The 57671-nt window shown below is 65.1% G+C and carries 52 protein-coding genes and 1 tRNA gene (2 of these 53 only partly in view); 18 read left to right on the forward strand and 35 right to left on the reverse strand.

Annotated elements, in window-relative coordinates; all coding sequences use genetic code 11:
- The 6 genes in view from KXR83_RS06160 to KXR83_RS06185 are tightly spaced (at most 41 nt apart) and all read right to left on the reverse strand, a layout consistent with a single transcriptional unit that may run on beyond the window.
- On the reverse strand, positions 1–916 hold the 5' portion of the coding sequence (locus tag KXR83_RS06160; RefSeq protein ID WP_437424049.1) for an AMP-binding protein. The gene continues 716 nt to the left of window position 1, outside the view; only the first 916 of its 1632 coding nucleotides appear in the window; its start codon is at positions 914–916; its stop codon lies beyond the left edge, outside the window.
- An 11-nt stretch (positions 917–927) separates the two neighbouring features.
- Complete coding sequence (locus KXR83_RS06165; RefSeq protein WP_437424050.1) at positions 928–1758, reverse strand: HpcH/HpaI aldolase/citrate lyase family protein; 831 nt, start codon at positions 1756–1758, stop codon at positions 928–930.
- A 41-nt stretch (positions 1759–1799) separates the two neighbouring features.
- Positions 1800–2324 carry a MaoC family dehydratase gene (locus KXR83_RS06170; RefSeq protein ID WP_437424051.1) on the reverse strand — a complete coding sequence of 175 codons (525 nt, stop codon included), beginning with the start codon at positions 2322–2324 and terminating at the stop codon, positions 1800–1802.
- Complete coding sequence (locus KXR83_RS06175) at positions 2321–3493, reverse strand: acyl-CoA dehydrogenase family protein (RefSeq protein WP_437424052.1); 1173 nt, start codon at positions 3491–3493, stop codon at positions 2321–2323. Before KXR83_RS06175 ends, KXR83_RS06170 begins: the two co-directional genes overlap by 4 nt.
- Positions 3490–5490 (reverse strand): acetyl/propionyl/methylcrotonyl-CoA carboxylase subunit alpha, encoded by a 2001-nt coding sequence (locus tag KXR83_RS06180; RefSeq protein ID WP_437424053.1) that lies wholly within the window; start codon positions 5488–5490, stop codon positions 3490–3492. The genes KXR83_RS06175 and KXR83_RS06180 overlap by 4 nt, the downstream gene beginning before the upstream one ends.
- A gap of 7 nt (positions 5491–5497) precedes the next feature.
- The gene (locus KXR83_RS06185) at positions 5498–7081 is read right to left on the reverse strand and encodes a carboxyl transferase domain-containing protein (protein WP_437424054.1); all 1584 of its coding nucleotides are present in this window, start codon (positions 7079–7081) and stop codon (positions 5498–5500) included.
- A 267-nt stretch (positions 7082–7348) separates the two neighbouring features.
- On the opposite strand from KXR83_RS06185, the gene KXR83_RS06190 reads away from it, so the two are divergent.
- Positions 7349–10915 carry an indolepyruvate ferredoxin oxidoreductase family protein gene (locus tag KXR83_RS06190; protein ID WP_437424055.1) on the forward strand — a complete coding sequence of 1189 codons (3567 nt, stop codon included), beginning with the start codon at positions 7349–7351 and terminating at the stop codon, positions 10913–10915.
- Positions 10916–11010: 95 nt separating this feature from the next.
- On the opposite strand, the gene KXR83_RS06195 is transcribed toward KXR83_RS06190, so the two are convergent.
- The 8 genes from KXR83_RS06195 to sucC all read right to left on the reverse strand — a co-directional run bounded on the left by KXR83_RS06195 (position 11011) and on the right by sucC (position 18050).
- A complete protein-coding gene (locus tag KXR83_RS06195; protein ID WP_437424056.1) occupies positions 11011–11679 on the reverse strand; it encodes a TetR/AcrR family transcriptional regulator in 669 nt (222 codons plus the stop codon).
- A 67-nt stretch (positions 11680–11746) separates the two neighbouring features.
- Complete coding sequence (locus KXR83_RS06200; protein ID WP_437424057.1) at positions 11747–12418, reverse strand: methionine ABC transporter permease; 672 nt, start codon at positions 12416–12418, stop codon at positions 11747–11749.
- A 3-nt stretch (positions 12419–12421) separates the two neighbouring features.
- Positions 12422–13468: a methionine ABC transporter ATP-binding protein gene (locus KXR83_RS06205; RefSeq protein WP_437424058.1), complete on the reverse strand. Its 1047-nt coding sequence runs from the start codon at positions 13466–13468 to the stop codon at positions 12422–12424.
- Positions 13461–14330: a MetQ/NlpA family ABC transporter substrate-binding protein gene (locus KXR83_RS06210; RefSeq protein WP_437424059.1), complete on the reverse strand. Its 870-nt coding sequence runs from the start codon at positions 14328–14330 to the stop codon at positions 13461–13463. The genes KXR83_RS06205 and KXR83_RS06210 overlap by 8 nt, the downstream gene beginning before the upstream one ends.
- 209 nt (positions 14331–14539) lie before the next feature.
- Positions 14540–15013 carry an RDD family protein gene (locus KXR83_RS06215; RefSeq protein WP_437424060.1) on the reverse strand — a complete coding sequence of 158 codons (474 nt, stop codon included), beginning with the start codon at positions 15011–15013 and terminating at the stop codon, positions 14540–14542.
- Positions 15010–15795 carry a hypothetical protein gene (locus tag KXR83_RS06220; protein WP_437424061.1) on the reverse strand — a complete coding sequence of 262 codons (786 nt, stop codon included), beginning with the start codon at positions 15793–15795 and terminating at the stop codon, positions 15010–15012. Before KXR83_RS06220 ends, KXR83_RS06215 begins: the two co-directional genes overlap by 4 nt.
- Before the next feature lie 187 nt (positions 15796–15982).
- Positions 15983–16873, reverse strand: coding sequence for a succinate--CoA ligase subunit alpha (gene sucD / locus KXR83_RS06225; RefSeq protein ID WP_023962683.1), 891 nt, complete (start codon positions 16871–16873; stop codon positions 15983–15985).
- Between the two features lie 13 nt (positions 16874–16886).
- A complete protein-coding gene (gene sucC / locus KXR83_RS06230; RefSeq protein WP_437424062.1) occupies positions 16887–18050 on the reverse strand; it encodes an ADP-forming succinate--CoA ligase subunit beta in 1164 nt (387 codons plus the stop codon).
- A gap of 367 nt (positions 18051–18417) precedes the next feature.
- On the opposite strand from sucC, the gene KXR83_RS06235 reads away from it, so the two are divergent.
- Entirely contained in the window at positions 18418–19545 is a 1128-nt protein-coding gene (locus KXR83_RS06235) for a M23 family metallopeptidase (protein WP_437424063.1), read from the forward strand.
- Positions 19546–19926: 381 nt separating this feature from the next.
- On the opposite strand, the gene KXR83_RS06240 is transcribed toward KXR83_RS06235, so the two are convergent.
- Positions 19927–22449 carry a UvrD-helicase domain-containing protein gene (locus KXR83_RS06240; RefSeq protein WP_437424064.1) on the reverse strand — a complete coding sequence of 841 codons (2523 nt, stop codon included), beginning with the start codon at positions 22447–22449 and terminating at the stop codon, positions 19927–19929.
- 150 nt (positions 22450–22599) lie between these two features.
- Here KXR83_RS06240 and KXR83_RS06245 point away from each other — a divergent pair, with 150 nt between their 5' ends.
- Complete coding sequence (locus KXR83_RS06245; RefSeq protein ID WP_437424065.1) at positions 22600–24132, forward strand: hypothetical protein; 1533 nt, start codon at positions 22600–22602, stop codon at positions 24130–24132.
- 40 nt (positions 24133–24172) lie between these two features.
- Here the strand turns inward: KXR83_RS06245 and KXR83_RS06250 are convergent, their stop codons facing one another.
- Complete coding sequence (locus KXR83_RS06250; protein ID WP_437424066.1) at positions 24173–26005, reverse strand: hypothetical protein; 1833 nt, start codon at positions 26003–26005, stop codon at positions 24173–24175.
- Positions 26006–26097: 92 nt separating this feature from the next.
- Between KXR83_RS06250 and KXR83_RS06255 the strand changes: the two genes are divergently transcribed.
- The 4 genes from KXR83_RS06255 to KXR83_RS06270 all read left to right on the forward strand — a co-directional run bounded on the left by KXR83_RS06255 (position 26098) and on the right by KXR83_RS06270 (position 29214).
- Entirely contained in the window at positions 26098–26403 is a 306-nt protein-coding gene (locus KXR83_RS06255; RefSeq protein WP_023962670.1) for a chorismate mutase, read from the forward strand.
- Between the two features lie 126 nt (positions 26404–26529).
- Complete coding sequence (locus KXR83_RS06260) at positions 26530–27936, forward strand: sulfatase family protein (RefSeq protein ID WP_437424067.1); 1407 nt, start codon at positions 26530–26532, stop codon at positions 27934–27936.
- A 114-nt stretch (positions 27937–28050) separates the two neighbouring features.
- The gene (locus KXR83_RS06265) at positions 28051–28269 is read left to right on the forward strand and encodes a hypothetical protein (RefSeq protein ID WP_099381688.1); all 219 of its coding nucleotides are present in this window, start codon (positions 28051–28053) and stop codon (positions 28267–28269) included.
- A gap of 174 nt (positions 28270–28443) precedes the next feature.
- A complete protein-coding gene (locus KXR83_RS06270; RefSeq protein WP_437424068.1) occupies positions 28444–29214 on the forward strand; it encodes an FAD:protein FMN transferase in 771 nt (256 codons plus the stop codon).
- Positions 29215–29284: 70 nt separating this feature from the next.
- On the opposite strand, the gene KXR83_RS06275 is transcribed toward KXR83_RS06270, so the two are convergent.
- Positions 29285–30208 carry a formylglycine-generating enzyme family protein gene (locus KXR83_RS06275; protein WP_437424069.1) on the reverse strand — a complete coding sequence of 308 codons (924 nt, stop codon included), beginning with the start codon at positions 30206–30208 and terminating at the stop codon, positions 29285–29287.
- Between the two features lie 166 nt (positions 30209–30374).
- Here KXR83_RS06275 and pgi point away from each other — a divergent pair, with 166 nt between their 5' ends.
- Both pgi and KXR83_RS06285 read left to right on the forward strand, forming a co-directional pair.
- Positions 30375–32057: a glucose-6-phosphate isomerase gene (gene pgi / locus KXR83_RS06280; RefSeq protein ID WP_437424070.1), complete on the forward strand. Its 1683-nt coding sequence runs from the start codon at positions 30375–30377 to the stop codon at positions 32055–32057.
- Entirely contained in the window at positions 32054–33394 is a 1341-nt protein-coding gene (locus KXR83_RS06285) for a hypothetical protein (RefSeq protein ID WP_437424071.1), read from the forward strand. Before pgi ends, KXR83_RS06285 begins: the two co-directional genes overlap by 4 nt.
- 6 nt (positions 33395–33400) lie before the next feature.
- Here the strand turns inward: KXR83_RS06285 and KXR83_RS06290 are convergent, their stop codons facing one another.
- From KXR83_RS06290 to KXR83_RS06300, 3 genes are read right to left on the reverse strand one after another with little or no spacing between them, the layout of a single operon-like run.
- Positions 33401–33973, reverse strand: a complete 573-nt coding sequence (locus KXR83_RS06290; protein WP_437424072.1) for a TIGR03086 family metal-binding protein — start codon at positions 33971–33973, stop codon at positions 33401–33403.
- Positions 33960–34442 carry an SRPBCC family protein gene (locus KXR83_RS06295; RefSeq protein ID WP_437424073.1) on the reverse strand — a complete coding sequence of 161 codons (483 nt, stop codon included), beginning with the start codon at positions 34440–34442 and terminating at the stop codon, positions 33960–33962. The genes KXR83_RS06290 and KXR83_RS06295 overlap by 14 nt, the downstream gene beginning before the upstream one ends.
- Positions 34439–34798 (reverse strand): ArsR/SmtB family transcription factor, encoded by a 360-nt coding sequence (locus KXR83_RS06300; protein ID WP_437424074.1) that lies wholly within the window; start codon positions 34796–34798, stop codon positions 34439–34441. The genes KXR83_RS06295 and KXR83_RS06300 overlap by 4 nt, the downstream gene beginning before the upstream one ends.
- Before the next feature lie 143 nt (positions 34799–34941).
- Between KXR83_RS06300 and KXR83_RS06305 the strand changes: the two genes are divergently transcribed.
- A complete protein-coding gene (locus tag KXR83_RS06305) occupies positions 34942–35913 on the forward strand; it encodes a mechanosensitive ion channel family protein (RefSeq protein WP_437424075.1) in 972 nt (323 codons plus the stop codon).
- A gap of 3 nt (positions 35914–35916) precedes the next feature.
- On the opposite strand, the gene KXR83_RS06310 is transcribed toward KXR83_RS06305, so the two are convergent.
- On the reverse strand, positions 35917–36450 hold the full coding sequence (locus KXR83_RS06310; protein WP_400725775.1) for a hypothetical protein: 534 nt from the start codon (positions 36448–36450) through the stop codon (positions 35917–35919).
- Between the two features lie 52 nt (positions 36451–36502).
- Between KXR83_RS06310 and KXR83_RS06315 the strand changes: the two genes are divergently transcribed.
- Both KXR83_RS06315 and KXR83_RS06320 read left to right on the forward strand, forming a co-directional pair.
- Complete coding sequence (locus KXR83_RS06315) at positions 36503–37165, forward strand: hypothetical protein (protein ID WP_437424076.1); 663 nt, start codon at positions 36503–36505, stop codon at positions 37163–37165.
- A gap of 202 nt (positions 37166–37367) precedes the next feature.
- Positions 37368–38798 carry an ATP-binding protein gene (locus KXR83_RS06320; RefSeq protein WP_437424077.1) on the forward strand — a complete coding sequence of 477 codons (1431 nt, stop codon included), beginning with the start codon at positions 37368–37370 and terminating at the stop codon, positions 38796–38798.
- Here KXR83_RS06320 and KXR83_RS06325 read toward each other — a convergent pair.
- The 4 genes from KXR83_RS06325 to KXR83_RS06340 all read right to left on the reverse strand — a co-directional run bounded on the left by KXR83_RS06325 (position 38748) and on the right by KXR83_RS06340 (position 42220).
- Positions 38748–39422 carry a response regulator transcription factor gene (locus KXR83_RS06325; protein WP_437424078.1) on the reverse strand — a complete coding sequence of 225 codons (675 nt, stop codon included), beginning with the start codon at positions 39420–39422 and terminating at the stop codon, positions 38748–38750. The two genes, KXR83_RS06320 and KXR83_RS06325, sit on opposite strands and share 51 nt — an antisense overlap.
- Positions 39423–39484: 62 nt before the next feature.
- Positions 39485–40225, reverse strand: coding sequence for an SDR family oxidoreductase (locus tag KXR83_RS06330; protein ID WP_437424079.1), 741 nt, complete (start codon positions 40223–40225; stop codon positions 39485–39487).
- Positions 40226–40235: 10 nt separating this feature from the next.
- Positions 40236–41336 (reverse strand): Ca2+-dependent phosphoinositide-specific phospholipase C, encoded by a 1101-nt coding sequence (locus KXR83_RS06335; protein WP_437424080.1) that lies wholly within the window; start codon positions 41334–41336, stop codon positions 40236–40238.
- Positions 41333–42220, reverse strand: a complete 888-nt coding sequence (locus tag KXR83_RS06340; protein WP_437424081.1) for a DNA-formamidopyrimidine glycosylase family protein — start codon at positions 42218–42220, stop codon at positions 41333–41335. The genes KXR83_RS06335 and KXR83_RS06340 overlap by 4 nt, the downstream gene beginning before the upstream one ends.
- A gap of 25 nt (positions 42221–42245) precedes the next feature.
- Here KXR83_RS06340 and KXR83_RS06345 point away from each other — a divergent pair, with 25 nt between their 5' ends.
- Positions 42246–42992 carry a 3'(2'),5'-bisphosphate nucleotidase CysQ gene (locus tag KXR83_RS06345; RefSeq protein ID WP_437424082.1) on the forward strand — a complete coding sequence of 249 codons (747 nt, stop codon included), beginning with the start codon at positions 42246–42248 and terminating at the stop codon, positions 42990–42992.
- Positions 42993–43059: 67 nt separating this feature from the next.
- Here the strand turns inward: KXR83_RS06345 and cobF are convergent, their stop codons facing one another.
- The gene (gene cobF, locus KXR83_RS06350; RefSeq protein WP_437424083.1) at positions 43060–43836 is read right to left on the reverse strand and encodes a precorrin-6A synthase (deacetylating); all 777 of its coding nucleotides are present in this window, start codon (positions 43834–43836) and stop codon (positions 43060–43062) included.
- Positions 43833–44639 carry an SDR family oxidoreductase gene (locus KXR83_RS06355; RefSeq protein ID WP_437424084.1) on the reverse strand — a complete coding sequence of 269 codons (807 nt, stop codon included), beginning with the start codon at positions 44637–44639 and terminating at the stop codon, positions 43833–43835. The genes cobF and KXR83_RS06355 overlap by 4 nt, the downstream gene beginning before the upstream one ends.
- A gap of 174 nt (positions 44640–44813) precedes the next feature.
- On the opposite strand from KXR83_RS06355, the gene KXR83_RS06360 reads away from it, so the two are divergent.
- On the forward strand, positions 44814–45839 hold the full coding sequence (locus tag KXR83_RS06360) for a hypothetical protein (RefSeq protein ID WP_437424085.1): 1026 nt from the start codon (positions 44814–44816) through the stop codon (positions 45837–45839).
- Here KXR83_RS06360 and KXR83_RS06365 read toward each other — a convergent pair.
- Together KXR83_RS06365 and KXR83_RS06370 are read right to left on the reverse strand one after the other, a co-directional pair.
- Positions 45736–47031, reverse strand: coding sequence for a family 1 glycosylhydrolase (locus tag KXR83_RS06365; RefSeq protein ID WP_437424086.1), 1296 nt, complete (start codon positions 47029–47031; stop codon positions 45736–45738). The genes KXR83_RS06360 and KXR83_RS06365 overlap by 104 nt on opposite strands.
- Positions 47032–47038: 7 nt before the next feature.
- Positions 47039–47857, reverse strand: coding sequence for a maleylpyruvate isomerase family mycothiol-dependent enzyme (locus KXR83_RS06370; protein WP_437424087.1), 819 nt, complete (start codon positions 47855–47857; stop codon positions 47039–47041).
- Positions 47858–47958: 101 nt separating this feature from the next.
- Between KXR83_RS06370 and KXR83_RS06375 the strand changes: the two genes are divergently transcribed.
- Positions 47959–48207, forward strand: a complete 249-nt coding sequence (locus tag KXR83_RS06375; protein WP_437424088.1) for a DUF2630 family protein — start codon at positions 47959–47961, stop codon at positions 48205–48207.
- A gap of 21 nt (positions 48208–48228) precedes the next feature.
- Positions 48229–48301 (forward strand) — tRNA-Arg (locus KXR83_RS06380).
- A gap of 25 nt (positions 48302–48326) precedes the next feature.
- Here KXR83_RS06380 and KXR83_RS06385 read toward each other — a convergent pair.
- The gene (locus KXR83_RS06385; RefSeq protein ID WP_437424089.1) at positions 48327–49931 is read right to left on the reverse strand and encodes a PucR family transcriptional regulator; all 1605 of its coding nucleotides are present in this window, start codon (positions 49929–49931) and stop codon (positions 48327–48329) included.
- A 92-nt stretch (positions 49932–50023) separates the two neighbouring features.
- Here KXR83_RS06385 and pruA point away from each other — a divergent pair, with 92 nt between their 5' ends.
- Both pruA and KXR83_RS06395 read left to right on the forward strand, forming a co-directional pair.
- Complete coding sequence (pruA, locus tag KXR83_RS06390) at positions 50024–51676, forward strand: L-glutamate gamma-semialdehyde dehydrogenase (RefSeq protein WP_437424090.1); 1653 nt, start codon at positions 50024–50026, stop codon at positions 51674–51676.
- A gap of 1 nt (position 51677) precedes the next feature.
- Positions 51678–52640, forward strand: coding sequence for a proline dehydrogenase family protein (locus KXR83_RS06395; protein ID WP_437424091.1), 963 nt, complete (start codon positions 51678–51680; stop codon positions 52638–52640).
- Positions 52641–53183: 543 nt separating this feature from the next.
- Here the strand turns inward: KXR83_RS06395 and KXR83_RS06400 are convergent.
- The 5 genes from KXR83_RS06400 to KXR83_RS06420 form a co-directional block, all read right to left on the reverse strand.
- Positions 53184–54104, reverse strand: a complete 921-nt coding sequence (locus KXR83_RS06400; protein WP_437424092.1) for a type IV toxin-antitoxin system AbiEi family antitoxin domain-containing protein — start codon at positions 54102–54104, stop codon at positions 53184–53186.
- Positions 54105–54361: 257 nt separating this feature from the next.
- Positions 54362–55882 (reverse strand): oxidoreductase, encoded by a 1521-nt coding sequence (locus KXR83_RS06405; RefSeq protein WP_437424093.1) that lies wholly within the window; start codon positions 55880–55882, stop codon positions 54362–54364.
- Positions 55879–56739 (reverse strand): FAD:protein FMN transferase, encoded by an 861-nt coding sequence (locus KXR83_RS06410; RefSeq protein WP_437424094.1) that lies wholly within the window; start codon positions 56737–56739, stop codon positions 55879–55881. Before KXR83_RS06410 ends, KXR83_RS06405 begins: the two co-directional genes overlap by 4 nt.
- A 17-nt stretch (positions 56740–56756) precedes the next feature.
- The gene (locus tag KXR83_RS06415; protein ID WP_437424095.1) at positions 56757–57251 is read right to left on the reverse strand and encodes an FMN-binding protein; all 495 of its coding nucleotides are present in this window, start codon (positions 57249–57251) and stop codon (positions 56757–56759) included.
- A 110-nt stretch (positions 57252–57361) separates the two neighbouring features.
- Positions 57362–57671 carry the final stretch of a substrate-binding domain-containing protein gene (locus tag KXR83_RS06420; protein ID WP_437424096.1) on the reverse strand. Its footprint extends 1373 nt past the window's final position, so 310 of the gene's 1683 nt are visible here — the last part of the coding sequence; its start codon lies off the right edge, out of view — the gene reads right to left on this strand; it ends in the stop codon at positions 57362–57364.

Here is a 57671-nt window from a genome sequence, read left to right on the forward strand (position 1 = left end):
TCCCGGTGCGCAGGGAGCTCAGGTCATTGGTGTCGAAATCGGCCAGCGCGAGTTCGGCGATGAACATCGTCGGAACGCCGTACAAGCTCGTGCAGCGTTCGCCCGCAACAGCTTCGAGCGTCTTGGCGGCGTCGAATCCTGGTGCCGGTATCACCATCGCCGAGCCGTGGGTGCTGGCCGCCAGGTTCCCCATCACCATGCCGAAACAGTGGTAGAACGGGACAGGGATGCAGATCCGGTCCTGGTCGGTGTAATTGCACAGCTCCCCCACCAGATAACCGTTGTTGAGGATGTTCCGGTGGGACAGGGTGGCACCTTTGGGATTACCTGTTGTGCCGGAGGTGTACTGGATGTTGATCGGGTCGTCGGCCGTCAGCGTCGACGCGATGTCGTCGAGTGCGGACAACTCTGATTGCGTTGCGGTCGAGAGCAATTCGGACCATTCGTCGGAACCGAGCAGCACCACCGATGCGAGGTCGGGGCAGTTGTCGATGGCGGTGGCGAGCATCCCGGCGTAGTCGGCGTCGCGGAACCGCGGTGCAGCGATCACGGTGCGCGTTCCCGACTGTTGCAACGCGAACTCGATCTCGGTCTGGCGGTAGGCCGGGTTCAGGTTGACGAGGATCAGACCCGACTCCGCCGCCGCGTACTGTGTCAGCACCCATTCCGCACAGTTGGGGGCCCACAGCCCGATTCGATCGCCCGGCGCCAGGCCACTGCGTACCAGCCCGGCAGCCAACGCACGCACCTGATCACGGAACTCGCGGTAGGTCCATCGACGACCCGTCGGAACGTCGACCAGGGCCTCGTTGTCACCGAATCTCTCGGCGGTCTGTCGCAACGACTCCCCGATCGTGACGGTGAGCAGCGGCGGTTGCGGCAGCCCCTCTGCGTGCGAGGGCTCAGGTGTTGCCATGAATTGCGCTCCTAGTGTGATTCGGCGCGGCGCATGATCGCCTCCGCCTGTCCCAACAGGGGTGAATCGATCATCTGCCCGCCAACCTGGAAGACCCCGCCGGTGTTGTCTTTGTCGGCGCTCAAAATTTGTTCCGCCCAACGGATCTCGTCGTCAGTGGGCCGGTAGGCCGCTCGAATGATGTCCACCTGCGAGGGATGGATACATGCGGTGGCCTCGTAGCCGAGGTTCACCGCGTCGAGCGCCTCTGCGTGTAGACCGTCGGTGTCGGCGATGTCGATGTGGACCGAGTCGATGGCGAAGCGCCCGTGGGCGGCGCAGGCCAGCCGGACCATGCCGCGAACCTGCCTGACCACGTCTCGATAACGTCCGGTGTTGGTTTCGCCGGTGCTGAACCGGCTCGACCGCCCGCCCATGGCGGCGACGAGGTCTTCGGCTCCCCACATCAGCCCGATGCAGTTCGGCGCCGAGGCGATCTGCTCCACGGCCAGGGCCCCGGCGGGGGTCTCGATCAAGGCGATCACCTGGTACCCGACCTGTGACAGATCCTCGGCGGTCTCACTCTTGGAGAGCATGACAACCCGGTACGCCGTCTGCGCGAGGGCTTTGAGGTCGCGGTAGTGGTCACCGGTGCCGGCGGCATTGATCCGCACGATGGTGATGTTCGGGTCGATCGGGTTGTTGATCAGTGCTTCGCGAGCGGCCTCGCGTGCCTCGGGGCGCACCGCATCCTCGAGGTCGATGATGACCGCGTCGGCGCGCTCTGCAGCTTTGGCATAGCGCTCGGGACGATCTGCGGGGCAGAACAGAATGGCCGGTCCGGGCGGACTCCAGTTGGTCACCGGTGCTCCTCCTATGTCTCGGTGCGCCACCTGTCTGGACCTCACGTGGCGCGCTTGCGCACGAGCGTGGACCGCTGAGCTACAGCAACCACGTCGCCGTGCTGGTTTTTTCCGATGTGACGCAATGACACCACGCCCTCGCCGGGTCTGGATTTGCTTTCCCGTTTTCCCGTGCATTCGGTCTCGGCATACAGCGTGTCACCGTGGAAGAGCGGTGCGGGGAACGCGATCTCCGAGAAACCGAGGTTGGCCACCAGGGTTCCTTGCGTCAATTGGCTCACCGACAATCCGACGATCGTCGAGAGTGTGAACATCGAGTTCACCAGGCGCTCGCCACCGAACCCCGGTTGTTCGGCGGCGTATGCCGCGTCGAGATGCAGTGCCTGGGTGTTCATGGTCAGGGTGGTGAACAAGACGTTGTCGGCCTCGGTGACCGTCCGCCCTGGCCGGTGCTCGTACACCGTGTCCACCTCGAACTCGTCAAACCACAAGCCGCGCTGGGTGACCCGACGTGGTTGCGGCGAGTCCCCACCCTGGCGGTCTTCCGGCTCGTTCACGCCGGTCATGCGAAGCCCAGCTCGCGCGCAATCAGCATCAACTGCACCTCGGTGGTGCCCTCGCCGATCTCCAGGATCTTCGAATCCCGGTAATGTCGTGCCACCGGATACTCGTTCATGAAGCCGTAGCCGCCGTGGATCTGTGTGGCCATGCGTGCGTTGTCCATGGCCGCCTCGCTGGAGACCAGCTTGGCGATCGCCGCCTCCTTCTTGAACGGTTTGCCGGCGAGCATCTTCGACGCCGCGTGGTAGTACGCGGTGCGCGCGGTGTGTGCGCGAGCCTCCATCCGGGCGATGGCAAACGACACCGATTGGTATTCGCCGATGGCCTTGCCGAATGAGCGACGTTCTTTGGCGTACTTCACACTCTCGTCCACGCAGCCCTGCGCCACACCGGTCGCCAACGCCGCGATCGCGATTCGTCCCTCGTCGAGGATGGACAGGAAGTTGGCGTAGCCGCGGCCACGTTCACCGAGCAGGTTCTCTGCGGGCACCCGCGCGTCACCGAAACTGAGCGGGTGGGTGTCCGACGCGTTCCACCCGACCTTGTTGTACGCGGGCTCGACGGTGAAACCCTCTGTGCCGCTGGGCACGATGATCGTCGAGATCTCCTTGCGGGCCGATCCGTCCGGCCCCGGTGACCGTGCCCCGGTGACGGCGGTGACGGTGACCAGCGAGGTGATGTCGGTGCCGGAGTTGGTGATGAATTGTTTGGCCCCGTTGATGATCCACTCGTCGCCGTCCTGCTTGGCCGTGGTGGCGGTGGCACCCGCATCCGAGCCCGCGCCCGGCTCGGTGAGCCCGAACCCTGCCAAAGCGCGGCCGGCAACCAGGTCCGGCAGCCACTTCTGCTTCTGCTCTTCCGTACCGAACCGGTAGATCGGCATGGCGCCCAGACCAACACCGGCTTCGAGGGTGATGGCCACCGACTGGTCCACCTTGCCGAGTTCCTCGAGCGCCAGCGACAGCGCGAAGTAGTCCCCTCCCATCCCGCCGTATTCCTCGTCGAACGGCAGTCCGAACAGGCCCATCTCCCCCATCTGGCGCACCACCTCGTACGGGAAGGTGTGTTCGGCATCGTGTTTGGCCGATACCGGGGCAACCACCGACTGTGCGAAGTCGGCCACTGTCCTGCGCAGTTCGTCGTATTCGACCGTCAGGTCGTCGGTGATGGTCATGTGGGATTCCCTTCCGAGTGGTCGATGATCGTTGCCAGCCGTTGGCCGCTGGTGACCTTGTCGCCGACGTCGACCACAACCGACAGGTCACCGGCACGTGGAGCGGTCAACGTGTGTTCCATCTTCATCGCCTCGACCACAAGTACAGGCGTACCGGCCTCGACCGACTCGCCTCCTGGGTGCAGCACGGCGACGACGGTTCCCGGCATGGGACTGGTGATCTCCCCGAGTTCCTCGGCATCGGTGGACGACCGCAGGATCTTCGACTCGGCGATCTCCCAGGTACCGGCCGGGCCGCTGACCCAGTAATGCCCCGGGCTGTCGGTCCGGTGGCCTGCAGCCGGTTTCGGTGGCGCTTGCACGATCAGCCATCGCGACGTCATGCCGTCGAGGGTGAGTCGCTCGCCGGACACCGATGCTGTGGCCGTCCGGTCACCGATGGTGACGCGGGCGTCGGTTTCCGGGCCGGTCACCGCAACCGTCACCACATCGTCTCCGACCTGCAGGCGTGTTCTCGTAGGCGCTGCTCCACCGATGCGCCAGCCGACCTGCGAGGTCCACGGTGTCTCACCGCTGCGACCGGTTCGCACCCGATGAAGCCCGACCAATGCCAGTGCCTCGAAAGGGGGCGGGGGTTCGAGGTAGTCGACAACGAGGCGGTCGAGCAGCTCGGTGTCGAGCTCAGCGGCCCGAACATCGGGCTGGTCGAGCACGTGGCGACAGAACCCGATGTTGGTGCGAACGCCGAGCACGTGGGTGCGCGCCAATGCTGCATCCAGACGGGCGATGGCATCGGAGCGATCGTCGCCGTGGACGATGACCTTTGCGAGCATGGGGTCGTAGTCGCTGCCCACCACATCGCCGGTGACGATGCCCGAGTCGACCCGGACACCGGGGCCGGCGGGTTCGTCCACGAGCAACAGGGACCCACCGGTGGGAAGGAATCCGGCAGCAGGGTCTTCGGCGTACACCCGGGCTTCGATTGCGTGGCCGGTCATCGTCACGTCATCCTGGGCGAAATCCAGCTTGTCCCCCCGGGCCACCCGCAATTGCCAGTCGACCAGGTCGACGCCGGTGACCATCTCGGTGACCGGATGTTCCACCTGCAGACGGGTGTTCATCTCCATGAAGAAGAACTCGTCGGGTTTGTGTGCCGAGACGATGAACTCCACCGTCCCGGCGCCGGTGTAGCCGACCGACCGCGCCGCGTCGCAGGCCGCCGCGCCGATGCGGGCACGCGTGGCGGTGTCGAGCAGCGCCGAGGGCGCCTCCTCGATGACCTTCTGGTGTCGTCGCTGGAGGGAACATTCGCGCTCACCGAGATGCACCACGTTGCCGTGGGTATCGGCAAGGACCTGAACCTCGATGTGACGCGGGGTGTCCACAAACCGTTCGAGAAACAGCGTGTCATCGCCGAATGCCGCCTTGGCCTCGCGCCGGGCGGTCCGCAGCGCGGCGGGAATGTCAACCGGATCGGTAACCCGGTGCATCCCTTTGCCGCCACCGCCCGCGCTCGGTTTGATCAGCACCGGGAACCCGATGTCGGACGCTGCCGCGATCAGGTCGTCGTCGGTGAGCCCGGGGCGGGAGATGCCGGGAACCACGGGGACGTCGCGGGCCGATACAGCCTCGCGCGCGGCGATCTTGTCGCCCATGATCTCTATCGCCCCGGCCGGTGGCCCGAGGAAGACGATCGACGCCTCCGCCAGGGCACGTGCGAATGCCGCGTTCTCCGAGAGGAATCCATAACCGGGATGCACTGCATCGGCGCCGACACTTCGCGCGGCAGCGATCACCGCGTCGATCTTCAGGTAGCTCTCGGTCGCGGCGGCCGGGCCAAGTCGGACCGCCTCGTCGGCCATGGCCACATGCAGCGAATCAGAATCTGCGTCCGAGTACACCGCAACGCTGCGGACTCCCGCTTGCCGCAAGGTGCGGATCACGCGGCAGGCGATCTCCCCGCGGTTGGCGACCAACACCGTGTCTATCTGTTTCATCACCACATCACATCCGAAAGACGCCGTAGGACACCGGCGCGAGCGGTGCGTTGCGCGCAGCGGCAAGCGCCAGCCCGAGCACGGTGCGGGTGTCGGCGGGATCGATCACGCCGTCATCCCATAGCCGTGCCGTGGAGTAGTACGCGTCCGATTGTGTTTCGAACTGCTCGCGGATCGGCGCCTTGAACTGTTCCTCATCCTCCGCAGACCACTCCTGACCACCACGCTCGATCTGGTTGCGCCGCACCGTCGCCAAGGTGTCGGCCGCCTGCGGTCCACCCATCACCGAGATGCGGGCATTGGGCCACATCCACAAGAATCGTGGCGAGTAGGCACGCCCACACATCGAATAGTTGCCGGCACCGAACGATCCACCGATCATCACGGTGAACTTGGGCACCCGAGCACAGGCCACCGCGGTGACCATCTTGGCGCCGTTCTTGGCGATCCCGCCCTGCTCGTATTCCCGTCCCACCATGAACCCGGTGATGTTCTGCAAGAACACCAGAGGAATCTTGCGTTTGTCGCACAGTTCGATGAAATGCGCTCCCTTGAGCGCACTTTCACTGAACAACACGCCGTTGTTGGCGATGATGCCGACAGGGTGGCCATGGATGTGGGCGAATGCGGTGACCAGCGACGTCCCGTATCCCGCCTTGAACTCATCGTATTGACCGGCGTCGCAGATGATCTCGATCACCGCGCGAACGTCGTATGGGGTACGAGCATCGGTGGGGACCACGTCGTAGAGATCGGTCTGCGCCGCAACAGGGTCGCGAACCGGCTGCACATCCCATTGCGGGGGCTCGGCCGGTCCGAGCGTGGCGACGATCCGCCGGACCCGTTCGAGCGCATCCTCGTCGTTGTCCGCGAGGTGGTCGGTCACCCCGGACACGGTCGAATGCATCAGTCCGCCACCGAGGTCCTCGGCGCTTACATCTTCTCCGGTTGCGGCCTTCACCAGGGGCGGCCCGGCGAGGAAGATGGTCCCCTGATCGCGCACAATCACTGTCTCGTCGCTCATGGCCGGCACGTAGGCACCGCCGGCTGTGGACGACCCGAGCACGGCCGAGATCTGCGGGATACCTGCGGCACTCATGTTGGCCTGATTGAAGAAAATCCGCCCGAAATGGTCGCGGTCGGGGAAGACCTCGTCCTGCTGCAGCAACATCGCACCGCCGGAGTCCACCAGATAGATACACGGCAACCGGTTCGCCGCCGCCACCTCCTGGGCTCGCAGGTGCTTCTTCACGGTCACCGGGTAGTAGGTGCCGCCCGACACCGTCGCGTCGTTGGCGATCACCACGCACTCACGTCCGGCCACCCGCCCGATGCCCGCGATCACGCCCGCCGCCGGCGCCTTGCCGCCGTACATGTCCTCGGCTGCCAGTGGGGCGATCTCCAGGAACGGACTCCCGGCATCGAGAAGCGTGTCGACCCGGTCACGAGGCAGCAGTTTCCCGCGGTCCAGGTGTCTGGCCCGCGCCTTCTCGCCGCCGCCCTGGGCCACGCGATCCAGTCGGGCACGCAGAGCCGCCACGTTGGCTTCATGCGTTGCACGCCACCGGGGTGCGGTTGCGGTCGTGGACACCGGCGTCCACCGCCTTTCAGTTAGGAACGATTAACTGAAGTCACTGTAAGTGCTGGCAGGCCCATTGTCACGCGATTGGCGACATCGCGGCCGAAGTTTCACCGATCCCGTCCACCTCCGCGCACACGGCCCGTCTCGGATTTCCTCGCACGCCACATCTGTCGTGACCCGCATCACAGGTTGACGTACGATCGCGTTACCGAAGAACAAGCTCCGACCCACCACCCCCGGGTCGGCACAACACCATAGAGAGCCGGGTAAACAGCCATGACCCTCGTTACGCAGAACCACCACGACGGCGACCACGACCGCGATCCTCTGGGCGGAGCAGCCGCTTCCGTCGAGTCCTTCTCACTCGACGACCGCTACACCCGCGAGTCCGGGACCGTCTACCTCACCGGCATCCAGGCACTGGTCCGGATGGTTCGTGACCGGGCCCGTCTCGACCGCAGGCAGAATCTGCGCACCGCGTCCTTCATCTCCGGCTACGAGGGTTCTCCGCTCGCCGGTTACGACCTCGAGATCGCCCGTCGCGCCAAGTACCTCGACCCCTTCGACGTGGTGCACCGCCCAGGACTCAACGAAGAGATCGCCGCGACGTCGGTGATGGGTTCGCAGGTGGCGGCCCAGGTCGGGACACTGTCGAACCGCGGAGAGAACAGTGCGCTAGACGGCGTCGTCGGCTACTGGTACGGCAAGGCCCCAGGCCTCGACCGGGCCACCGATGCCCTCCGGCACGCCAACATCATCGGCACCCACCCCACCGGCGGTGCAGTCGCCCTGGTCGGCGATGATCCGGGTGCCAAGAGTTCCACCGTCCCCTGCGCCTCCGAAATGGCGCTGGCAGACCTGTACATGCCGATCCTCTATCCCGCCGACTCCCAGGACATCCTCTATCTCGGAGTCCACGCCGCGATCATGTCGAGGGTGTCCGGCCTGTGGACGTCGATGAAGATCTCCGCCCATGTCGCCGACGGGGCATCCACCGCCGATGTGCACCCCGACCGCATCCTCCCCATCTATGGCGATCTCGGCACCAGTCCACACGTCCCGAGCGGAAAGCTGTTGGGCGCCAACCTCATGGAGCTCGAACAGAACCAGCTGACGATCCGTCTGCCCCGCGCGATGGAGTACGCACGCATCAACAGGCTCAACCGGATCGTCTCGCGCACCCCGGACGACAGGATCGGCATCGTCGCGGCAGGCAAGACCTACCTCGACGTCCGCGAAGGACTGCGACTGATGGGGATCACCGATGCCGACCTGGGCCGCCTGGGCATCCGGATCCTGAAGATGGGCATGGTGTACCCGTTCGAGCGCGAGATCATGACCGAGTTCATCGCCGGACTCGACGAGGTCATCGTGGTCGAAGAGAAACGGGACTTCCTCGAAACGATGATGCGCGACATCCTGTTCCGCCGCCCGGATGTGCCGAACATCGTCGGCAAGTCCAACGAAGACGGATCCACCCTGTTCTCCCGCTTCGGCGAACTCGACATCGATTCGGTCACCCGCGGTCTCGCGAACCGACTCGCCCGTCACCACCAGGTCCCCGAAGCGAAGAACTGGCTTGAGACCAGCGGCCGCAGCCGGGGCCGCATCGAACTACCGCTGGCAGTGCGCAGCCCGTACTTCTGTTCAGGATGCCCGCACAACAGCTCCACCAAGGTCGCTGACGGAACCCTGGTGGGCGCCGGGATCGGTTGCCACGCCATGGTCTTGCTGATGGACCCCGACCAGGTCGGCGACATAGCCGGAGTCACTCAGATGGGCGGCGAGGGTGCGCAGTGGCTGGGAATCTCTCCATTTGTCGACGAGAAGCACTTCGTGCAGAACATCGGCGACGGAACCTTCATGCACTCGGGATCGCTGGCGTTGCGTTCGGCGGTCGCCGCCGGGTCGAACATCACCTACAAGCTGCTGTTCAACGGCACTGTCGCGATGACGGGTGGACAGAACCCGGTCGGCCAGATGGACCTGCCGCAGATCACCAAATTACTTCTGGCCGAGAGGGTTCGGCGTGTGGTGGTCACCTCGGACGATCCGATTCGCACCCGTTCCCTGCAGCTACCGCCCGGGGTCGAGGTGCGCAGTCGCGACGACATGATGCAGATCCAGCAGGAGCTCGCGGCCATCGAGGGTGTCACCGTACTCATCCACGATCAGCACTGCGCAGCCGAGAAGCGCCGGGGGCGCAAGCGCGGTGAGCAACCGACTCCCACCACCCGCGTGATGATCAACGAGCGGATCTGCGAGGGGTGCGGCGACTGCGGCGAGAAGTCCAATTGCCTGTCGGTACATCCGGTGTCGACGGAGTTCGGACGCAAGACCCGGATCGATCAGAGTTCGTGCAATCTCGACTTCTCGTGCCTCAAAGGCGATTGCCCGTCGTTTGTCACGATCACCCCGGGCGAGGCCGCTCGGGTTCGCCACACGGTGCCGAACATCGACGCCGACGTATTGCCGACTCCCACCGCCACCAAACGGATCGACGACGGATTCACCCTCCGGGTCACGGGTATCGGCGGCACCGGGGTTGTCACGGTGTCCCAGGTGATCGCCACCGCAGCCGTTCTCGACGGGCACGTGGCACGCACGGTCGACATGACCGGGCTGGCGCAGAAGGGCGGTGCAGTGGTGAGCGACGTCAAGGTCAGCTCGGGCGTGGTGGAACAGGCGGCGAAAGTCGCGTCGGGTGACTGCGACCTCTACCTGTCGTGCGACGGACTCGTCGGCGTGGACCCGGCGAACCTGAAGGTGGCCTCACCCCTCAAGACCACCGCCATCGTCTCCACCACCAAGATCCCGACAGGCGCGATGGTCATCGACACCTCGGTGTCCTACCCCAGCGATGCACAGATCGCGTCGTCCATCGACCGGTCGGTGCAGCGAGGCATCTACCTCGACGCCGGTGAACTCACGCTCGAACTCTTCGGGGACGAGCAGTACGCCAACATGCTCCTGGTGGGTGCGGCATTCCAGTCGGGAGCCATGCCGATCACGGCCGAATCGATCGAGCGTGCCATCGAGCTCAACGGCGTTGCCGTCGAGCGCAATCTGCAGGCGTTTCGCCGGGGCCGGCAGATCGTCGCCGATCGCGAGGCGGTCAGATCTGCTGTTGCGGCCGCACACCCGGCGCCCGCGCCATGGCAGCCCAGCACACGGGCCATCACTCTCACGCGGTCACTGGACAGTGGGAGCACCGACGTTCTGGGCACGGTTCGCCGCCGGATCGATGAACTGATCGACTACCAGAGCGTCTCCTACGCAACCGATTACGTCCGGTTCGTCGGTGACGTTGCATCAGCCGAAGGCCAGGCCGAGGTGGGCGGCCTCACCGACGCCGTGGCGCGCAACCTGTTCAAACTGATGGCCTACAAGGACGAGTACGAAGTGGCACGTCTGACGCAGGACCACCAGTTCGCAGCCGAGGTGGCCGACCAGTTCGGTGAGGACGCGAAAGTTGCTGTTCGCCTGCATCCGCCGACTCTTCGGTCGCTGGGCATGCGCAAGAAGATAGCCATCGGCGCCTGGGGCACGCCGGCGCTGAAGTCACTGGCGAAGGCCAAGCGCCTGCGTGGCACCAAGTTCGATCCGTTTGCGCGTGCCGAGGTGCGCGAGACCGAGCGGGCACTGATCGTCGAGTATCGCGAACTCATCACCCGGTTGCTGGCCGCCTTCGCGGACGGCCGGCTGACCGCCGACAACATGGCGGCGGCTGTTGCGGTGGCCGAGCTGCCCGACATGGTGCGCGGATACGAAGACATCAAGATGCGCAACGTGGCCCGGTACCGCGAAGCAGTGGCCGAACACATTGCGGCACTGAACATCTGACCAGCACGCACCCCAGGCGGTACGCGAGGACGCTCCAGAAGCACGTGGGCGTCCTCGCGTTCTGTCACCTCTGGTCAGCGGTGCCGCACCATCGGTCACGAACTCAGCAGAGCCGCGTGAGCCATCCGAGCGAGGATCACGTGCAGACGCCGGGCATCCAGATCCGGGAGTCGCGGCGAGGAATTGATCAGTCCGAACACGGCCTGAACCCGCGTCCGCGCCTCCTGCCGGGGTATCGAGCCATCGAGTTGGATCAGCGTGTCGGCCCACAGTTCGACGTACTGCCGCTGCAGCCGTCTGACCGTGCGGCTGGCTTCGGAGGCGAGTGACGAGAAATCCCGATCCTGCACGCGGATCAGCTCGGGCTCGGTGGTCGCGAACCGTACGTGGAAGTCGATCAGACCGTCCAGTGCTTCGTCGGGTCCGTCGGTCGAGGCGACCACCCGTTGGCCGCCGTCGAAGAGCCGTTCCGAGATGCTGATGAGCATCTCGGCCAGGACCGCGTCTTTGCCCGTGAAGTGCCGGTACATCGCCGGACCGCTGACACCCACCGCGGCGCCGATGTCTTCGAGACGGACCCCCGCAAATCCTCGCTCCGCCATCAGACGTGCGGCTGCGGCCAGCAACTCCCGCCGCCGCGCAGCCTTCGCCAGACCCCTGCGTGTGACCGGAGCGGGTCCGGACGGGGTTGTTGCCGACGACTCGTGGACGTCAGCATCCGCGGGCTCCGCGGGCCCGTCAGGAGTTCCGGCTGCAGTGGTCATCGCCTGCTGAGGTTACCCGCCCGACCCAGGGGCCGGGAACGGGTTCGCCCAGCGGTCACGCCGCACGTCAACGATGCAACGCGCGCCTGGCCAGCCGGTTCCCGAGCCACTGACCCAGTTGCACCAACACGATCAGCATCGCGATGACCACCACGGTGAGCTTCCAGTTGAATTGCTGATAGCCGTACTGCTGGGCGAAGTCGCCCAACCCCCCGCCACCGACGTATCCCGCCATCGCGGACATGTCCACGATCGCGACGAAGATGAACGTGTATCCGAGCACAAGCGGCGCAAGGCCTTCCGGGATCACCACCGTCAGCAATGTGCGCAGCCGGCTTGTACCCATCGCACGTGCCGCCTCCACCACACCCGGGTCGACGGCCACGAGATTCTGCTCCACCACGCGCCCGATCACGAACACAGCCATCACCGTCATCGGGAATATCGCTGCCTCGGTACCGATCCTGGTGCCCATCACCTCTTTGGTGAGGGGTGCCATGGCCGTGATGAAGATGATGAACGGGATCGGCCGAACGATGTTGACCGCCACGTTGAGCAGGTTGTAGACAACCGTGTTGGCAAGAAGATTGGTCGGGCGGGTGGCGTAGAGCAGGGCACCGAGACCCAGCCCGATGACGCCGCCGATCACCAGCGTGAAACCCACGAGCTGGATGGTCTGGATGACCGCGTCCCACAGGATCGGCCGAAGCTCAGGCGTGATGATGTCGCCGAGGAACACCGGTTACACCTCCTCTTTCACCGGGTGTTCGGTGACGTCGGTCAGTTCGCGGAGGTCCGCAAGCGCTGCGTCGATCTCCCGGTTGTCACCCTGCAGCGCAAATGTCAACGACCCGAACGGCCGCCGGGACAGCTCGATGATCCCGCCATAGACCACCGTGGCCCGGACGCCTGGCCGCGCCAGGGCTCCGGTGACATCGACCGTGCCGGAATCGGTTTCCCGTACCGCAACGGTCACGAATCGACCGCTGTGGCGCGAGCGCAACCTGACGAGCGTCTCCCCCGACGGCGCATCACCGACCGCCGAACGCACGAGGCGTTGCGTGATCGGTGATGCGGGCCCAGAGAACACGTCGTACACCAGCCCCTGCTCGGCAAGCCGCCCCGAATCGAGGACGACCACCCGGTCACAGATGTCACGCACCACGTCCATCTCGTGGGTGATGACCACGATGGTGGTGCCCAGCTCGCGGTTGACCCGTTTGAGCAACCCGAGGATTTCCGCTGTTGTGTCCGGGTCGAGTGCACTGGTGGCCTCATCGGCCAGCAGGATCTTCGGTGACGTCGCCAGTGCGCGTGCGATTCCCACCCGCTGCTTCTGTCCACCGGACAGCTGCTGCGGGTACTGACGGGCCTTGTCACCGATGCCCACGAAGTCGAGGAGCTCGGTGACGCGAGCGGCCCGCGCAGACCGCGTCATGCCCGAAACCTTCAGCGGGAACTCGACATTGCCCGCAACGGTGCGCGACGAGAACAGGTTGAACTGCTGGAAGATCATGCCGATGTCCCCGCGCACGCGGCGCAGCTGGCGTTCACGGGCTCGGCTGATGTCCTCGCCGTCGATCAGGATCTGCCCCTCGTCGGGGGTTTCCAAACCATTGATCAGCCGAACCAGGGTGCTCTTACCGGCACCTGAGTATCCGATCACGCCGGTGATGTCGCCGCGGGCGATGTCCAGGTCCACCCCGTCCACCGCGACGAGCTGTTTGCCTCCTTTGCCGCGAAAGCGCTTGGTGGCGCCCCTGAACGAGATGGCAGGTTCGTCAGGCACCGCTCGACTTCACCTGCTCCTGGAGTTCGACGGTGAGCTGCTGCAGTTCGGACGCGGGGTTCGTCTTGAAGACCCCGCTTGCGCCCAGGTCCTTTTTCGCCGCCGCTTCCACCTCGGGGTCGTGGTAGAGCGCGGCCAACTTCAGGTAGTCGGCGTTGTTCTTGTCTTCGTCGCGTGCGACGAAAGCGTTGATGTACGGCTTGGCGATATCGCTGTTCGGGTCGTCTTGAGCGATCACCTTGTCCGCGCCGAGATTTGCCGACGTCGCATAGTTGTTGTTGACGATCGCGGCATCCACGGAATCAAGGCTCTGGGCGGTCTGGCCGGCGTCGACCGCGGTCACCTTCACCTTCGATGCACCCTCGTTGATGTCGGCGAGGGTCGAGAACGCGGACCCGCCGTTCTTCAGGGAGATCAGACCGGCCTGCTGCAACACCAAGAGTCCGCGGGCCTGATTGGTTGGGTCGTTCGGGATCACCACGCTCCCGCCCTGCGGGATCTCGTCCAAGGACGCGTGTTTGGTCGAGTACAGCGGCAGAGGATAGACGGCCGTTGCCCCGATGGGCACGAGGTTCTGATTGTTCTTGGCGTTGTAGGTGGCGAGGTACAGCAGGTGCTGGAACTCGTTGAGCTGGAGTTCTCCCTCGGCCAGCGCGGGATTGGGCTGGTTGTAGTCGGTGAAGTTCACCAGCTCGACTTCGATGCCCTCATCGGAAGCCTTCTGCTTGAACACATTCCAGTAGCTTTCACTGGCGTCGGCGACACCGATCTTCACCGTGTTCGAGTCGTCGCTGCCGCACGCGGCCATCCCCAGGGCCAGCAGGGGCAGAACCAGTAGCAGGGCAAGCCTTCTCAAACGCATGACAACCCGTTCCCTTCGTCTCACGGCCGAGGCGGCCGAGCACATGAGCGACCGTCCGGCGGTCGCGCGTAGTGACTGTAACGATGAGAGACAACACGAACCGGAAGTGCATCGGCGACACCAGGCAGACGAAAGCCGTTGACCTGCAGTATTTCCGAGCCAGGAGTTAAAATCCGGCAGATTTTATGGGATCACACTGTTCGAGCGGCTCACCACGCGTAGATGACCCGACTACGCAGCACGATGTCCTGCACCGAACGGCGCCGTCTGTCCACGGCAACCCACAGCAGGCCGACCGGGAAGGTGGTGTAGAACATGGCACGTAACAACGCGCGGACCGGACCGAGTCGACCACCCCTGCGGTTGACCACCTCGAGGCCCATCGCGACCGAACCCACTGTGCGTCCCGACACCGTCCAGCAGCCCGCGAGGTAGGCGACCGCCACCACATACGATGCCGCAGCGGAGAACAGCACATTCGGATTCGGCGGCTCGAGGTTCCCGCTGGTGAACAACAGCCCGAGCAAGAGCGCACCCAGGTAGAGGATTCCCAGGATCGCGGCGACCGCCCCGACATCGAGGACCGCGGCAACACCACGGCTCACGATGCCGGCCATCCTGCTCTCGAACTCGTCCCTGCCGGTGTGGTGGGGTTCGGCGACCTCACGCGCCTTTTCGGTCATCCGTTGTCCGCCGGGACGTCGGTGGCGGCGCCGGACCGCTCGCCAGGCTTGTCGGGAACACGTCGGTGCACCTCGATGATCACCTCGGCCGGAGGTGGTGTTCCGTTCAGGGAGCCGGCGTCGGGATGCCGGCCGTTTCGGGCCGGCGGCTCGACTGGGCGGGCAGTGCGCTTGCCGTCGTGACGTCCGAGCAGTCGTCCGACGACCCCTGCCACCACGTCGTCGGCGCGTGCCCCCTGTGTCCGGACGTCTTCGAGCACACCGGTTGTCAACGTGGTGGTCGAGTCACGAACAATGGCTTGGAGATCGACCCCGTCGATGATCTGATTCGCCAGTTCGATGAGATCGAGACGCCCGATGATCGCGTCGACGTCGATCTTCGCGGCGACCGCGTCGATGTCCACGCCGGCAACGGCACGGTCGAGGTCGACGGTTTCGATGATCCTGTCGATGTCCACGCGGTCGAGAATCGCGTCGATGTCGATCCGAGCCGCGATGCGGTCCACGTCGATCCCCACGGCGATCCGATTGAGGTCCACGTGCCCACGCACCAGTTCGGTGAGGTCGACCTCGATGACCAGCGCATCGATCACCTCTCGGATGATCACCTTGAGCGACGAACGCGCGACCACAATGGCCGCAGCGAGCGCGCGTTCACCCAGCGCGACAACATCTTCGGTACGCCGTTGCAGCACACCGCCGACCACCGGGACACGCACCGCAAGCGAGTAGGCCGAGCCGGCCGTTCTCACCAATCCGTCCAGCAGTGGTCCACCGGTCATGCGCGCGCTTCTTTCACTCGCCGTGATTGAGAACACTACTCGCCGCGCGCGCCGCCGAACCCCCTAACTTGCGGGGTTGATCGCGTGTCTGCCTGGATGTTCGTCGAGCACCCACACCAGATGAGAGTGCGGACAGCACAAAGCGCCGGTCCCATCGGAGAGAACCGGCGCTTCGTGTTCGGTCGGTTTACAGGCTCTTGTAGAGCTCGCGTGCGAGTTCGGCGGTTTCGGACGGCGTCTTGCCGACCTTCACCCCGGCCGCCTCGAGTGCGTCCTGCTTGGCCTGAGCCGTTCCCGAGCTTCCGGAGACGATGGCACCGGCATGGCCCATGGTCTTGCCTTCCGGAGCAGTGAAGCCCGCGACGTACCCGACGACCGGCTTGGAGACGTTGGCCTTGATGTAATCGGCCGCCCGCTCCTCCGCGTCGCCGCCGATTTCACCGATCATCACGATGACCTTGGTGTCGGGGTCCTTCTCGAACGCCTCGATGGCATCGATGTGCGTGGTGCCGATGACCGGGTCACCGCCGATGCCGATCGCGGTGGAGAAGCCGATGTCGCGCAGCTCGTACATCATCTGGTAGGTCAGCGTTCCGGACTTGGAGACCAGACCGATGGGACCGGTGCCCGCGATGTTCGCCGGGGTGATGCCCACGAGCGACTCGCCGGGGGTGATGATGCCGGGGCAGTTCGGACCGATGATCCGGGTCTTGTTGCCCTTCTCCACGTTGTAGGCCCACGCGTATGCGCTGTCCTGCACCGGGATGCCCTCGGTTATGACCACGAGCAGAGGGATCTCCGCATCGATGGCCTCGATGATCGCGTCCTTGGCGAACTTCGGCGGCACGAAAGCGATCGACACGTCGGCGCCGGTCTTCTCGATGGCCTCGGACACGGTGCCGAACACGGGCAGCTCCACGCCGCCGTCATGGCTGACGGTGGTGCCGGCCTTGCGGGCGTTGACGCCACCGACGACCTTGGTGCCTGCTTTGAGCATCAGAGCGGTGTGCTTGGTGCCCTCACCACCGGTGATGCCCTGAACGATGACCTTGGAATCTTTGTTCAGAAAAATCGACATTGATCTGCTGCTCCTACTTGCTCGCCAGTTCGGCGGCCTTGTCGGCGCCACTGTCCATGGTCTCGGCGAGCGTCACCAGAGGATGATTGGCGTCGGCGAGGATCTTGCGGCCTTCTTCGACCTTGTTGCCGTCGAGACGCACAACCAGAGGCTTGTTGGCATCGTCGCCGAGCTTCTTCAGCGCACCGACAATGCCGTTGGCAACCGCGTCACATGCGGTGATGCCACCGAATACGTTCACGAAAACGCTCTTGACCTGCTCGTCGCCCAAGATGACGTCGAGTCCTGCGGCCATCACCTCGGCAGAGGCACCGCCACCGATATCGAGGAAGTTCGCCGGCTTGACGCCGTTGTGCTTCTCTCCGGCGTAGGCGACCACGTCGAGCGTGGACATGACCAGTCCGGCACCGTTGCCGATGATGCCGACCTGTCCGTCGAGCTTGACGTAGTTGAGGTCGTTCTCTTTTGCCTTGAGTTCGAGCGGGTCGGTCGCGTCCTTGTCTTCGAACGCCTCGTGGCCGGGCTGGCGGAAATCAGCGTTGGCGTCGAGGGTGACCTTGCCGTCGAGAGCGAGGATCTGATCGTCAGGCGTACGGACCAGCGGGTTGACCTCCACCAGGAGAGCGTCTTCGTTGATGAAGACCTCCCACAGCTTCTGGATCGTCACGGCTGCTGCGTCGAGCACCTCGGCGGGCAGCTTGCCTGCCTCGGCGATGCTGCGCGCGAACGCGAGGTCGACACCCTTGACGGCGTCGACGGGGATCTTGGCGAGTGCGTCGGGGTTCTCCTCGGCGGTCACCTCGATCTCGACGCCACCTTCAACCGAGCACATCGCCAGGTAGGTGCGGTTGGTGCGGTCGAGCAGGAAGGAGATGTAGTACTCCTCGGCGATGTCGCTGGCCTCGGCGACCAGCAACTTCTTGACGACGTGGCCCTTGATGTCGAGGCCGAGAATCGATTCGGCATTTGCGACGGCCTCATCGACGTCTTTGGAGTACTTGACGCCGCCGGCCTTGCCGCGGCCACCGACCTTCACCTGCGCCTTGACCATCACGGGCTTGCCGATTTCTTCGGCAATCTGACGCGCGCCGTCGACCGTGTCGGTTACACGGCCGGCCGAGGTCGGCACCTCGTGCTTGGCGAAGAGCTCCTTCGCCTGGTATTCGAAGAGATCCATTCAGCTCACCATCTCGTAGGTTTGTCCGCTGTTGGTGTTGCGAACCACAGCGACCTTAGCGTCGCCCCGAACAGCCACGATCACTACTCCCTGCAGCTTGTGCCACAGATCACTCGGGGCGTCGCCCGTTCCCGCTCACCGGTCGCCGATCGCGCCGACCTGCGACGCAGCCGTGAACAGCACCTAAACGCATATGTGATGCGCCTCACAACCTCCCAGCAATTCTCGCGTCCGGTTGCGGTCGTCGCAATCATTTCGTTACCGTTCCTGAGGTCAGAAGGTCACGGATCCGTCACATCGAGTTTCCGTACCGCCTGCGCGGATCACATTCATCGGCGCGGGCCAGTTGTCAGAAAGGCTCAAGCTGTTGGTAGTTCGCGATTCGATCACCGGCGATGTTGCGCATTCGCGCACTTCGGCTCTGACCATCGACGGCGAACGACCCGGTGATCCGCACGACAACTCCATCACGTCGATCATTCCCATCGATGACTTCGGTCTCGAGGAGTACGCCGACGGGCCACTGACCCAGTGGCGTAACGCCAGCGTTGACGGTGGCCGTCGCCGGGCAGGTGCCCGCCGATTCGACCGCGATGCCTACGACGCCCCGCGCCCCGCCGAGATCACGCAAGACATCATCGTCGCCGAGGTCGAACTCGACGAGATCCGCCATGATCATCCTTTCGAGGTCCACGGCGCCGAGTTCGATGATTTCGCACCCGCAGCCGATGAGTCGTCGTGGTCGCCGCAGAAACAGACTTCCCCGCGTCGCAGTGGCGGTAAACACCGCATCGCCGCGCCGCCGCAGGCCCTCAAGGGACGCGCAGCGTTGATGGCCGTCGCAGCCGGTGCTGCCGTCGCCGCCGCCACAGGTCAGTTCGCACAGCCTGCCGCCGAGCCCACCAAGTCGGCCGCTCCTACGCCCGTGGTGAACCCGATCAGCACTGACGAGAGTCTTGCCGCCGGAATCGCCGCTGCGCCCGCACCGGCCAACATGGACACCTTCACCGAGCAGCTGGCTGTCGGCCAGGAACTCGCCGAAGCGGCGCATGCGCAAGACGAAGCCGCGCGCATCCCCCTGTTCGCTGCCCCCATCCCGGCCGGCGCGTACACCTTCACCTCCACGTACGCGAACCGCTGGGGCTCGTTCCACGGTGGCATCGACCTCGCCGCACCCCTGGGCACTCCCATCCACGCTGTCACCGACGGCGTCGTGATCGAGGCCGGGCCTGCTTCCGGATACGGCAACTGGGTGCAGATCCAAGCGGAAGACGGCACTGTCACCATGTACGGGCACATGTCCGCAGGCGGCGTGCTCGTCAAGAAGGGCGACAAGATCATCGCCGGCCAGAAGATCGCCGAAGTCGGCAGCGAAGGCTTCTCCACCGGCCCCCACCTTCACTTCGAGGTGTGGAAGAACGGGACCATGAAGGTCGACCCAGCTCCATGGCTGGCGGCCCACGGCATCAGCCTGGCCTCCTACACCGGAAGCTGAGTCTCTCTTCCGTTACCTGGGAGCGCGAGCGTGCGCTCGAACTCGTCGACGCGATACCCGTAGACCGAGCATCAACCAGTAACCCAAGCGCTCCCGTTCGGCCGTTCGGGAAACTCGCCAACGCGATACCTGCAGACCGAGCGTGGCCAAGTAACCCGAGCGTTCGCCCTCGGCCGCTCGCAAAACTCGCCAACGCGGCATCCGCAGACCGAGCGTCGGCCAGTATCGCGAGCGCCCACCCGAGCCCGCTCGCAAAACTCGTCGACGCGATAGCCGCAGACAGAGCGTGAACCAGTAACCCGCCGGCACCGCACCCACAGGCCGGGTGAACGCCTGCACCGCAACGGCTTTCGACAAAACCGCCGACTTGTACCTACACGACTACAGCTTTTCGACGGGCAGGCCACCCAGTGACATGAGGGTGATCCGTCCGGCGCTTCCGAAGTCGAAGGTGACGCGCTCGGTGGGGCCGGCCCCTTCTTTGCCCACCACCTTGCCCATCCCGTACTTGGGATGAGTCACCCGGTCGCCAACGGTCACGTGGACCTGCTTGTTGCGACCACGGGTCGGCGAACCGAACGACTCCTGACGCCGCGAGCCCGACCCGAATGAACGGCCACCGAAACCACGACCCTCGCCGAAACCGCGGCCGTTGTCGCCGTAATCCCGGCCACCTTCACTGGTCATGCGCCCCATCCCACGCCGCGGCTCGGTGCGTCGCCAATCGATGAGATGCTGCGGAATCTCTTGCAGGAAGCGCGATTCGGGGTTCTGCATCGGCGATCCCCACGCCGAGCGGACCATTGCCCGGCTCAAGTACAGCCGTTTGCGGGCACGGGTGATGCCCACGTAAGCAAGCCTGCGTTCTTCCGACAACTCGGCGGGGTCACCGAGGGCCCGCATATGCGGGAACTGACCGTCTTCCCACCCGGTGACAAACACGACGGGGAACTCCAGCCCCTTGGCCGTGTGCAACGTCATCAACGTCACCACGCCGTCCTCGTCGTCGGGCACCTGGTCGGCGTCGGCCACGAGAGCCACACGTTCGAGGAAGGCCGCCAGCGACCCCGGCTCCGGCTCACCGTCGTCGGGTGTCAGACCGTCGTCGTCACCGTTGTCCAGTTGCGTCTCCGGCGGTTCGGCAGCCGCAGCTTCGGCACTGAACTCCCTTGCCACCGAGATCAATTCGTTGATGTTGTCGAGCCGCGCACCGTCTTGCGGATCCGATGAGCCCTCGAGCTCGTCCCGATAACCAGTGCGTTCGACGATCGCCTCCACCAGTTCGCCGATGTCGCCGGCCTCGCTACCCGCATCGACTGCCGCCACGTCGGCGCCGTCGGACCCGGCCGCACCGAAACTCGCAAGGAAGTCGTTCCGCAGGCCCTCGATGAGTTCGATGAACCCGGAAATCTGTTTGGTGGCACGGGTGTTGAGCAACGGCACCTTGCCTTCGGCCCCGTCGATCAGCGCCTGATAGAAACTGATCCCGGCGTTCTCCGAGTGGACGGCCACGCAGGCTTCCGCGCGGTCGCCGATGCCACGACGGGGAGTGTTCAGGATGCGACGCAGACTGACCTGGTCGTCCGGATTGGCGACCACCCGCAGGTATGCCACGACGTCCCGGACTTCTTTGCGCTCGTAGAACCGGACCCCACCGACCACCTTGTAGGGAATTCCGAGCCGGATGAACACTTCTTCGAGCGCACGTGAGGCGGTGTTGGTGCGATAGAAGGCCGCGACGTCCGAGTACCGGAACTCGCCCGTGTCGGTGAGGGCGTCGATCTCACGAGCGATGAACTGGGCCTCGTCGTGCTCGTTGTCGGCGACGTAGCCGACGATCAGTTCGCCATCACCGGAATCGGTCCACAACTTCTTCTCCCGCCGGCCCGCGTTGCGGGAGATCACCGCGTTGGCGGCCGACAGGATGGTCTGTGTGGATCGGTAGTTCTGTTCCAGCAGAATGGTTTCGGTGTCCGGGAAGTCGCGCTCGAACTCTTCGATGTTGCGGATGGTGGCGCCGCGGAAGGCATAGATCGACTGGTCCGCATCACCCACCACACACAGTTCCGAAGGGCTGACGTTTCCGACGCTTCCCGTTCCGACCATCTCCCGCACCAGCACGTACTGCGCATGGTTGGTGTCCTGGTATTCGTCGACCAAGACGTGCCGGAATCGGCGCCGGTAGTACTCCGCGACCTCGGGATGAGCCTGCAGCACCCCGACCGTCTCGCCGATCAGATCGTCGAAGTCGAAGGCGTTCGCCGCGCGCAGGCGCTGCTGGTATTGCCGGTAGATCTGGGCGATCGTCTGCGCGGCCGGCTCCCCGCTCTCCTCGGCGGCCGCGGCCGCACCGTCCGGGTCCACCAGTTCGTTCTTGAAGTTGGATATCGCGATCCCGACGCCCCGAGGGCTGAACTTCTTGGGGTCGAGGTCCATGTCGCGCACGATCATGCCGAGCAACCGGCGCGAGTCGTCCGCGTCGTAGATCGAGAAGTTGGAGTTCATCCCGGTCAGCAGCGACGCCTGGGCGCGCAGGATCCGCACGCAGGTGGAGTGAAAAGTGCTGACCCACATCCGCAGAGCCCGGGGACCGACCAGATCGACCACTCGCTCGCGCATCTCGGCGGCGGCTTTGTTGGTGAAGGTGATCGCGAGCACCTGGCCGGGACTGACGTCGCGCTCGGCGAGCAGGTACGCGATCCGGCGCGTGAGCACCGCGGTCTTGCCCGACCCCGCGCCGGCGACGATCAGCAGCGGTGACCCCGCATGCAGCACCGCAGCCCTCTGTTGGGGGTTGAGCCCATCGAGCAGCTCAACAGCACGCCGCGAGGGCGTACGGGTGTTTTCCTGCAGGTTTCCAGTGGCCAGACCCGGCAGCGACGGATTGGGAGCAGCGCTTTTCATCGTCTTACAAAGTTACCCGCTCGCCCCGACAACTCACGCCACCGAACCACCTGTCGGCCCACCTGGGTAGCATCGCCTCGACTGATGGTCAGTGGTCGCGGGCGTCTCGATGGGACGCCACTCGCGGCGGGGGTTTTCGGGCGGGGGCTCATGCGTAGCAGAACTGTGGCCGGTGCGGCTTTGGCGGCGGCTGTCCTGGGGCTGGTGGTGGTCCTGGTGGCGATCTTCTTACCCCGGACCGCCGATGGCTCCGCGTCGGCACCTGCTCCGATACTCGTGCAGAAGAACCTCACCGAAGCTGCCGGCCAATTCGCAGCCCACCCTGGCGCGAAATACACCGGGTCGGTGTCCTCCGACCGCGACAAGATCAATCTCGACGAGGTCGTGGTGTCGGCCGCGGGCGACCTGTCCGGGCGGATCAAGGTCGGCGGCGAGGCCGCCGAGATCATCGGCGCGAACGGTCAGACCTTCGCCAAGGGTTCCGCCGGGTTCTGGAAAGGCCAACTCGAAGACACCCCGAAGATCAATTACGAAGCGGTCGCGACCGGATGGGCGCAGCTCGACCCGGCCGTGTTCCCCGATCTGGGCGGTCTGCTGGCACCGCCGAACCTGGCCGGTGCGGTGGCGGGCGACGACAAACTCTTCGACCTCGCAGCGCCAGGTCCCGCGAACGGTCTGATCGGAACACCTGACGTCCGGTATCGGCCGGTTGGACTGCCCGCGGTAGTCGCCGAGAGCGACTCCGTCGTGGTGGCCGGGGACTCGCTCCGCATCACCACGCAGGATGACGGCGGCATCTCATCGGTCAGCGGCCCGCTCCCGGCCGGCGGCAACGTGTTCGACGTCGACCTGCAGGTCCAGAAAGCCGGGCCCAACGAGGTCGGCAGGGTGTACGACACCATCGGCGAGCAGACCGCCGCCCTCACTCACGTGCCGGCCCCCTACATTCGACCCGACTTCGCCGCCAGCGGCTTCCGGCTGTCCGTCTCGCCGTGCAGCCCACCTGTCTGCGAGTACATCGTCACCTACGTGGCTTCCACCCCGTCGCCCACCGGTCCAGGTTCGGCCACAGTCGTCGGCAACATGACGCTCACCCTCAACGGCCGTCCCGTCGGCGGGACCTGCGCCCATACCGTCACCGTTCCACTCAACGGCCGTGCCGAGTCGCGCTGCCCGTTCACCGTCCCGAATGAGGACGGCACGCTCAAAGGCGACGTCACCTACGTGTTCACCACCTTCCTGGATCAGGATCGTGGCGCGTTCGAGAACGCGCTCAGCGCCAACAAGAAGGCGGCGACCGCCGAAGCTGTGGGCACATGGAAACCAGCTGGGTTCAAGGAGACTCGGCAGGCGCGTGATCACAGCAGACAGGTCACCGGCGTGCCGTCCACATTCGTCTACGAGGTGAACGAGTACGCCTTCGATGGCCGGGCGCCCGACGGCACCCTCTTGATGACATTCGGCCCGGGCTATGCCGACAACATCGGCCGCGACGGCCTGCTCGGCTCCGACTGGGAGGGCACCGAGGTGCTCCTCGAGAACGCGGATCAGCAGCTCGAGGCAGCGGGTTCGACACCTGTCCGCTGGGTGTTCGCCGAACCGGAGGCCGCCGATGCTGTCGGGAAAACGCTCCAGTCACAAGGGGTTCGAGGTATCGCGACAGTCACGGTTGAGACGGGCTGACGGGCTGACGGGCCGGCGGGTAGACGGCGTACGAACCCGATCAGGGCGCACGCACGAGTTCGCCGACGCGGCCTTGGCCCACATGCAGTTGCAGGCCCGGCGTCACGGGACGCAACTGAACCTCGGTGCCCGACCCCTCGACCTGAACGAACACGGTGTGCAGCCCTGCCTCGACGGGCACCTCCAGCGACGAGGCCTCGGCCAGACCGATCCGCACGGTTCCGTCGGTGTTGGCGCAGTACGGAAGCGCCACCACCCAGGTCCAGTCGAGCAACGGACCGTTCAGGGGGATCGATGACGGCCCGGTGACCTCGGGTCGATCACACGCCCCGGCGCCTTCGCCGAAGGTTCTCGCGGCAGACACGTCGCCCGCCACCAGGCGGCCCTGGTCGTCGAGCACCTGCAGTTGGTCGGTCCACGGGCCAAAGGTGGGTCGCTGGTCGAGCGCAGCGAAAACCTTGCCCACCTGATTGTCGGGGTAGGTCACCGGCAGGATCACCAGCAGTGGGAGAGCGTGGTCCAGCATTCGTGTACCGGCCGCTTCCGCCAACGACGCTCGGGCATTGGCCATGTACTCCTCGGTCGGACTCGAGGTCCATTCGTCGGCGAACTCGGCGGTCGAGACCAACGAGCTTCCGATGTAGGCGATACCGACCATTGCGGCGGCGATTGTCGCTGACCGGGCCGGAAGGGCAGCCCTGTGCCGAGAGTGACCAGGTGCACCGGCCGCGGCGAGCCGGCGTCGAGGAGCCGACACCAGCAGCGCCATCGCAACCGTGATCACCAAGGCGGTGTCCGGCAAGTACCGCAGTGTCTGCGCCAGCTCGAGGGAAGTGAACTCGCTTGTCCGGCTCCAGAACAGCGGGATCTGCAACACGACGGCGTAAGCGAACACCGCTGCCAGGATCAGGGCCGCGCCGCGTCTGGTCCAGAGGACGTAGGCGACCGCCGCGATCAGGACCACCCAGCCGGCCGCGATCATCCAGTCGTGAGGTTGGGCCATGGGCGGGCTCGGGAGCCAGCGGGTCCAGAACCACGGCCCACCCACTCCGGCGGGCACCAGGCCCCGGTTGATCGACCGCCACGTGAGCGATATCGCCTGGCCGATCGAATGCCCGTCGGCGATCGACGTGGAGGCGAAGTAGAGGACCATCCATACGCCGGCGACTGCTGCCATCGCGATCCACAACTCGCGAGCCGCGGACCAGGCTGTACGGATGGGGCGCATGAGCCCGGGCCCGTCGGCCGACGAATTGATGTGAACCCACAGCACCGCGGCAACGGCGGCAACCGGCAAGATCAGCAGCGATTTCTCGAAGAACGCCAGCGCCACCACGAACACCACCAGCGATCGGATGATGATCCGGCGGCGATCGGCCACCTGCCCCCGGCAGAGCTGCACCACGTCGGCCACCACCACCGCCATCGCGAATTGCAGTGGCAGTGTGTTGAGACCCGCCGCCCACCACGTGTAGGCGGGCACGGTCATCGGGGAGAAAAGGAAGAACACCAGCGGCACCAGCAGAATCGGGCGGACGCGCCCGGCGATCACCACCACCATGCGCAGCACGGCCAGCGACACCAGGAGCTGACCGACCACGAGAGTGACCGCAGGTATCGCCCAGTTCAGCGGGCTCAGTTCGGTGATCACCCCGGCCACGAGGAATGCCCCGGGCATGAGATGCCCGTCGTGATCCTGCATCAGGTAGGACCATGACCAGATCGGCTCGGTCGACGCGCGGCCGATCAGGATCAGGTCGTCCCAGTAGAAGTATCCGCGCGCGACCAGCCATATCCGGATCATGGTCTGGGCGGCGATCAGAGCGAGGGCAATCCACACCACCGTGCGCGCCGAAGGCTTGACGGTCAGCACCTGGTGGGCCGTCCGATCCCTGAGGTCCCCGGTCGTCGATTCACCGGACCACTCTTACCAGCGCCCCGATACTGCGTGGCACACTTGGCTCCGTGACTGCTGACCAGCCGATTGATCTGTCCGGCTTCGATTTGGGCTCTGACGTGGGCGACCTTCCGGAGAGCATCGACGACCTGCGCGCCGAGATCGATCGTGTCGACGCCATCATCCTGGCCGCCATCAAGCGGCGCACCGCGGTGTCCAAGCGTATCGGCCAGGCCCGGATGGCCTCCGGCGGCACCCGCCTGGTGCACAGCCGCGAGATGAAAGTGCTCGAGCGCTTCAGCGAGCTCGGCCAAGAGGGTCACACGCTGGCGATGATGCTGCTCCGGCTGGGCCGGGGACCACTCGGCCGGTAGCCCTACCCTGCCCGTCACCCAGGTGGCGGAGTTTTACCCACGCCGATCAAAAGTGTGGCCCGGCCTCCGGGTTACTTGCAGGATTGGCGACTTGATCCAAACGCGCACGGACACGGTGGGATGAATATGCCTGAGAACGTTCTGTTGATCCATTGGCATGACCTCGGTCGCCATCTCGCCTGCTACGGGGCCGAAGGTGTCGAGAGCCCGACCATGGACGGGCTGGCCGAAGACGGCATCCGGTTCACCAACGCCCATTCCACCGCGCCGCTGTGCTCCCCTGCCCGTGGCTCATTGTTCACCGGCCGGTACCCGCATTCCAACGGCCTCGCCGGGTTGGCGCACCATGGCTTCGAGTATCACGACGACGTGCAGACCCTCCCACAGGTACTGGGCGACAATGGTTGGCGCACAGTGTTGTTCGGGATGCAACACGAGTCGAGCGACCCCACCCGGCTCGGCTTCGACGAACTCGACGTCTCCGATTCCGAATGCGACTATGTGGTGGCGCAGTCTCAGGAGTGGTTGCGTGACCTCGTTGCCGACCCCGATCGTGCGTCGAGTCCGTTCCTGCTGACGGCCGGCTTCTTCGAGACCCACCGGCCTTATCCGCCCGACGAGTACAAGCACGCCGACCCCAAGAGCATCGTGGTCCCCGATTTCCTACCCGATGCGCGGCCGGTGCGCGAAGATCTCGCGGGCCTGCACGGCTCGATCACCAAGGCGGATGCGGCGGTGGGCCGACTTCTGGACACGGTTTCCGAATTGGGGCTCGACCGCACCACCTGGATCGTGTTCATCACCGACCACGGACTGGCGTTCCCGCGGGCAAAATCCACCCTGTATTCCGAGGGCACAGGCGTTGCCCTGATCATCCGGCCGCCGTCGGCCCGGAACATCACCCCGTTTGTGTACGACGATCTCTTCAGCGGTGTGGATCTCACGCCGACCGTGCTCGAACTCGTCGGCGTCGACGTTCCAGAGGCTGTCGAGGGGTTCTCTCATGCCGATCCGATCGCTGCGGGTGAGATCGCCTCGGTACGCACCGAGGTGTTCACCGAGAAGACCTACCACGACAATTTCGACCCGATCCGGGCTGTTCGCACCGACCGGTTCTCCTACATCGAGAACTACGCGAGTCGCCCCGCGCTGAGCCTGCCACTCGACATCCGCGACAGCCCGTCGGCACGGGCTCTCGACGGGTCGCAGGACCTTCCCCGCGCACCGAGGGAACTGTACGACCTGGCCGCCGACCCTCTCGAGCTGAACAACCTGATCGACGATCCCGGGTTGTCCGACGTCGTGGCCGACCTGTCCGAACGGTTGACCAGGTGGCGCACCGAGACCGGCGACAACCTCCCGTCGGAGACCGACGGGAACTCGATCGCACATGACTTCATGACCCGCTACCAACGCCAGCTCGACAAGGTCGACGTCGACCACGCCGACCGCTCGCTGCCGTCGCGTCGCACCCGGGCCGACGAGCGCGAGCTCCGCAACGTCCCACCCCGGCACACCCAACACAGTCACTGACGAAGTTCCCGGCATCGGCCGGGAACAATCCACCTCGGCCCCGTCTCTTATCTCCGAATGCAGCAAACGAGCTGCAGTACCGGAAGATTCACTCCCCCGAGAAAAGAGACCGCCATGGAAAGCCAGTACTTCGACACCGACTACGACGGCATCGTCGACACCATCGTCACCGACACCAACGGCGACGGCTACGTCGACGTCCAGGAGTGGGACACCAACGCCGACGGCTGGGCCGATGAAGCCGAGTACGACTACAACTACGACGGCTATGTCGACGAGTACGCCTCCGACACCGACTACGACGGTTTCTACGACGTGGTGATCGCGGCCTGACCGCCATCACGCCAGCCGGGTCACTTCAGCAGTGAGGTGACCCGGTTTCGTTGTTGCACAGCTCAGACGTCCCCATGATCGTCAGGTTGCTCATCGTCGGCTCACAGCCGCTTACCAGGTTCGGCGCGCAAAATTGTCTTCACCAGCGACACACCGACCAGAGCAGGTACGACGATGATTGCCTCCGCAACCCTCTTCGGTCTCGACACCGATATCGCGGTGTCGGTCACCGACCCCAACTGTCTCGACCGCGCCGTGCGGCACACCCGCTCGCTCGCACGGCGACTCGACGAGACGATCAACCGTGGGCTCGGCAACGCCGAGATCATCGCGCTCGACCTGGCCGACGGAGAACCGGTGATGGTGTCGTCACTTCTCGATCAGGTCATCATCGAAGCCCTGTTCTACGACGACCTCACCGACGGCGCCACGCACGCGGTCCTGGGCCCTGCGACCAGTTCACCCGTCCCGCCATGGCATCGGGTGAACATCGGCGGCGCGGCGACAACAATTCCTGCCGACCTGAGACTCGACCTGATGGCGACCGGCCGGGCCTTCCTGGCCGATCATGCTGCCGAGGTACTCGCCCGACAGCTCGGCTGCGGTGTCCTCATCCGGGTCGGCGCTGTCGCGGCCACGGCCGGCGAGGCCCCGTCCGGCGGGCAAGGCACCGACGGACGCTGGATCGTCGACATCAACGACGTGCGCATCCCGGTCCCTGCTGGACAGGCAACGGCCAGAGTCGGTGACAGAGGTGACGCCGCCGGACAGGTGACGATCGTCGCCCGCAGCGCGGCCATGGCCTACGCCGCAGGGCTCTACGTTCTACGGACACCCGCCGACCCCTCGCCCTGGCTACGTGACCATGGCGCAGGGGTCCGCAGCGACCAAGAAGGGGCCGCAGATGCGCGACCGTACGGCGGACTTCCGGTGGCCGCAGCGTGATCGGTCACTGCCCAGGCCGCTAAGGCACACCTGGCACCACGACTATCTGCCGCAAGGTATCTGCCGACAGTCATCTTCCGACGGTGCGGAATCCGGCGTTGCCCATCGACGATTCCGGGGTGTTGTGCGACCGCGCCGAGTTCCGATAGCGATTGCAATACGAGTCGTGACAGAGATAGGACCCTCCGCGCAACACACGCGCGCGTCCCCGCTCGGGACCGACAGGGTCGACCACATCGCCGCTTCGGTAGTACCGGGGATCGAATCGGTCCTCGCACCATTCCCAGACGTTCCCGGCCATCTGCCGCAACCCGAAACCGTTGGGCGCGAATGCTGTCACCGGCGCCGTCCCGACGAATCCGTCATCCCCGGTGTTGTTCGAGGGGAACTCGCCCTGCCAGATGTTGCATTGCCAGGTCCCATCGGCCGCCAGCAACTCATCTCCCCACGGGTAGCGGGCGCCCGCGATCCCGCCTCGCGCTGCGTACTCCCACTGGGCCTCGGTGGGTAGCCTGCGCCCCGACCACTCGCAATATGCCTGTGCGTCATGCCAACTGATGTGCACGACGGGATGGTCGCCGAGGTCGTCCAGACCGGACGTAGGACCGAACGGGTGCGCCCAGTCCGCTCCGGCGACAGCGAGCCACCACGGCGCGGTCGGAGACCCGCCCACCACATCGCTGCCCTCGGCCACCAGTGAATGGAAGACGGCCGATGATCCCTGCCGCTCGGCCACCGTGGTGTAGCCGGTGGTTGTCGCGAACTCCGCGAAGTCGTTGTTGCTCACCGTGACGGCGTCGATGTCGAACGCGCTGACCGCGACATCGTGCAGCGGCGACTCCCCGTCTGCGGCAAACCCGTCGCCTGTCGAATCACCCATGGTGAATGTCCCGGCCGGAATGCTCACCTGGGGAACCCGGTGCGTGCCCCGGCCCTCGACGGTGGTCGCCGACAACTCCGGCGTTCCTTCGGACCGTGGGGTGCAGCAGGACATGGGCCCATCGTATTCGGCGGCCGGTGACACCGGAGTGTTCGCCGACGTATCGCGAACAGTTCGACCGCTCGCCGCGAGCCGAGCGCTCGATCTGGATAGGCTGACGGTCGAGGTCATCCTCAGTGCAGATGTGCAGTTCGTAACCGACGAAGGGGTCTGTCGAAAAATGAGTAGCGTCCCGAGCGAGTCCGCCCGCGAGTTCGACCTGACCGGGTCACATGCCTGGCAGCAGCTGTCGGCCCACCAGTCGCACGTGTACGCGATGCACCTTCGCGAGGTCTTCGCCGTGGACCCCAAGCGCGGTGCCGAGCTGACCATCGATGTCGGCGACCTCCACATCGACTACTCCAAGCATCGCGTCCTGCGCGAGACCCTCGATCTACTGCTCGACCTCGCCCGCGAGGTCGGTCTGGAAGAGAAGCGCGACGCCATGTTCTGGGGCGAGCACATCAACACCTCCGAAGACCGTGCGGTGCTGCACACAGCACTGCGGTTGCCACGCGACGCCACGCTCAAGGTGGACGGCCAGGACGTGGTGCACGACGTCCACGAGGTGCTCGACGCGATGGGTGAGTTCACCGACAAGCTGCGTTCGGGTGAGTGGAAAGGACACACCGGCAAGCCGATCGAGACCGTTGTGAACATCGGTATCGGTGGTTCCGACCTCGGGCCGGTGATGGTGTATCAGGCATTGCGTCACTACGTCGACACCGCGATCCGCTGCCGGTTCGTGTCGAACGTCGATCCCGCCGACCTGGTTGCTACCCTTGCTGACCTCGATCCGGAGACCACCCTCTTCGTGATCGCCTCCAAGACCTTCACCACGCTGGAAACGCTCACCAACGCGGCGGCGGCGCGTACTTGGCTGCTCGAGAAGCTGGGCGCCGGACCCGAGGCCGTCGCCAAACACTTTGTCGCCGTGAGCACCAACGCCGAGAAGGTGTCAGAGTTCGGCATCGACACGGCGAACATGTTCGGCTTCTGGGATTGGGTCGGTGGGCGCTACTCGGTGGACTCCGCGATCGGGCTGTCGGTGATGGCGGCGATCGGCAAGGAGGCCTTCGCCGATTTCCTCGCCGGTTTCAATGTGGTCGATCGGCATTTCCGCACTGCGCCGCTGCACCAGAACGCGCCGGTCATCCTGGGCCTGATCGGCCTCTGGTATTCGAACTTCTGGGACGCCGGAGCCCGTGTGGTGCTGCCCTATTCGAACGATCTCTCCCGGTTCGCCGCGTACCTACAGCAGCTCACGATGGAGTCGAACGGTAAATCGGTCGACACCCACGGACACCACGTCACCACGGACACCGGCGAGATCTTCTGGGGCGAGCCAGGAACCAACGGGCAGCACGCGTTCTACCAATTGCTCCACCAGGGCACCAGGATGGTCCCGGCAGACTTCATCGGTTTCGCCGAGCCCACCGACGACTTGCCGACGGCTGACGGCACGGGCAGCATGCACGACCTGTTGATGAGCAACTTCTTCGCTCAGACAAAGGTTCTCGCGTTCGGCAAGACCGCAGACGAGGTCGCCGCCGAAGGCGTCGACCCGCATGTGGTGGCGCACAAGGTCATGCCGGGCAATCGGCCTTCCACCTCCATCCTGGCGCCGAAGCTGACGCCGTCGGTGGTCGGTCAGTTGATCGCCCTGTACGAGCACCAGGTGTTCGTCGAAGGTGCGATCTGGGGTATCAACAGCTTCGATCAGTGGGGCGTCGAACTCGGTAAGACGCAGGCGAAAGAACTACTCAAGATCATCACCGATGACGAATCCCCTGCACCGCAGGATGATACGTCCACCGACTCACTGACCCGCTGGTACCGTACCCACCGGGGCCGCACCGCGTGAGAGCACAGGGGCGCCATATCGGCGCACCCCGACGAATCCATCGGCTCGGGGTGGCCGATGACATCTTCTGGCGAACCCACCACGGGATGGGCATCCCCACCTCGATGCAGGGACTGTGGCGCTTCGACACCGTCCTGACCCCTGCGGATCTCGAGCCGATGTACCAGGCACTGGCCGCCGGTCCACTGACGCGACGCGTGGTGCGCGGGCGGGTGTGGCCGGCGCGGAGCAGCTTCGTCCACGGTGCAGAGCTTGCCCCGATCCATTCGGAGACCGAACCCCTGCCCCCCGGCGGGATCACGGAGTGGGCCGACTCCCGAGGCAACACCACCCTGGACATCGACACCGGCCCGGTGTGGGAACTCTCGGTCGCCACACTGTCCGAGGGCGGCAGTGTGGTGTCGTTGCTCTGTTCACACGTGGTCGCTGACGCCCTGTCTCTGGTCCGTGCCGTGCAGATCGCCTCGGGTGCAGCGCCTCCCGTCGATGAGGTCAACGATCTGCCCACCGTGTCCGATGACATGCGAGATGCAGCAAGACAGCTGCGGGCGGTCGTCGGGGGTGTCGCACGAAGCCTGTGGAAGGCGATGATCGACTCGCGTCGGCGAGGCGAATTGTTCGCGGCGGCAACTTCATCCGGGCCGATGCCCGCGAAAACCGAAGGTGCTCCCACCTGGCGTGAACCGACAGCCATCTTCTCGATCGATCTCCGCTCCTGGCGCGAGGTGGCAGAAGCCAACGGCGGTACCACCAACACATTGTTCACAGCGCTGATAGCCGAACTGGTGTTGCACGTCCGGGGTTCGGGCCCGGTCGAGTTGATCATTCCGATCTCGCTAGGTGGTGCTGCCGGGAATTCGCTGACGGCGGCGACGGTCTCGGTGTCGACGATCGACGAGTGCCGGGACCTGACCGGTCTGCGCACCCGAGCGCGCCTTGCGTTTCGAGCCGCAGGGACCGGTGTGGGCATCGGTCCGCCGGCAGGAATGCCCGAAGAACTGGTGCAGGTGATCGGTCATCGGGCTGCCCACAGGCTGATGCCCGACCCAGGGTCACGCGATGGTCTGGCATCGAATCTCGGTGCGCTCGACGGCATGCTGACGATGCTCGCCGGTCATCGCGGCCGTGCCATCGCCGCCCGGTCGGTGCATGGTGGACTCACCGGGCGGCACTGTGGGAACACCCGGACATCAGTTGCCGGGTGGGCCGCCACCACGGGCAACTGCCTCACGTTCTGTGTGGGAACGCCTGATCCGGCAGTCGCGCGCAGCGAGGATCTACGCCATCTGGTCGACCAGACCCTCGCTCGATGGGATCTGACAGCGACGTACTGGTAGTCGAGGTCAGAGGGGTGCCCAGTCCGGGTTCCGGCCGATGAAACCGAGCAGTCTGGTCTGCGCATCGGCGTCATCTGACACCGGCACGCGGGCGCCGTATTGTCCCGATGACCGCATCATCTCTTCGGCCGGCTCCATTCCTGCCAGCAGTGCGGCACAGAAGTCGGGGTCGAGGCGGTCATCCTGGCCGGTGGCACGGGCGATGTCCCAGGTGTGCATGAACACGTCGGCGGTATAGAACTGGTCGATCGCACGGCCGAGCGGTACGTCGCCGATATGCGGGTTGCTCAGGACCGAGTCTTCGGTCGCCGGATCGTCGAGCACCGCCTGCACGCCGTCACATTGGGTGAGCCATGCCCCGACCGGGTCGTCGTCGACGCTCGGCCCGGACGGCAACCGAACACCGCTGCCGCCGGCGAGGAACGGTGGGAACCACTCTGTCAGGTGGCGCACCACATCTCGGGCCGTCCAGCCGGCGACCGGTGACGGCACATCCCAGGACTGCGTGCCCCGGACGCGTTCGCTGAAGACCCGGCAGACCTCACGGTGCCGTTCGGCGGGTTGATCAGACAGCGTCACTGGTCAGCATCTCCTCGAGTTTGGCGTATCCCTCGTTGACGCCGACCTCCATACCGCTCCGCAGCCAGGCGTCCCGGCCCTCGAAACTGTCCACCAGCGATTGCGTGCGCAGTCGGGTGCGTCCGTCACCGAGGTCGTCGAACCACAGGGTTTCCAGGGCCACCCCATCAGGATCACCCTCATAGGTGAATGTCTGCACGATGCGGTCCGGCCGGATGTCATGGAAGCAGCCGCGGAAAGCGTATTCCTCTCCGTCGCGGGTGGATACGAACCGCCAGCTGCCACCGGAGCGCGCGTCCCATTCGTCGATGCGTGTGTCCAAAGCGCTGGGACCGATCCACTGCGCGAACAGCTCGGGATCGGTGTGGGCCCGAAGCAACTGCTCGGGCGTCCCCGCGAACTCGCGGGTGATGCGAATGATCGGCACGTTCGGATCAGCCTCGATCCTCGCTTCGGTGGTGGTGCTCATGCCGTGTTTCCTTTCTGCTCGTCGTTGCCTGACTCTGTGTCGTTCACATGCGCGAGGACTGCGTCGAGGCGGCGATATCGCTCCTCGGCGCGGCGCCGGTACCGCTCGATCCAGTGGTCCATCAGGTCAAAGATCTCGGCTTCGAGTCGAACGGGCCGGGGCTGAGGCCCCGGGGGTCGTGTCACCACTCCCGCGTTTTCCAGAACCTTGAGGTGTTTGTAGACCGCCTGAAGCGAGATCGGGTAAGGGTCGGCGAGTTCATTCACCGTCGAATCACCGGCCGAGAGCCTGGTCACCATGTCGCGCCTTGTCGGATCCGCAAGCGCGGCAAAGATCCGCGATAGTTCGTCCACCACACCGGCCTCCCATCCTCGTCTTTCAACCTTTCGGTTTAAACCACGATATATCGCTACGGACGCGCGAGTCAACCACTAGGTTGAATGAGTCGAACTCGGCGCTGCGGGTTGACCCACGACAACAAGTACGTACCGTCGGACCAATGAGTTTTTCCGCCTCCGAGGTCCACTCGTTCGAATGGACTGATACCAACCGACTTTGGCTGATCGAGAACCCCATCCGGATTGTGATCTATGTCCTGGCCGGCCTGGCCGTCAGGTATGTCGCACACCGAGTGATCGACCGTGCCACCCGGCGGCCACGGGCCACCGGTGACGGTGATGCACACCAGAAGCCCGCGATCGTGCGCCATCTGCGCGAACGAACTCCCAAGGCGCTGCGTGATCCCCAGGTGATCGAACGGCGACAACAACGGGCCGAGACAATCGGTTCGGTGCTCAAATCCACAGCCTCGATCCTCATCCTGGTGTGGGTGGTGCTCACCTGCCTGAGCGTGGTGCAGGTGAACATCGCACCGTTTCTCGCCTCCGCCGGACTTGTCGGTCTGGCCATCGGTTTCGGTGCCCAGAACCTGGTCAGGGATTTCGTCTCGGGCGTCTTCATGCTGCTCGAAGATCAGTACGGAGTCGGCGACATCGTCGACCTCGGTGAAGCCATCGGCGAGGTGGAAACCGTGGGGTTGCGTGTGACCACCGTCCGGGACATCGATGGAACCCTCTGGTACGTCCGCAACGGCGAGATCGTCCGGGTCGGCAACATGAGCCAGGACTACGCCGTGGCCCGGGTCGAGGTGCCCATCGCCCACAACGTCGATCTCGAACGCGCCGAACAGGTCACACTCGACGCCGCGCACGAGGCAGTGGCCGACGAATCCACCGCCCGGGACGTACTCGGCGCACCCGAAATGCTCGGTGTGCAAGAGATCTCGGCTGACATGGTGACCTTGCGAGTGCTCATCAAGACCCGACCGAACGCACAGTGGTCGCTGCAGCGCCGCGTCCGCAAGCAGATCTTGGAAGCCTACGAGGCGAACGACATTCGTCTGCCGTACCCCAACGGCCGGGAACTGGGCCCGTCGGCACTCGTCAGCGCCGGCGAGGCTCCGGGCTCCTAGCCGTCACTCCCAGCGGGCCTGATCGAACAGTTCGTCGGGAATGGGGTCGCCTGGTTGCACGTCAAGAGCTTCCAGGCGACCCATGATGACGGCTGCCAGCGCCACGTGGGTGACCACGTCACGGGGTTCGGTCACCCGTTCGTCGGCAGACCCGCCGATGAACTCGAGCTCCACAGTCGGCGCGCACGTTCCCATCGGTATCTCGCGGTGTCCCGTCTCGGCGAGCCATGCCGAAAAAGCCTCGCCGTCAACGGCATCGGTGATGTCGCCGCGGTCGATAGACGCCATCAGCTCGGGAAGCGTTGCGAGCTCGCCGCTGTCGCCGGTCGACGGGTCGAAGCCGAAGACCTGATCGGGGGCCACGTCCGGTTCCTCGTCGAGGGTGAAGTAGAGGATGCCCCGCCAATCGCCCGCGTAGCAGGTGATGTCGTCGCGACCGAACACATCGCAGAGCAGATCACTCATGCGTACTTGGCGTTCGCTGCCGTAGAGCTGGAATGCGCCGCGACCGTAGACCTCGCCCTTTCGTTTACCCATACCGCTCACCCTACGTCGCCCGTCATCGGCGTCCAGCACTTACGATCACCGCATGAGTGTGCGTTCCACTGTGGTCATTGCAGCCCTCAGCGCAGTCGCCATCGCCCTGGCCGGTTGTTCGAGCAGTGGTGACGACAAAGAACCGGCTCCCGCGAGTCCGAACGTCACCGTGCCGGTGTCCGCCGAAGTCACCTTGCCCGCCGGACCTCCGGAGCGGACCGAACCCGGCGACTCGCTGCTGTGGTCGCAGACAGCAGTTCTGCCGGCCGATGCGTTTCGCCCCGAGCAGCAGTTGGCCGGGTTCACGGTCACCGGCATCGAGCCCGGAGCCGAAGGTGACCTGCCGGAGTCGTTCACTCACGGCGGCACACCTTTCTACGTGCGCCTCACCATCACCCAAGCCGTCGACCGGCAGCGCAACACGATGTCGACGGCGGGGTTCGCGGGCAGCGCCGACGGGATCACGCCGGCACTCACCCTCACACCGCCGGACGGGTTCGCGAAATGCCAGGCGGGCGAACGCCCGAAGACGTTGACCAAGGGTCAGTCGTTCGCCACGTGCCTTGTGGCGCTTGCCGATCCGGGCACGCAGCTGAGCAGGGTGATCTACTGGGCCGACACCGGAGAAGAACCCTTCGACTACAAGTCCGCCCCCGTGGTGTGGTCGGACGGGACCCCCGTGGTCCCCTCCGGTTCGGCCGCTCCGACCAGCTGATCGACCGACGCGACCGGGCTCCGGCGGGATCCGCCCGCACGTGTGCGGGTGTTCGCCTGAAGATCCGCTGAAAGCTCCCGCTGGCCTGCGATGAACGGCCCACCTACCATCGAGGCAGCCCTCAGCAAGGAGTTCGGTACAGGTGTCAGCCGACAGGACACGCGGTGTCCGCGCGATGTTCCGCCGCGATCAGGGAGTGCGCATGCGCTCCACCGTCGTCGCGACCATCATCGTTGCGCTTGCACTGATGACCGGTGGCGCCCTGATGCTGTACATGCTGCACCGCCACCAAGACCGCACGATGTACGAGTCGACGGGTTCACGGTCGTACGAAATAGCCCGCCAGATCGATGAAGGTGGCATCGGCAACATCGCTCCCCGGTTGCTCGCCCCCACCACGGGCGTGGACATCATCCAGGTGGTGAACGCGAACGGCGTCGTGGTGTTCAGCTCGCCCGACTCCGACGAAGATCCCATCTACCCCGTCTCCCCCGGGTGGTGGAAGACCGAGCGTTTCGACGTCGAGGTTGCCAGCCGATCCGGGACGTACTGCGGACAGGTGACCGGCGCCCAATGGCAAGGTGTCGACTACAACGTGATCACCGCGGTCTCGAAGCAGCCCTACCTGTCCGGGTTGCGCGGCACCGCAGTGATTCTCGCGATCGAGTTCCCGCTGATCATCTTGATCGCCGGTGCGGCGGTGTACTACTTCGTCGGCCGCGCGCTTCGGCCGGTCACCCGCATCACCGAGCAGGTCGAGGCCATCACGAGTTCGGACCTGAGCCGGCGGGTCCCTGTACCCACCACCGACGACCAGGTGACCCGGCTGGCCTCCACCATGAACACTATGCTCGAACGGCTCGAGCAGAGCCGGGACAGTCAGCTGCAGTTCGTGGGCGACGCCTCGCACGAATTGCGTTCGCCGCTCACCACATTGGTGGGCATCCTCGACCTCGCCGATGACACCGACTCAGCCGTGGACGTCGACACCGTTCGCACGATCCTGCTTCCCGAGGCCTTGCGAATGAAGACCATGGTCGCAGATCTACTGCTCCTGGCACGTGCGGATGAGCGCGGTATCCCGTTGATCGTCGACGAGGTGGACCTCGATGACATCGTCGGCGCCGAGGCCCAGCGGCTCCGTTCACTCGGGTTGGCAACAGTGGTCGCCGAGGTGACACCCATCCGGGTGATCGGCGATTCGGAGAAACTGACCCGCGCGGTTCGCAACGTGACCGACAACGCTTCTCACCACGCGAACACCACGATCACGCTGTCGATGAGCGAGGACGTCGGGGCGGGTACCGCCACGATCGAGGTGGCCGACGACGGCCCCGGTGTACCGGCGGAAGCTCGCGCCAAGATCTTCGATCGCTTCTACCGCCACGACAATGATCGCGGCCGGCACTCCGGCGGATCGGGGCTCGGCCTGCCCATCGCAGCCGAGATCGCGCGGGCGCACGGCGGATTCATCGCCGTGTCGGACACGCCGGGCGGCGGGGCCACCTTCAGCATCACCATCCGGACCGAGACCACCATCGCGGCCGAGACCGGCATGGCCGCCGCCGGCAGCCCCGAGCCGTCACTGGTCGTCGGACAGGCAGTATCCGGATCCGCGCACAGTGCGGATTGAGTCCAGCCCGAACGGAACGTCGATGCGCTTGCGGAGGTAACGCACGTACACCTCGACGATGTTGACGTCCCCGCCGTAGTTGTCATCCCAGATCGCTTGCATGATCTGCGTTTTGGTGACAACCCGGCCCTTGTTGCGCATCAGGAACTCAAGCACCGAGTATTCGCGAGGGGTGAGTTTGATGTGCTCACCGTCACGGGTCACACCGTGGTCGGAGGGATCGAGCCGCAGACTCCCGGCGGAGAGAACCGCCGGTCGCTCTTTGCCTCCGCGGCGCAGCAGAGCACGCAGACGCGCCTTGAGGACCACCACCGAAAAGGGCTTCACCAGGTAGTCGTCGGCGCCGTAATCCAACGCCTCTGCCTGGTCGTATTCACCATCCTTGGCGGACAGCATGAGCACCGGCGTCCAGACCTGCCGCGCACGCAGTGCTTTGATCACCTCGTACCCGTTCATCTCCGGCAGCATGATGTCGAGCACCATGACGTCGAACTCGTTCTCGGTTGCCTGCCACAGGCCGTCGGCCCCGTCGCGGGCGATCACGACACTCCACCCGTCACTCACCAGCATCCGGCGAACTGTCTCTGCCGCGCGGACGTCGTCCTCGACCACCAGAACGCGCACCTAGCCGACCTCCGACCCCGATTGTGTCCCACAGGCCAATGCCTGCGGCGAGCATAAACGTGTCAGAGCAACCTGCGGGTGATCCCGGCCGGGAGATGACGAAGGGCCAGATCGATTCCGGTCCACGGCCACCGTGGCACCACGGCACGAGCGCGTTCCGACTCGATCGCGGCGACCAATGCCTGCACCCCGCTGTCTCTGTCGGCCATCAACTTGGTCTTCACCCCTGCGTTGATGTCTGTGGAGATGTACCCGGGCAAGATCACGCTGACCTTGATCGGCGAACCTGCGAGCTCGGCCTGTAAGCCCTCACCCAGAGCCGACAGACCCGCCTTCGACGCCGAATATGCGGCTTGCGCCTTCGGCAGACCTCGGACCGCACTCATCGAACTGATCAGGACGAGGTGGCCCGCATCCTGCGCTCGGAAGATCTCCATCGCGGCCTCGATCTGTGCCAGCGCACCGATCAGGTTGGTCTGTACGGTCTCGATGTTGGCGTGTGCCTTGCCGGTGCCCAGTGGGGCTCCTTTGCCCAGGCCGGCGTTGACGATGACGCGGTCGAGCCCACCAAGGTCCTCGCGCAACCGCCGGAACGCGATGGGTACCGACGCGGTGTCTGTCACGTCCAGCTGGGCCACCGCAACACGGCCGCCCCGCCCGGAGAGCTCGGTCTGCAGGTGTTCGAGACGGTCGATGCGGCGGGCGCACAACGCCAGGTCACGACCCTGCGCTGCATAGGCTTTGGCCATACCCTCGCCCAATCCCGAACTGGCGCCCGTGATCAGGATCTTGTTGCGTGTCATGGCCGTGAACTTACCTGCCCCGTCCTACGCCGGTGACGACGGACGGGTTGACCCGAACGGGCACACCACCGGGAAGCTGAGCACTGAACTCGCCATCACCCCAGCGAAAAGCCAGACCGGGTTGCGGGAAGTCGGTACTTATCATGTGCGCGCCCGAGTCCAGGGCGGCAGCCACCCGGTTGTGCTGGTTCGCCTTCGCAGTCGAGACCGGGTCGTCGGAGCGGGTGCGTACCAGGTATCCGCGGCGCACGAGATCGGTGATGTGAGCACCGTTCGCACCTCGTGGATCGTTCACCATGATGAACGCCGAATCTGTCTCGGCAGGAGGCGGAGTGGTGAATGCCACCCGCCCCTCCAGGTTGGGCCGGCCCGCTCGATAGTTGTCCCGGACGTAGGTGTTGTCGCCGTAGTCGAGAAAGAACATCACGTGCCCACGGACGTCGTCGAGAAGTGGCCAGCCGCTTGTGAGCACGGCATGTTCCAGCGTCTCGGCGTCACCGCGCACCCGGTCCGGGGTGATAATCCGATGGTCGGCGAACACAGCCCGGATCTCCCGGTCGAGGTCGTCCAGAACCGTTGTCGTCCAACGTGGTACCCGAGCGCCACCGGTCAGCCGTGCCCACGGCCACGACCCTTTCAGTTCGAGTTGAACCACGATCGGGACATGACCGGGGTTCGACGCGGACCATGCACTGATGGTCTGCAGGGCGCCGGCCAGCGTCGGGCAACTGGTGCGGTAGTCGGCGTCGGGGCCGTGCATCACCTTGAAACCCGGCTCATCCCACAGAGTCTCGGGACGGGGACCACGGCGGCGCCACCGCCTGGCCAGCGGGTGGCGGTACAAGCCGCCCTGTGGGTCGGGATACACATCCAGCTCGAGGCCCCGCACCGCCTGCTCGCCGAGCTGACGGTCCAACGGCAAATGTTCATACCGATACGAGTCGAGGTTCGATCCCATCAGCCAGGTGAACCGTTCGTCCGGCGACATCAGCTGATGACTCGAGTTGTGCGTCGCCATGAACTGGATCTCGTTGAGCCGCAACCCGGATGGCAGTGGATCCGTCTCGTCCTCACCGCAGTGAACAGGGGCCGGTCTGTCGGATGCGGTCACTTGAGCAGTCGTGACATCCGGCGATCGGCCAGCACCTTGCCGCCGGTCTGGCACGTCGGGCAGTACTGGAAGGAACGGTCGGTGAAGGACACCTCACGCACGGTGTCGCCACACACCGGACAGGGCAGACCTGTTCGCGCATGCACTCGCAACCCGGACCGCTTCTCGCCCTTGAGCCGCGCTACCTCTTGCCCCTCGAGACGGCCGATGGCACCTTCGAGCACGTCGTGGATCACGTCGTAGAGCTCGTCGATCTGGGCAGCCGACAACCCCTTTGCGGTCGCGAACGGCGAGAGCTTGGCGGTGTGGAGGATCTCGTCGCTGTAGGCGTTGCCGATACCGCTGATGGTGCGCTGGTCGGTGATCACCGTCTTGATGCGCGCACTCGTCTTGCCGAGCAGGGCGGCGAGTTCGTCACGGCTCAGAGCAAGCGCGTCCGGGCCGAGTGTCTTGATCCGTTCGACCTCGTCCAGGTCGCGCACCAGCCAGACTGCAAGACGTTTCTGTGTGCCCGCCTCGGTGACGTCGAAGCCCTCGCCGGGCAGACCGCAGTGCACGCGGAGTGCGATCGGCCCTTTTCCTCCGGGGCGCGGCGGGGCGGGTGAGAGGTTGTCCGACCATCGCAGCCATCCGGCGCGGGACAGGTGGATGATCAAGTGCAACCTGGCGTTCGCATCGCCGGGATCGGTCGCAGCGGTGGTGATGACCAGGTATTTCCCGACTCGTCCCACCGACTCCACGATGCGACCGGTGAGGGCCGTGTACGGCGGGTCGGCCGTTTTGAGCACTGCCAGCGACGCCACGTCGACTCGTCGGATGGGCAATCCGGCGGCACGGCCATCAACGTAATCGGCGATGGCCTGCACCTCAGGTAACTCAGGCATGTAGACAGTGTGCTCTAGTAACCAGATGCGCTCTACTGGTTCGGCGTCGGACGCCGAGTTGGCCCGACTACTGGCCGAAGGCGCCGGCAAGATTCTCGTCGACATCCGCCACGAACACCTGCTGCAGGGTCGACTGCTCGGCGACGTCGGAGATGCGATGGCGCAGACCTGGATCGCCGCGGTGCTGGCCGAACATCGCCCCGCCGACGCAGTTCTGTCCGAGGAGGCACGCGACCCCGCCGGCCGTCTGCGCGCCGACCGGGTCTGGATCATCGACCCCCTCGACGGCACGCGCGAGTTCGCTTCCGGGCGCAACGACTGGGCGGTGCACATAGCTCTGACGATGGGTGGTCAGCCCACCGATTGCGCGGTGTCGCTGCCTGCGATCGGTCAGGTGTTCGCCACCGACACCGTGCCCGTGGTCGAGGGTGAACTCACCGGCCGGATGGTGGCCTCACGCGGTTGGTCGTCGTACGAGGCCGACCACGTCTCCCGCCGCCTCGGTTTGCAGATGATGCCGATCGGGTCGGCGGGCGCCAAGGCGATGGCCGTGGTGCGCGGTGATGCCGACGCCTACGTCCACGCCGGTGGTCAGTACGAGTGGGACAACTGCGCGCCGGTCGGAGTCGCCCGGGCTGCGGGTCTGCACTGCAGTCGCATCGACGGTTCGGAACTCGAATACAACCGGCCCAGCCCGTTCATGCCCGACTTCATCATCTGCCGCACCGAACTACGCGACCCGATCCTCGCTGCCCTGGACGAGATCCTCTAGCCCAGCTCCCCGGAATTGGTGGGTTCGGGCGAGCAAACCCGCAGGTCAACCTCACCCAAACCCACCATCATCGGGGTTTGCGGAGCAGGTAGATGTCCATGATCCAGCCGTGCCTCTCCCGCGCGGCAGTGCGGACGTCTCGGATCTTCTCCCCCACCTCGCCGACTGTCCCGTCGATCAGGATCTCGTTCTCGGTTCCGAGGTAAGCACCCCACCAGATGTGGTCGAGAGCATCTGCGGTGTCCAGGAAAGCGCAGTCGGCATCGAGCATCACCACCTGGTTGGCGGCCACCTCCGCCGGGGTGTCGGCGAGCTTGCGTCCGGTGGTGATGTGGATGGGTTCGCCGATCCGGTTCAGCAGGATCCGATGGGCCGCGGTGAGCGACGAGACACTGGAGATCCCTGGGATGACGCGGTAGTCGAGAGCGATGTGCCCACGACCGATGATCGTGTCGACGATCCTCAGGGTGCTGTCGTACAGGGCGGGATCACCCCACACCAGGATGGCCCCCACCCCTCCCTCTGGCAGTTCGTCGATGAGGGCCCGCTCGATGAGGTCGGCCCTGGCGTCGTGCCATCTGCGGACCTCGGCGGCGTAGTCGGCGGGATTGCGATCGCGCGGCGGGTCGGGCACCTCGACGAACCGGTAGCCGCCCTCGAGATATCGCTCGCAGATCTCCTGACGCAGTCCCACCAGCGACTGCTTCACCTCGACACCGCGTTCGGGGGCCTTGTCCAGGACGAAGAACACCTCCGCCGACTTCATCGCCTCGATGGCCTCGATGGTGACCTGGCGCGGATCACCGGGGCCGATACCGATGACCAGAAGCGTCCGCTCGGTCACGGCCGCGCCTTGGGCAGGTTGTGGAATCTGCTCGTGATGTCGAGGATGGCCCGGCGCGGCAGCACACGACGAAGCGCGAACACGATCGGCGCCCGATTACCCTTGGCGTACAGCGGTTTTGGATCGGAACTCAGCGCCGCGTCGACCACGACCTCGGCCATCTCGACAACGCCGAGACCGGCGTCCTCATTGCGGCGGGTGGCCGCAGCAACGATGTCGTACTCGCGTCGGTAGGCGGAGTCGTCGGAGATGAAGTAGCCCCGGCGGTCGCCGATGCCGGTGGCGATGGTACCGGGCTCCACGGTGCAGATGGCGACGCCGAAGGGCGCGAGTTCGCGACGGGTCGCGTCGGCGAAACCTTTGATGGCGCATTTGGTGGCCACGTAGGTCGACCGGAACGGCAGAGGAAAACTCGCCAGCATCGAACCCACCATCACCACGGTGCCGCGACCACGCTGACGCATCCCTGGCAAAACCGCCTTGGTCAAGGCGATCGGACCGAAGACGTTGGTGGCGAACAGCTTCTCGATCACCTCCATGGGGGTGTCCTCGAGCGGCCCCATCTGACTCTCTCCGGCGTTGTTGATCAGGATGTCCACCGCACCGGCCTGCTCGGCGCATCGGGCAATGCTGGCCGGATCGTTCTGGTCGAGCTCGAGATAGCGGACGCCGGGGATGGGATCGGTCACAGACTCGGGGTGCCGGCTGGTACCCAGCACGGTCAGCCCCCGAGACACCAGTTGACGAGCTACTTCGGCACCGATGCCACTGGAAGCGCCGGTGATCAGCACAGTTCGGGTCATGCGAACACAGTAGGCGGTTGCCGACGGCTGACCGAAAGCGTCCGCCGACGATGAGTTTTCGGACCGACCACGGTCAGTTCTCGCAGGGTGGCCAATAAATCAGTGGCGAACCTGGGAATTACCTGAGCATCCTTTGGGTTGCACCGGGTCGAGTGTGGAAAGTGGGTGTGGGTTGTGATTGTCGGAATCACGTTGGCTTTGCTGGCCGCGGTCGGTTACGGACTGTCGTCGGTGATGCAGGCGCTCGGTGCGCGTCAGGCGGCACGCGAAAACGCCGATGACCACCGCATGTCCACCGCAGCGGGCTCCCCTACGTTGCAGTCGACCGTCGCCACCGCACTCACCGGCGTATTCATCGTCGGCGCATTGTTCGACGTCTTGGGTTTCATCGCCGGTGCCGGCGCCGCACGCGCATTGCCACTGTTCCTGTCGCAGACCATCGTCGCCGGAAACCTCGTGGTCACCGCCCTCTTGGGCACCCGGTTGCTGGGAATCAAACTCCACGGCCGCGACTGGGCAGCCATGGGCACCGTGATGGGTTCGCTGCTGCTGCTCGGGGCCGCATCAGAACCGCACACATCGTACGAGACGTCCAGGTCGCTGCATTGGGCGCTGTTGCTGGCCACCCTGCTGGTTGTCGGCTTGTCGCTGTTCGGTGTGCGGCGTATGGGACGCGGCGGATCGGTGGCGGCCGGGGCCGCAGCAGGTTTGCTGTTCGGTGCGGTCGCGATCGGCGTCAGGGTGCTCGACGGCGTCTCCCCGTTCTCGATGTCCACCATGCTCACCGACCCGGCTGCCTGGGTGATCGCCATCGCCGGAGCCGCAGGTTTCTACTTGCACACGGTGGCGCTGCAGCTCGGTGCGGTCAACGGGTCGACTGCGGCACTGGTTGTCGGTGAAACCGCGGCACCGGCCATCGTCGGCGTCATGTGGCTCGGCGACTCGACGGTGCCGGGGCTCGAATGGCTTGCCCTGGCAGGTTTCACGTTCGCCACACTCGGCGCGGTTGCCGTTGCGATCTTCGGAACGGCAGAAGCCGAACGCTCCGCTGAGGACAATCTTCGGGGCGATCGTGCGGACTTCTCGTCCGGCGAGTTCACCGTACCGGCTGACTGCAGCTCGTTGGAGCATCCACCAGTGAGCAGAACTGGGCCGGCCGGGTGGGTCGATAATCTGACCGAACGCCTGCACTGGAGATGATGTCGCGGTAAGCGGCCACCGCATCGGTCGGCTGCCGGGTCAGTGACGGGTCGGACTTCACATCTACGCGGTAGAGACCGAATCGTGAAGCGTAACTGCCCCATTCATAGTTGTCCGTGATGGACCAGTAGTTGTAACCGACCACGTTCATACCGTCGGACTTGGCGCGGGAGATCCAGTACGCGGCGTCGCGGAGCTGGTCTTCGCGCTTGTATCCGTCGGGCCTCGGTTCGCCGTCCTTGGTGGGCATACCGTTCTCCACGATGTAGAGCGGCGTGCCAGGGAACTTACGCGCGTAATACCGCAGCGCGTAATAGAGCCCATCCGCCGACGTGGATGCCTTCCAGTACTCCTCGGTGGCGGCGTTGTAGGTGTTCAAATCCGTTGCGGCCACGGAGTAGTAGTAGTCGATGCCCACGAAGTCCTGCTTGTCGGCGATGCGGTCGAGGAAGAGTGCATCAAGTGCCGGCTGCACGGTCGGCAGATAGGCCGAGTTCGACGACACCCAGGCGCCTGGTTGGCGAGCGTGGATGTAGTCGTAGATGGTGCGGTGCACGTGTACGAGTTGGTCCAGCATCAGCGGAATGTTCTGGGGCGCAAGACCACCGAAGTTCACCTCACGAAGAAAGGTGTAGACCATCGGTTCGTTGATGGTGATCCAGATCGGGTCGTATGCGGCGTAGCGGTCGACCACGGCACGGGCGTTCTCGAGCCAGTCCGCAGCCATCGTCGGGTTGTTCCAGCCACCACGATCAGCAGCCCAGCCCGGGTACACCCAATGGTCGAGGGTGATCATCGGGCGCATCCCCGCACTCAGGATGTGATGGATCACGTCGTCGTAATAGGCGAGTTCCCGTTGGTCCCACACCCCCGGCGACGGCTGAATCCTCGCCCACTCGATGCTGATCCGGTACACCTCGACACCCATCGACCTCGCGTTCTCGATGTCTTCGGCGTAGCGGTGGCGGAAGTCGACGGAGGTGCCGACGCGGTCGTGGACCCGTGTGCTGTTCGAGTAGCGCAGCCAGTTGCTGTCCGGGGAGCTGCCCTCTGACTGGAATCCTGCCGAACCGACGCCCCACAGGAAGTCGTCACCGAGCACCGAACCCTGCGCCGAAGCGGGCGCGGCAGGGACGGCAACAGCGACGAGAATCGGGAGAACAATCGCGAGAATCCGTCTGATCATGGTCATCTCCGAGTCAGATCGTGAATGCGAGGTTGCCGAGCACAGCATCTGCGAGGTCGGGATCACCGGTCACCTCGACTGCCGACGGATCGGCACTTGTCCGTCCACCGATCAGACGGGCGAGGTCTGCGATGTCGAGGCGCAGCACCAGGGTCGGTTCCTCGGCGAACTCGGGCACCACGGCCGCTCGGCCGTCGACAGCGATGTTGACCGTACGGGGAGTCAGACCGGTGATGTCGAAGCGCACCCGACTGCCTGTCGGTGCCCCCGCCTTCTTTCCGACGAGGTAGGGCAGCGATTGGGTGATCTCGTCGGCGGCGAACTGCGCACTGACTGCATCATCCGGCGCAGGCAGCCCGAGGGCGTCGCGCACGTCCAGTTCATGCATCCAGCAGTCGAAGATCCGGATGCGCATGAATCTGCCGTAGGTGTCCGGACCGGCCGGTGTGAATGAGTCGGCGTCGAAGTCGTCTTGTGTTGTGGCGTCGAGGGCGGCGGCGCGGCGGTTGATGGTCTCGGCGAAGTCAGCCATCGTGGCGGCCCTCCCCTGCGCGCGGTAGTGCACCAGCCACCGCTCGTTCATCGCCGCGATGTCGTTGCGGACATGCGGATAGCCGCTGACGTCGGCCTCGACCACGGGCTCCGGATCGCCGAGCAGCATCAACTCCGTGGTGAACACGTGGGTCACGATGTCCCCCACCGACCACCCCGGCAGCGTCGAGGGCTGCTCCCACTGGGCGTCGGCCAACGAGTCGGCCAATCGGTGCACGGACGCCCAGACCGCGGTGAGCGCTTCGATCGCGGGCTCCCTGGGCACAATGGTTCGGCTCATGGTTGGTGACATTACGGATGCCACCGGTCCGAGTCGCCAGGATTCGGCCGATGGGCGGGGCCGAACTGTGCGCGGACCCGCGCGCGCCTAGAATTCGTGAAATGACCAGTGACAAGAATTTGCATACGCAGATCACCGACCTGATCGCGCAGGAGAAAGAACTGCGTGACCAGGTGTCCAGTGGGGAAATCAGCCCCGACGACGAGCGTTCGCAGCTCGGCGATATCGAGGTCCAGCTCGATCAGTGCTGGGATCTGCTCCGTCAACGCGACGCCCTCCGCCGTGCGGGCAAAGACCCTGACGACGCCGAAGTCCGTCCGCCGAATGTGGTCGAGGGTTATCTCAACTGAGTTGGTAAGTTTGTCGGGTCCGCCCTCGTAGCTCAGTGGATAGAGCACCGCTCTCCTAAAGCGGGTGTCGCAGGTTCGATTCCTGCCGGGGGCACTTCCTGGGCCCGATGTTCGAGGTGTCAGACCCGTAGCGCCAGCGACACCACCAGCCGCGAGGCCTGGTCGCCGAGGTCGAGTCCGGTCAGCTCCTGGGCTCGCCGAACCCGGTATCGCAGCGTGTTCGGATGCACGTGCATGGTGGCGGCAGCTGTGCGCACATCGCCGAACGCATCCAGGTAGGCGCGAACGCTGGCCACCAGGTCGGAGCCGTGGGTGCGGTCGTAGTCCCTCAGTCGGCCCACTCTCGGGTCGACGAGATCCGGGTTGTCGGCGAGCAGTCCGACGATCTCGCCGAGTAAGACGCCGGTGCGCGACTCCGCAACCGTGGTCACCACGTCGATCAACGCGCCTTCTCGCGATGCCGCGTCCAGGACCCGGTCGACCTCGGTCCGCAGGCCCGGCACCGCCGTCAGACCAGCGGGCGAATCGGCGACAACTCCCCGGATCTGCATGGCGAACCGGCGGTCGGCCGCTGCCACTGTGCTCTGCACCCAGCGCACCGTCGATGCGCCTCCGTCCGTGCCCGGCAAGATGACGTACACCCTCTCACCGACCGCGGCGGTCACCGAGTCGGGACGAAAAGCGCTGGCGTGCAGTGTGACTGCCGGTAGATAAGCGGCAACGGAATCCGTCGGCAACTGTGCGGGAAACCGACGTGCCAAACCGACGACGGTAGCGGGACCCGAACGCGGAATGTTCAGTGCGTCGGCAAGATAAGGGATGTCGACGGTGTCACCGCGCAAGCCCAGCAGCCGCTGCACCTGTTCGGCATGCACGGACGGGACCGCCGCCGAGCGGGAGATGATACGAGCGGCGACGGCTGCGGCGCCGGTGATCACATCGCTTGAATCCGGTGACAGTGCGGCCTTCCCCTGCTGAAGCCACAAAGTCCCGAGATACTCACTGCCCCTTGGGGTTCTGATGCCCACGGCAATTCTCGGCCGCAGCCCGAGGTCGTCGCGGGCCGCCACCGACACCACGTCTGGCCCCGCTCTCAGAGCAGTGAACACGCCCCACTGCCGAAGCCAGTCGAGCATCTCCGGTGGACCCTCCCGTCCGAGGATCGACAACCTGCGAAGGGCGTCGGCTTGCTCGTCAGATGAGCTGTAGGCCAACACATGTGAGCCCGCATCCTCGATGCTGACAAGTCCGCCGGTGCGATCTGCGACCGCCTGCGCGAGTGCGAACAAATCACCCGCAGTGCCGCTTGCCATCGATTCCGGGGACTCGGCGCGAGCGTGGTCGAGGACCCGCCCGATCAAGTTGTAGATTCGTTCCCACCGCGCATGCGGATCCACTGCGACCACAGCAATACCCGCCGAGACTGCGCGCCGGGTCACCTCAGCGTCCGGCGCTTTGAGCAGGATCGCCGCCGGGGGGTGGCTGCCGAGACTCGCCAACCACGCCATCACCTGGGCCGGCGCGACACCGACAAGCAGGGCCAACTCGGCTGCTCTGGCCCCGCGTCCCACGCCGAGGTGCAGGTCATCCGCGTCAAGCAGCGAGGCTGCGGTCACCGGGCAGTCGAGTCCTTCGGGCGCCTCCACCAGCGTGACGAGCGTTCCGTCGAGCGCCAGAAGCAACCGCCCGAGTGTCACGGCCCCGCGGCCATCGGTATCTGCCATCGGCACCCCTTGTTCGATCGGCCCAAGAACTTGCTTCAGCTTAGTCCGATCAGCCATATCGCTGGACGGTTGGTGCAGCTGAGATTGAGGACATGGACGCCATCACCACACCCCCACCTGCCCACAACGAGCCCGTGCACACCTATGCCCCCGGATCTCCGGAACGCTCACGGATCGTGGCCACCCTGGCCGAGATGAGCTCGGCCGACCCGATCGAACTCCCCCACGTCATCGGCGGCACACATGCCAGTGGTTCGGGCGCCGCGATGGCGGTGGTCCAGCCACACGCGCATCATGAGGTGCTGGGCACACTGACGAATGCGACCACACACGATGCGCGCAGAGCAGTCGACGCTGCGCTCGCTGCGGCACCGGACTGGGCGGCAACATCTTTCGACGAACGCGCATCCATTCTGCTCCGGGCTGCGGACCTCCTGTCGGGACCTTGGCGTGAGAAGATCGCCGCCGCAACGATGCTGGGCCAGTCGAAGAGCGTGCAGCAGGCCGAGATAGATGCGCCGTGCGAACTCGTCGACTTCTGGCGCTTCAACGTCGGGTTCGCTCGCGAGATCCTGGCCGAGCAACCCGTCTCCAGCCCTGGGGTGTGGAACCGGCTCGATCATCGCCCACTCGAGGGCTTCGTCTACGCCATCACCCCGTTCAACTTCACCGCGATTGCCGCGAATCTGCCGACAGCACCGATGCTCATGGGCAACACGGTGGTCTGGAAGCCATCACCGACGCAGACCTACGCCGCGTATATGACGATGCAGCTACTCGAGGCCGCCGGCCTTCCCCCGGGAGTCATCAACATGGTCACCGGCGACGGCATCGCCGTGTCAGACGTCGCGTTGGCCGACGAGAACCTCGCTGGCATCCACTTCACAGGCTCGACCGCCACATTCCAAAATCTGTGGCGGGAAGTCGGAAGCAATATTCAACGCTATCGCGCCTATCCCCGACTCGTCGGCGAGACGGGAGGCAAAGACTTTGTCTTGGCCCATGATTCGGCCGACCCCGACGTTCTGCGCACAGCCTTGATCCGCGGCGCGTTCGAATATCAGGGTCAGAAGTGCTCGGCAGCCTCGCGCGCGTACATCCCGAGGTCGGTGTGGGACATGATGGGCGACGACTTCTTACAAGAAGCCAATGCTCTGACATACGGCGATGTCCGCGACCTCGCCAACTTCGGCGGCGCAGTCATCGACAGACGCGCTTTCGACAAGGCGGTCACCGCGATCGAACGGGCGAAGTCGGTGCCGTCGTTGACGATTGCGGCGGGTGGTGACTACAACGACGCAGAGGGGTACTTCGTACGTCCGACGGTGCTGCTCAGTGACGATCCTGCCGACGAGGCCTTTCACAAGGAATACTTCGCGCCCATCCTCGCGGTGCACGTCTATGACGACGGCCAGTTCGATTCTGTTGTGCAGGAGATCAACTCATCGGCAAGCTACGCGCTCACCGGTGCAGTGATCGCCGACGACCGGACTGCCGTCGAAGCCGCGATGACCGGGCTGCGCAACGCGGCAGGCAACTTCTACGTCAACGACAAACCGACCGGCGCCGTGGTCGGGCAACAGCCGTTCGGTGGAGGGCGAGCCTCGGGGACCAACGACAAGGCGGGGTCGAAGCAGAATCTGATGCGCTGGACATCAACACGCACCATCAAGGAGACCTTCGTCCCGGCGACGTCGGCGGGGTACCCGCACATGGAGCGCGACGACGCCGGGCGTGGTGAGTGACATGACCGGGGTGACCGCGGGTGCGGCACGCACCATCATCATGGCTGCCGCGTCCAGCGACCGGATCAAGCGAACCGCTGAACGAGTTCCGGTCACGCGGAACGTGGTGTCGCGCTTTGTTGCCGGCGAGTCCCATCGTGAGGTGATGGAGGCCGGGGTCGGACTGCTGAACTCCGGCCGGATGATCTCCATCGACCACCTCGGTGAGGACACCACCGATGAAGCCCAAGCCGACGCGACCGTGCAGGCGTACCTGAGGTTGATCGGGATGCTGGGCGACCACACCGAGTCGGTCGCCGGCTCGCATCCGGTGGAGGTGTCACTCAAGCTGTCGGCGCTCGGCCGCGCCTTGCCGCGGCACGGCGAGAAGATCGCACTGGAGAACGCCCACCGGATCGCATCCGCAGCCGAGGACGCAGGCGTGTGGGTGACCGTCGACGCCGAGGACCACACCACCACTGACTCGACTTTGCGGATTGTCCGCGAACTGCGGGCCGATTTCCCGGCACTGGGAACGGTTCTCCAGTCGTATCTGCACCGGACCGAGGACGATTGCCATGAGTTCTCGGCACCTGGATCGCGGATCCGGCTCTGCAAGGGCGCCTACGCCGAACCCGCCGAGGTGGCGTTCCAACGCAAACCCGATGTCGATGCGGCTTATGAACGCTGCTTGCGGGTGCTGATGAACGGACAGGGATATCCGATGGTGGCCAGTCATGATCCGGCCATGATCGCCGCCGCGGCGGCCATGGCCACAGACGCCGGACGCGCCACGGACGACTGGGAACACCAGATGCTCTACGGCATCCGGAGCGCCGAACAACTCCGACTCGTCGGCGAGGGACGTCGAGTCCGTGTCTACGTCCCTTTCGGTTCACAGTGGTACGGCTATTTCATGCGCCGCCTGGCCGAACGCCCCGCGAACGTGGCCTTCTTCCTACGAGCGTTGGTGTCTCGGGGGTAGCTTCTCGGCTGGTGGTTGGAGTCGGAGGATGTGGTGGCGTGGGTTCAGACCCTCCGACTTCAGCCACATCCTCCGGTTGCAGCCGGAGGAACTCACCACAGTCGGAGGAAGTGAGCCGCGCCCGACCAGCCGCAACAAGCGACCCGGGCAGGGAAACCGCAGTCGGAGGATCTGGCCCCCACCCCGCAAACCCTCCGACTCCAGCCACAACCTCCGGTTGCAACCGGAGGAACTCACCAAAGTCGGAGGAAGTAAGCCGCGCCCAACCAACCGCGACAAGCGACCCGGGCCGGAGAGCCAAAGTCGGAGGAACTGGCCCCCCCACCCCGCAAACCCTCCGACTCCAGCCACAACCTCCGGTTGCAACCGGAGGAACTCACCGCACTCGGAGGAAGCGAGCCCCGCCCGACCAACCGCGACAAGCGACCCGGGCAGGGAAGCCCAGTCGGAGGATCTGGCCGCGTGGCCCGCAAACCCTCCGGCTCCAACCACAAACTCCGGTTGCAACCGGAGGAACTCACCGCAGTCGGAGGATGTGGCCCCTCAACCGGGAATGACGCCACCGCGAATCAGCGCGGACCGGAGTTTCGCGTGCAGGCGACCTGGATTGAGGAGGTCATCCCACGACCACCGGACCACTACGATTCCCATGGCGCGCAGCCGGTCCTCGCGCAACTTCTCGCGGTAGACGGCATCCTCGGGTCGCTCGCCTTCGGCAAGAGTGCCGAGGTACTTGATCCGCCCATCGAACTCGCCGACGACCTTCCCGTCCCAGTCGAAATCCGTCCGGCCGATCAGACCGTCTGCATCGAAGAACTCCGTCTGCAACGTCGGCATCGGGATGTCTTTCCAACCCGCCATCAAGGCTCGACTGACCGATTCACCAACGGATTCCGCGTCCCCGTCAGCCGCCAGCAATGCGCGACGCAACATCCCGATCCCGGCGGCGTGTGGGGTTCGCGCCGCGATGGCGTGTAGTTCGGCCAGCGATACGCCCGACCTCAGGGCATCGTCCAGAGCGGCAACGGCCTGCTCAAACGTTCCCGCCCGCGCCACATCACACGCCGTCACTGCTCGGCTGGTCACTCGAATGCCGTCGATGAGCACGATGTCGGCGCCGTCCAGAACGGCATGGTGGACGTGAACGTCACCCTCCCGCTTGCCCTTGGTCTGCGCAATGAAGTGAACACATCGCTGGTCCGGTCGAAAGAGCTGCATCCGATGGCATACCGCTGCCGACTGATGGCTCACGACGCGAACGCGTGAACGCCCGGCAACAGCGATCACGCGGCGGCGGTACTCGTCATCCGGCGAAAGGGCGACGCCGTCGGCAGGCGCCGAAACACCGCGGACAACCGGCAGGATGACTCCGGCCCGCCGTGCCGCTCTCAGCTGCGAGTCGCTACCGAACCCGCCCTGGACCACCGTCTTTCGCCGGATGAGACCGAACTCGGATGACTGCATCTACCCATCGTCATTGTCCCCACCGACCAGGTACCGCCAAAAAGGGCCCTCTGTGGACAGTTTCGAGGTTGTGCACAGGTCCACACCCTCCGACTTCAGCCACATCCTCCGACTGCAACCGGAGGAACTCACCAAAGTCGGAGGAACCACCGCCACACCCCCGCCAACCACCACACCCTCCGACTCCAGCCACACCCTCCGACTACAACCGGAGGAACTCACGACAACCGGAGGAACCGCCGCCACACCCCGACAACTCAGTACCCGATGAACCTATCGGTATGCAGACGCCATGGCTGCCAGCGCAAGGCGGGTTCGGCGCGAATCAGCATGGGCTTGAGCGCGGAGAGCATCATCGGCGGGCCAGAAAGGTAATAGTGCGCGCCGGGGCGCGCGACAGTAGCGACGTCATCAATACTCACCAATCCCCCGACCACGGTGATCACCTGGGCTCCACGTGCGCGCGCCGCATCCAGCACATCGCCGTACACAAGCCGGTCCTCGGAGTTCGCGGCGTAGATCAGCGAGACCTGGGAGAGGTCGGTGTCGCCGCGCGCCGTGAGGTCGGCGAGCATCGACCGGAACGGCGTGATACCGATGCCGCCGGCGATGAACACCATGGGAGAGCGCAGGTTTCGTGGCAACGTGAAGTCGCCGCCCACCTCGTCGACGTATAGCCGGCGCCCAGCACCGTCTTCGATGAGACGCCGCTTGAACTCCGACGGACGCCCGCTGACGGTGAATCCGAAGCGGGTGGTGCCCTCCCCCGGCGCGCCCGCCAAGGACAGAACCCTACGGGTGCCCTGCTTTTCGGGTGCCGGACTCCATGTCGGATCTGAGATCTGGGCCCATTGCCCGGGCCGGAACCGCAATCCCGGTGAGGCCAGCACCTCGTATGTGTCGGTGCCGATCGGCTGCACCGACTCGACCTCGAGTACGTGCCGTCGCCACTGCCTGCCCACGACAAACGTGAACAGGCTGCCGGCCAGGAGCGCTATCTCGGGTACGAACTCCAATGTGTACTCGGACGTGATCTCGAAGGACTGATTCCCGTACATCAACACGGCGACAAGAGCGGCATAGACGAGTGTGGGGATTCGACTGGTCGGCGACGTCAAGGGCTCGGTCAGCATGATGGCCGCCACGAAGAACAGTGGCGTGGACTGGAATCCGAGCTGAAGCGCGTCGCCCACGGGTGTGCCGTTGTCGGCCGCGACCACGATCATCGTCAGTACTGCCACCGCCAGGAACACCCCGACGAGCCACCACTCGCGCAGCTTCCACACCACCGCAGCACCGACGACGATCATCGCGACCATCAACGGTTCGGCTGCGATCCACCAGACCGGGTACAGGAACGGCCCTACCGAGAAGTACGCGAACAGATAGCTCACCACCGCGCCGGCCACTGCCGGATTCACGATGTGTCGACGACGCACCGCCACAACGTATTTGGAGGCACTGGCGATCGCGGCCGCGAGAACGAGCCCCCATGCACTGTCGGTGTTGGTGAGCCCGGGAAAGATGAAGAACAGGATCAGGGCGGTGATCAACCACGACTCACTACCCGGCGGCACCCGCACGATGGCGGCACACAGGTATGTCACGGCGGCACAGACGACCACGAGAATGGCCAGCGATCCGAGCAGTTCGGTTGCGGTGTAGGCGAAATCGGCGCCGGAGGCAGCGACGATGAGTGCGTAGGCCGCCAGGACCACCAACGCGATCAACACGAACCGGTACATCGACAATCGGTCCACGGCGCGGACGATCTTCATAGGAAAAGCTCCAGTTCTCTGGCGTGCGAATGTTCGACCGTGCCGTTGGCGCGCACCACAACGTAGTCGAACGAGAAGTGGCTCAACAGCTTCTGTGCGGGAGTGAAGAACAGCGCGGTGGACAATCCGTCGGCGATCATGGTGTCGTCGGCGATCACCCAGGTCGCCAGCACCTCGCGGGTCGGCGCGGACGTGACCGGGTCGACGATGTGGTGCCAATCGGCCCACGCTCGGCGGTTGCCCGCGGAGCCACAGATCGCGTTGTTCTCGATGACCACCGTGCCGATGGCTTTGGTCGGGTCGGTGGGGTGTTCCAGCGCGATGCGATGAGGTGCGGCACCGGCCCTGATGTCTCCGCTCCCGTTGACCAGGTACTCATCGAAGCCCGCTGCTTTCACCAGTGCGCTGATGCGGTCCACGGCGAACCCTTTGCCGGTGGCCCCGACATCCAGCAGGCACGGAGACCGCACCTCCAGCTGACCCTGCCACCCGGCCAGCACGTCGTCCCAGGCCGGGACGGTCGCAATGGTCGCACCCGGCTGCAAGGAGTACTCGGCGTCGTATCCGGCGTCTGCCAGGGTTTGCCCCACCATGGGTGTCACCATCGCGCCGGTCAGTTCGTACAGCGTGCGATGCAGGTCGAGCAAGGGCTGGTCAGACGGCTCCACCGGGTAGGTGCCTGGCGTGCGGGCGATGGACGCGACCATCGAGTCGGTCCGGAACCGCGACCAGATGCGATCGATGCGGTCGAGTTCACCGAGAACCGAGGCCTGCAACACTTCGGGCACGGCCTGCGACAGGGTGATGTCCCAGGCCGTGCCCAGTGCGGGGAACGCCCACTCGTTCGAATCGGTCACAACAACGGGGGTGTCGATCAGGCCGCGGCTTCGGTCTTGATCTGGTCGATGGCGTCGTTGAAGCCCCCGGATGTGAGGGAGGATCCGGACACCTTGCTGACGTCGAGTTCGTCGATGCTCTTGCCGACCACCAGTGCGTCGATGCCGCTCTTGAACTTGCCCTGGAAGTCGGCCGACGTGCCCTTGGTCTGGCTGGTGTCCACCGACAGCGCCGTGATCACCGAGTTGGACAGGGTGACGGTGACGCCGAGTTGCTGTTCGCCGCCGGGTGATTGGTAGGAGCCGACGGCGGTGTATTCGCCATTCTTGTAGGCCGAGGTGGCAGCTTCGTCCTGGACTGCGCTGGTGTCGGCAGCGGCACTGTTGGCCGCCGTGGTCGTGGTACTTGCGGCAGTGCTGCTTCCGTCGTCGCCACAGGCGGCGATGGCCGCTCCCGCTGCTGCAATGACTGCAGCGACCTTGCCCGCGTTGACGATTCGGCTGTTGTGGAATGAAGTCGATGTCGAGGTCATGGCTCCATACTGCCGCTTCGAGGTCGACCGTGGTCCGTTTCAGAGGCCTTTGACAGCAGACTCTCAGATCTCAGCCAGCTTTAAGCGGGCTCGTTGTAGAACCGAATATTTTACCTTCCAGCTGCGGCAATCCGCGCCGCCACCGCATCGATGAAAACGTTCGAGATGTCGGCGGGCGTCTCTGCAACGTAGCTGCTTCCGCCGGTGGCGTCCGCGATCTGCTTGAGTGATTCGGCGTCGGCGTCCTCGGTGATGCCGATGGTGAGGATGAGCACCGGTCTGGCCGGATCCTCGAGCCGTTTCAGTTCGGCCAGCAAACCCTGGAGGCTGATCGAGTTGTCGTCCTCGTTCTGGCCGTCGGTCAGGAGGATGACGCTGTTCGAATAGTTGGGGTCATAGCTGTCCTGGACCTCCTTGAAC

Source organism: Williamsia muralis (assembly GCF_051487485.1).
GTDB lineage: Bacteria > Actinomycetota > Actinomycetes > Mycobacteriales > Mycobacteriaceae > Williamsia > Williamsia muralis_B.

Excerpts from the sequence above, each read along its gene's own strand:
- KXR83_RS06385 (WP_437424089.1), bottom strand. The coding sequence starts at position 49,931 with ATGGCAGATACCGATGGCCGCGGGGCCGTGACACTCGGGCGGTTGCTT.
- pgi (WP_437424070.1), top strand. The coding sequence starts at position 30,375 with ATGAGTAGCGTCCCGAGCGAGTCCGCCCGCGAGTTCGACCTGACCGGG.
- KXR83_RS06375 (WP_437424088.1), top strand. The coding sequence starts at position 47,959 with ATGACCAGTGACAAGAATTTGCATACGCAGATCACCGACCTGATCGCG.
- KXR83_RS06220 (WP_437424061.1), bottom strand. The coding sequence starts at position 15,795 with ATGACCGGTGGACCACTGCTGGACGGATTGGTGAGAACGGCCGGCTCG.
- KXR83_RS06345 (WP_437424082.1), top strand. The coding sequence starts at position 42,246 with ATGCGCTCTACTGGTTCGGCGTCGGACGCCGAGTTGGCCCGACTACTG.
- KXR83_RS06215 (WP_437424060.1), bottom strand. The coding sequence starts at position 15,013 with ATGACCGAAAAGGCGCGTGAGGTCGCCGAACCCCACCACACCGGCAGG.
- KXR83_RS06415 (WP_437424095.1), bottom strand. The coding sequence starts at position 57,251 with ATGACCTCGACATCGACTTCATTCCACAACAGCCGAATCGTCAACGCG.
- KXR83_RS06355 (WP_437424084.1), bottom strand. The coding sequence starts at position 44,639 with ATGACCCGAACTGTGCTGATCACCGGCGCTTCCAGTGGCATCGGTGCC.
- KXR83_RS06405 (WP_437424093.1), bottom strand. The coding sequence starts at position 55,882 with ATGAAGATCGTCCGCGCCGTGGACCGATTGTCGATGTACCGGTTCGTG.
- KXR83_RS06395 (WP_437424091.1), top strand. The coding sequence starts at position 51,678 with ATGACCGGGGTGACCGCGGGTGCGGCACGCACCATCATCATGGCTGCC.
- KXR83_RS06195 (WP_437424056.1), bottom strand. The coding sequence starts at position 11,679 with ATGACCACTGCAGCCGGAACTCCTGACGGGCCCGCGGAGCCCGCGGAT.
- KXR83_RS06170 (WP_437424051.1), bottom strand. The coding sequence starts at position 2,324 with ATGACCGGCGTGAACGAGCCGGAAGACCGCCAGGGTGGGGACTCGCCG.
- KXR83_RS06365 (WP_437424086.1), bottom strand. The coding sequence starts at position 47,031 with ATGACCATGATCAGACGGATTCTCGCGATTGTTCTCCCGATTCTCGTC.
- KXR83_RS06295 (WP_437424073.1), bottom strand. The coding sequence starts at position 34,442 with ATGAGCACCACCACCGAAGCGAGGATCGAGGCTGATCCGAACGTGCCG.
- KXR83_RS06330 (WP_437424079.1), bottom strand. The coding sequence starts at position 40,225 with ATGACACGCAACAAGATCCTGATCACGGGCGCCAGTTCGGGATTGGGC.
- KXR83_RS06175 (WP_437424052.1), bottom strand. The coding sequence starts at position 3,493 with ATGACCATCACCGACGACCTGACGGTCGAATACGACGAACTGCGCAGG.
- KXR83_RS06270 (WP_437424068.1), top strand. The coding sequence starts at position 28,444 with ATGATTGCCTCCGCAACCCTCTTCGGTCTCGACACCGATATCGCGGTG.
- KXR83_RS06275 (WP_437424069.1), bottom strand. The coding sequence starts at position 30,208 with ATGTCCTGCTGCACCCCACGGTCCGAAGGAACGCCGGAGTTGTCGGCG.
- KXR83_RS06305 (WP_437424075.1), top strand. The coding sequence starts at position 34,942 with ATGAGTTTTTCCGCCTCCGAGGTCCACTCGTTCGAATGGACTGATACC.
- sucD (WP_023962683.1), bottom strand. The coding sequence starts at position 16,873 with ATGTCGATTTTTCTGAACAAAGATTCCAAGGTCATCGTTCAGGGCATC.
- KXR83_RS06180 (WP_437424053.1), bottom strand. The coding sequence starts at position 5,490 with ATGAAACAGATAGACACGGTGTTGGTCGCCAACCGCGGGGAGATCGCC.
- KXR83_RS06260 (WP_437424067.1), top strand. The coding sequence starts at position 26,530 with ATGCCTGAGAACGTTCTGTTGATCCATTGGCATGACCTCGGTCGCCAT.
- KXR83_RS06245 (WP_437424065.1), top strand. The coding sequence starts at position 22,600 with ATGCGTAGCAGAACTGTGGCCGGTGCGGCTTTGGCGGCGGCTGTCCTG.
- KXR83_RS06210 (WP_437424059.1), bottom strand. The coding sequence starts at position 14,330 with ATGCGTTTGAGAAGGCTTGCCCTGCTACTGGTTCTGCCCCTGCTGGCC.
- KXR83_RS06320 (WP_437424077.1), top strand. The coding sequence starts at position 37,368 with ATGCGCTCCACCGTCGTCGCGACCATCATCGTTGCGCTTGCACTGATG.
- KXR83_RS06190 (WP_437424055.1), top strand. The coding sequence starts at position 7,349 with ATGACCCTCGTTACGCAGAACCACCACGACGGCGACCACGACCGCGAT.
- KXR83_RS06240 (WP_437424064.1), bottom strand. The coding sequence starts at position 22,449 with ATGAAAAGCGCTGCTCCCAATCCGTCGCTGCCGGGTCTGGCCACTGGA.
- KXR83_RS06265 (WP_099381688.1), top strand. The coding sequence starts at position 28,051 with ATGGAAAGCCAGTACTTCGACACCGACTACGACGGCATCGTCGACACC.
- KXR83_RS06310 (WP_400725775.1), bottom strand. The coding sequence starts at position 36,450 with ATGGGTAAACGAAAGGGCGAGGTCTACGGTCGCGGCGCATTCCAGCTC.
- KXR83_RS06400 (WP_437424092.1), bottom strand. The coding sequence starts at position 54,104 with ATGCAGTCATCCGAGTTCGGTCTCATCCGGCGAAAGACGGTGGTCCAG.
- KXR83_RS06370 (WP_437424087.1), bottom strand. The coding sequence starts at position 47,857 with ATGAGCCGAACCATTGTGCCCAGGGAGCCCGCGATCGAAGCGCTCACC.
- sucC (WP_437424062.1), bottom strand. The coding sequence starts at position 18,050 with ATGGATCTCTTCGAATACCAGGCGAAGGAGCTCTTCGCCAAGCACGAG.
- KXR83_RS06315 (WP_437424076.1), top strand. The coding sequence starts at position 36,503 with ATGAGTGTGCGTTCCACTGTGGTCATTGCAGCCCTCAGCGCAGTCGCC.
- KXR83_RS06340 (WP_437424081.1), bottom strand. The coding sequence starts at position 42,220 with ATGCCTGAGTTACCTGAGGTGCAGGCCATCGCCGATTACGTTGATGGC.
- pruA (WP_437424090.1), top strand. The coding sequence starts at position 50,024 with ATGGACGCCATCACCACACCCCCACCTGCCCACAACGAGCCCGTGCAC.